Annotated in this window: 54 protein-coding genes and 1 tRNA gene (2 of these 55 cut by a window edge); 32 read left to right on the forward strand and 23 right to left on the reverse strand. The window is 62.2% G+C overall.

Annotated features, from left to right (window positions below):
- The 3 genes in view from AB4Z19_RS20255 to AB4Z19_RS20265 are tightly spaced (at most 20 nt apart) and all read left to right on the forward strand, a layout consistent with a single transcriptional unit that may run on beyond the window.
- Positions 1–687, forward strand: partial view of a sensor domain-containing diguanylate cyclase gene (locus AB4Z19_RS20255; protein ID WP_442024659.1) — the 3' portion only. The gene continues 357 nt to the left of window position 1, outside the view; the window shows 687 of its 1,044 coding nt (coding positions 358–1,044); its start codon lies off the left edge, out of view; the stop codon is at positions 685–687.
- 20 nt (positions 688–707) lie between these two features.
- Positions 708–998: a DUF427 domain-containing protein gene (locus AB4Z19_RS20260; RefSeq protein ID WP_442024657.1), complete on the forward strand. Its 291-nt coding sequence runs from the start codon at positions 708–710 to the stop codon at positions 996–998.
- A 3-nt stretch (positions 999–1,001) separates the two neighbouring features.
- Positions 1,002–2,240 carry a metal-dependent hydrolase gene (locus AB4Z19_RS20265; protein ID WP_442024655.1) on the forward strand — a complete coding sequence of 413 codons (1,239 nt, stop codon included), beginning with the start codon at positions 1,002–1,004 and terminating at the stop codon, positions 2,238–2,240.
- 1 nt (position 2,241) lies between these two features.
- Here AB4Z19_RS20265 and AB4Z19_RS20270 read toward each other — a convergent pair whose 3' ends face one another.
- Positions 2,242–3,093, reverse strand: a complete 852-nt coding sequence (locus AB4Z19_RS20270) for an oxidoreductase (RefSeq protein WP_442024653.1) — start codon at positions 3,091–3,093, stop codon at positions 2,242–2,244.
- A gap of 118 nt (positions 3,094–3,211) precedes the next feature.
- Between AB4Z19_RS20270 and AB4Z19_RS20275 the strand changes: the two genes are divergently transcribed.
- The 6 genes from AB4Z19_RS20275 to AB4Z19_RS20300 all read left to right on the forward strand — a co-directional run bounded on the left by AB4Z19_RS20275 (position 3,212) and on the right by AB4Z19_RS20300 (position 8,406).
- Positions 3,212–4,129, forward strand: a complete 918-nt coding sequence (locus AB4Z19_RS20275) for a LysR family transcriptional regulator (RefSeq protein ID WP_442024651.1) — start codon at positions 3,212–3,214, stop codon at positions 4,127–4,129.
- Between the two features lie 3 nt (positions 4,130–4,132).
- Positions 4,133–5,062: a LysR family transcriptional regulator gene (locus tag AB4Z19_RS20280; RefSeq protein ID WP_442024649.1), complete on the forward strand. Its 930-nt coding sequence runs from the start codon at positions 4,133–4,135 to the stop codon at positions 5,060–5,062.
- A 108-nt stretch (positions 5,063–5,170) separates the two neighbouring features.
- Positions 5,171–6,403, forward strand: coding sequence for a CmpA/NrtA family ABC transporter substrate-binding protein (locus AB4Z19_RS20285; RefSeq protein ID WP_442035868.1), 1,233 nt, complete (start codon positions 5,171–5,173; stop codon positions 6,401–6,403).
- 9 nt (positions 6,404–6,412) lie between these two features.
- Positions 6,413–7,351, forward strand: coding sequence for a nitrate ABC transporter permease (ntrB, locus tag AB4Z19_RS20290; protein WP_442026955.1), 939 nt, complete (start codon positions 6,413–6,415; stop codon positions 7,349–7,351).
- A 1-nt stretch (position 7,352) separates the two neighbouring features.
- Complete coding sequence (locus AB4Z19_RS20295) at positions 7,353–8,141, forward strand: ABC transporter ATP-binding protein (RefSeq protein ID WP_442026954.1); 789 nt, start codon at positions 7,353–7,355, stop codon at positions 8,139–8,141.
- Between the two features lie 85 nt (positions 8,142–8,226).
- Positions 8,227–8,406, forward strand: coding sequence for a hypothetical protein (locus AB4Z19_RS20300; RefSeq protein WP_442026953.1), 180 nt, complete (start codon positions 8,227–8,229; stop codon positions 8,404–8,406).
- Here AB4Z19_RS20300 and tsaD read toward each other — a convergent pair.
- Positions 8,403–9,437, reverse strand: coding sequence for a tRNA (adenosine(37)-N6)-threonylcarbamoyltransferase complex transferase subunit TsaD (gene tsaD, locus AB4Z19_RS20305; protein WP_442026952.1), 1,035 nt, complete (start codon positions 9,435–9,437; stop codon positions 8,403–8,405). The genes AB4Z19_RS20300 and tsaD overlap by 4 nt on opposite strands.
- A 76-nt stretch (positions 9,438–9,513) precedes the next feature.
- Here tsaD and AB4Z19_RS20310 point away from each other — a divergent pair, with 76 nt between their 5' ends.
- Positions 9,514–10,155 (forward strand): GntR family transcriptional regulator, encoded by a 642-nt coding sequence (locus tag AB4Z19_RS20310; protein WP_442026951.1) that lies wholly within the window; start codon positions 9,514–9,516, stop codon positions 10,153–10,155.
- Positions 10,156–10,626, forward strand: a complete 471-nt coding sequence (locus tag AB4Z19_RS20315; protein WP_442026950.1) for an OsmC family protein — start codon at positions 10,156–10,158, stop codon at positions 10,624–10,626.
- Here the strand turns inward: AB4Z19_RS20315 and AB4Z19_RS20320 are convergent.
- Complete coding sequence (locus tag AB4Z19_RS20320; protein WP_442026949.1) at positions 10,620–11,681, reverse strand: 3-deoxy-7-phosphoheptulonate synthase; 1,062 nt, start codon at positions 11,679–11,681, stop codon at positions 10,620–10,622. The genes AB4Z19_RS20315 and AB4Z19_RS20320 overlap by 7 nt on opposite strands.
- 73 nt (positions 11,682–11,754) lie before the next feature.
- Here AB4Z19_RS20320 and ybiB point away from each other — a divergent pair, with 73 nt between their 5' ends.
- From ybiB to AB4Z19_RS20355, 7 genes are all read left to right on the forward strand, one after another.
- On the forward strand, positions 11,755–12,708 hold the full coding sequence (gene ybiB, locus AB4Z19_RS20325) for a DNA-binding protein YbiB (protein ID WP_442026948.1): 954 nt from the start codon (positions 11,755–11,757) through the stop codon (positions 12,706–12,708).
- 239 nt (positions 12,709–12,947) lie between these two features.
- Positions 12,948–14,150, forward strand: coding sequence for an NAD(P)/FAD-dependent oxidoreductase (locus AB4Z19_RS20330; protein WP_442035902.1), 1,203 nt, complete (start codon positions 12,948–12,950; stop codon positions 14,148–14,150).
- A gap of 198 nt (positions 14,151–14,348) precedes the next feature.
- Entirely contained in the window at positions 14,349–14,561 is a 213-nt protein-coding gene (gene rpsU, locus AB4Z19_RS20335) for a 30S ribosomal protein S21 (RefSeq protein ID WP_005665410.1), read from the forward strand.
- A 129-nt stretch (positions 14,562–14,690) separates the two neighbouring features.
- Positions 14,691–15,140 (forward strand): GatB/YqeY domain-containing protein, encoded by a 450-nt coding sequence (locus tag AB4Z19_RS20340; protein ID WP_442029332.1) that lies wholly within the window; start codon positions 14,691–14,693, stop codon positions 15,138–15,140.
- Positions 15,141–15,304: 164 nt separating this feature from the next.
- On the forward strand, positions 15,305–17,101 hold the full coding sequence (gene dnaG / locus AB4Z19_RS20345) for a DNA primase (RefSeq protein ID WP_442035869.1): 1,797 nt from the start codon (positions 15,305–15,307) through the stop codon (positions 17,099–17,101).
- Positions 17,102–17,333: 232 nt separating this feature from the next.
- On the forward strand, positions 17,334–19,571 hold the full coding sequence (gene rpoD / locus AB4Z19_RS20350; protein WP_442035870.1) for an RNA polymerase sigma factor RpoD: 2,238 nt from the start codon (positions 17,334–17,336) through the stop codon (positions 19,569–19,571).
- Between the two features lie 44 nt (positions 19,572–19,615).
- Positions 19,616–19,694 (forward strand) — tRNA-Ile (locus AB4Z19_RS20355).
- 72 nt (positions 19,695–19,766) lie between these two features.
- Here the strand turns inward: AB4Z19_RS20355 and AB4Z19_RS20360 are convergent.
- Entirely contained in the window at positions 19,767–20,468 is a 702-nt protein-coding gene (locus AB4Z19_RS20360) for a PEP-CTERM sorting domain-containing protein (RefSeq protein ID WP_442025973.1), read from the reverse strand.
- Between the two features lie 249 nt (positions 20,469–20,717).
- On the opposite strand from AB4Z19_RS20360, the gene AB4Z19_RS20365 reads away from it, so the two are divergent.
- The 3 genes from AB4Z19_RS20365 to AB4Z19_RS20375 all read left to right on the forward strand — a co-directional run bounded on the left by AB4Z19_RS20365 (position 20,718) and on the right by AB4Z19_RS20375 (position 21,761).
- The gene (locus AB4Z19_RS20365) at positions 20,718–20,984 is read left to right on the forward strand and encodes a UBP-type zinc finger domain-containing protein (RefSeq protein ID WP_442035871.1); all 267 of its coding nucleotides are present in this window, start codon (positions 20,718–20,720) and stop codon (positions 20,982–20,984) included.
- 101 nt (positions 20,985–21,085) lie between these two features.
- Positions 21,086–21,466, forward strand: a complete 381-nt coding sequence (locus AB4Z19_RS20370; RefSeq protein WP_442035872.1) for a type II toxin-antitoxin system RelE/ParE family toxin — start codon at positions 21,086–21,088, stop codon at positions 21,464–21,466.
- Complete coding sequence (locus tag AB4Z19_RS20375) at positions 21,450–21,761, forward strand: helix-turn-helix domain-containing protein (RefSeq protein WP_442025976.1); 312 nt, start codon at positions 21,450–21,452, stop codon at positions 21,759–21,761. The genes AB4Z19_RS20370 and AB4Z19_RS20375 overlap by 17 nt, the downstream gene beginning before the upstream one ends.
- On the opposite strand, the gene AB4Z19_RS20380 is transcribed toward AB4Z19_RS20375, so the two are convergent.
- Positions 21,758–22,237, reverse strand: a complete 480-nt coding sequence (locus AB4Z19_RS20380) for a DUF3016 domain-containing protein (RefSeq protein WP_442035873.1) — start codon at positions 22,235–22,237, stop codon at positions 21,758–21,760. The two genes, AB4Z19_RS20375 and AB4Z19_RS20380, sit on opposite strands and share 4 nt — an antisense overlap.
- 148 nt (positions 22,238–22,385) lie before the next feature.
- On the opposite strand from AB4Z19_RS20380, the gene AB4Z19_RS20385 reads away from it, so the two are divergent.
- Positions 22,386–22,859 (forward strand): cupin domain-containing protein, encoded by a 474-nt coding sequence (locus AB4Z19_RS20385; protein WP_442025978.1) that lies wholly within the window; start codon positions 22,386–22,388, stop codon positions 22,857–22,859.
- 110 nt (positions 22,860–22,969) lie between these two features.
- A complete protein-coding gene (locus AB4Z19_RS20390) occupies positions 22,970–25,861 on the forward strand; it encodes a sensor histidine kinase (protein WP_442035874.1) in 2,892 nt (963 codons plus the stop codon).
- Positions 25,862–25,867: 6 nt separating this feature from the next.
- On the opposite strand, the gene AB4Z19_RS20395 is transcribed toward AB4Z19_RS20390, so the two are convergent.
- Positions 25,868–26,509: a glutathione S-transferase family protein gene (locus AB4Z19_RS20395; RefSeq protein WP_442028650.1), complete on the reverse strand. Its 642-nt coding sequence runs from the start codon at positions 26,507–26,509 to the stop codon at positions 25,868–25,870.
- 112 nt (positions 26,510–26,621) lie between these two features.
- Between AB4Z19_RS20395 and AB4Z19_RS20400 the strand changes: the two genes are divergently transcribed.
- The 4 genes from AB4Z19_RS20400 to AB4Z19_RS20415 are packed head-to-tail and all read left to right on the forward strand — an operon-like array spanning position 26,622 to position 29,116.
- Positions 26,622–27,203: a TetR/AcrR family transcriptional regulator gene (locus AB4Z19_RS20400; RefSeq protein WP_442028649.1), complete on the forward strand. Its 582-nt coding sequence runs from the start codon at positions 26,622–26,624 to the stop codon at positions 27,201–27,203.
- Between the two features lies 1 nt (position 27,204).
- Positions 27,205–27,522, forward strand: coding sequence for a cupin domain-containing protein (locus AB4Z19_RS20405; RefSeq protein ID WP_442028648.1), 318 nt, complete (start codon positions 27,205–27,207; stop codon positions 27,520–27,522).
- A 54-nt stretch (positions 27,523–27,576) separates the two neighbouring features.
- A complete protein-coding gene (locus AB4Z19_RS20410; protein WP_442035875.1) occupies positions 27,577–28,674 on the forward strand; it encodes a branched-chain amino acid aminotransferase in 1,098 nt (365 codons plus the stop codon).
- 7 nt (positions 28,675–28,681) lie between these two features.
- On the forward strand, positions 28,682–29,116 hold the full coding sequence (locus AB4Z19_RS20415; protein WP_442026562.1) for a DUF6196 family protein: 435 nt from the start codon (positions 28,682–28,684) through the stop codon (positions 29,114–29,116).
- Here AB4Z19_RS20415 and AB4Z19_RS20420 read toward each other — a convergent pair.
- The gene (locus AB4Z19_RS20420; RefSeq protein ID WP_442026561.1) at positions 29,103–30,260 is read right to left on the reverse strand and encodes an MFS transporter; all 1,158 of its coding nucleotides are present in this window, start codon (positions 30,258–30,260) and stop codon (positions 29,103–29,105) included. The two genes, AB4Z19_RS20415 and AB4Z19_RS20420, sit on opposite strands and share 14 nt — an antisense overlap.
- Positions 30,261–30,335: 75 nt before the next feature.
- Here AB4Z19_RS20420 and AB4Z19_RS20425 point away from each other — a divergent pair, with 75 nt between their 5' ends.
- The gene (locus AB4Z19_RS20425) at positions 30,336–30,785 is read left to right on the forward strand and encodes a winged helix-turn-helix transcriptional regulator (protein WP_442026560.1); all 450 of its coding nucleotides are present in this window, start codon (positions 30,336–30,338) and stop codon (positions 30,783–30,785) included.
- On the opposite strand, the gene AB4Z19_RS20430 is transcribed toward AB4Z19_RS20425, so the two are convergent.
- The 7 genes from AB4Z19_RS20430 to AB4Z19_RS20460 form a co-directional block, all read right to left on the reverse strand.
- On the reverse strand, positions 30,786–31,892 hold the full coding sequence (locus AB4Z19_RS20430) for an alpha/beta fold hydrolase (protein WP_442026559.1): 1,107 nt from the start codon (positions 31,890–31,892) through the stop codon (positions 30,786–30,788).
- A gap of 39 nt (positions 31,893–31,931) precedes the next feature.
- On the reverse strand, positions 31,932–33,194 hold the full coding sequence (locus tag AB4Z19_RS20435) for a GMC family oxidoreductase N-terminal domain-containing protein (RefSeq protein ID WP_442026558.1): 1,263 nt from the start codon (positions 33,192–33,194) through the stop codon (positions 31,932–31,934).
- On the reverse strand, positions 33,194–33,400 hold the full coding sequence (locus tag AB4Z19_RS20440) for a hypothetical protein (protein WP_442026557.1): 207 nt from the start codon (positions 33,398–33,400) through the stop codon (positions 33,194–33,196). The genes AB4Z19_RS20435 and AB4Z19_RS20440 overlap by 1 nt, the downstream gene beginning before the upstream one ends.
- Before the next feature lie 5 nt (positions 33,401–33,405).
- Positions 33,406–33,978: a sigma-70 family RNA polymerase sigma factor gene (locus AB4Z19_RS20445; RefSeq protein WP_442026556.1), complete on the reverse strand. Its 573-nt coding sequence runs from the start codon at positions 33,976–33,978 to the stop codon at positions 33,406–33,408.
- Between the two features lie 9 nt (positions 33,979–33,987).
- Positions 33,988–34,956, reverse strand: coding sequence for a catalase family peroxidase (locus AB4Z19_RS20450; protein ID WP_442035876.1), 969 nt, complete (start codon positions 34,954–34,956; stop codon positions 33,988–33,990).
- Between the two features lie 69 nt (positions 34,957–35,025).
- Positions 35,026–36,291, reverse strand: coding sequence for an EAL and HDOD domain-containing protein (locus AB4Z19_RS20455; protein WP_442035877.1), 1,266 nt, complete (start codon positions 36,289–36,291; stop codon positions 35,026–35,028).
- Between the two features lie 74 nt (positions 36,292–36,365).
- Positions 36,366–37,196, reverse strand: coding sequence for a helix-turn-helix domain-containing protein (locus tag AB4Z19_RS20460; RefSeq protein ID WP_442026553.1), 831 nt, complete (start codon positions 37,194–37,196; stop codon positions 36,366–36,368).
- Between the two features lie 131 nt (positions 37,197–37,327).
- Between AB4Z19_RS20460 and AB4Z19_RS20465 the strand changes: the two genes are divergently transcribed.
- The 3 genes from AB4Z19_RS20465 (at position 37,328) to AB4Z19_RS20475 (ending at position 40,089) form a co-directional block, all read left to right on the forward strand.
- On the forward strand, positions 37,328–38,284 hold the full coding sequence (locus tag AB4Z19_RS20465) for an alpha/beta fold hydrolase (RefSeq protein WP_442026552.1): 957 nt from the start codon (positions 37,328–37,330) through the stop codon (positions 38,282–38,284).
- A gap of 81 nt (positions 38,285–38,365) precedes the next feature.
- Positions 38,366–39,265, forward strand: coding sequence for a lipid A hydroxylase LpxO (lpxO, locus tag AB4Z19_RS20470; RefSeq protein ID WP_442026551.1), 900 nt, complete (start codon positions 38,366–38,368; stop codon positions 39,263–39,265).
- Positions 39,265–40,089: an alpha/beta hydrolase gene (locus AB4Z19_RS20475; RefSeq protein WP_442026550.1), complete on the forward strand. Its 825-nt coding sequence runs from the start codon at positions 39,265–39,267 to the stop codon at positions 40,087–40,089. The genes lpxO and AB4Z19_RS20475 overlap by 1 nt, the downstream gene beginning before the upstream one ends.
- On the opposite strand, the gene AB4Z19_RS20480 is transcribed toward AB4Z19_RS20475, so the two are convergent.
- From AB4Z19_RS20480 to AB4Z19_RS20495, 4 genes are all read right to left on the reverse strand, one after another.
- Positions 40,046–40,396 (reverse strand): hypothetical protein, encoded by a 351-nt coding sequence (locus AB4Z19_RS20480; protein WP_442026549.1) that lies wholly within the window; start codon positions 40,394–40,396, stop codon positions 40,046–40,048. The genes AB4Z19_RS20475 and AB4Z19_RS20480 overlap by 44 nt on opposite strands.
- Before the next feature lie 29 nt (positions 40,397–40,425).
- On the reverse strand, positions 40,426–41,754 hold the full coding sequence (locus AB4Z19_RS20485; RefSeq protein WP_442035878.1) for an NRAMP family divalent metal transporter: 1,329 nt from the start codon (positions 41,752–41,754) through the stop codon (positions 40,426–40,428).
- 48 nt (positions 41,755–41,802) lie between these two features.
- Positions 41,803–41,982 (reverse strand): oxidoreductase-like domain-containing protein, encoded by a 180-nt coding sequence (locus AB4Z19_RS20490; protein WP_442035879.1) that lies wholly within the window; start codon positions 41,980–41,982, stop codon positions 41,803–41,805.
- Positions 41,983–42,193: 211 nt separating this feature from the next.
- Positions 42,194–45,271, reverse strand: a complete 3,078-nt coding sequence (locus tag AB4Z19_RS20495) for a two-component regulator propeller domain-containing protein (protein ID WP_442035880.1) — start codon at positions 45,269–45,271, stop codon at positions 42,194–42,196.
- A 135-nt stretch (positions 45,272–45,406) separates the two neighbouring features.
- Between AB4Z19_RS20495 and AB4Z19_RS20500 the strand changes: the two genes are divergently transcribed.
- Positions 45,407–46,840 (forward strand): DEAD/DEAH box helicase, encoded by a 1,434-nt coding sequence (locus AB4Z19_RS20500; RefSeq protein WP_442035881.1) that lies wholly within the window; start codon positions 45,407–45,409, stop codon positions 46,838–46,840.
- Positions 46,841–46,872: 32 nt separating this feature from the next.
- On the opposite strand, the gene AB4Z19_RS20505 is transcribed toward AB4Z19_RS20500, so the two are convergent.
- The 5 genes from AB4Z19_RS20505 to AB4Z19_RS20525 all read right to left on the reverse strand — a co-directional run.
- The gene (locus AB4Z19_RS20505) at positions 46,873–50,655 is read right to left on the reverse strand and encodes a glycosyltransferase (RefSeq protein ID WP_442035882.1); all 3,783 of its coding nucleotides are present in this window, start codon (positions 50,653–50,655) and stop codon (positions 46,873–46,875) included.
- The gene (locus AB4Z19_RS20510) at positions 50,639–51,979 is read right to left on the reverse strand and encodes a class I SAM-dependent methyltransferase (RefSeq protein ID WP_442025129.1); all 1,341 of its coding nucleotides are present in this window, start codon (positions 51,977–51,979) and stop codon (positions 50,639–50,641) included. Before AB4Z19_RS20510 ends, AB4Z19_RS20505 begins: the two co-directional genes overlap by 17 nt.
- On the reverse strand, positions 51,976–53,196 hold the full coding sequence (locus AB4Z19_RS20515; RefSeq protein ID WP_442025131.1) for an ABC transporter ATP-binding protein: 1,221 nt from the start codon (positions 53,194–53,196) through the stop codon (positions 51,976–51,978). Before AB4Z19_RS20515 ends, AB4Z19_RS20510 begins: the two co-directional genes overlap by 4 nt.
- Positions 53,196–53,996 (reverse strand): ABC transporter permease, encoded by an 801-nt coding sequence (locus AB4Z19_RS20520; protein WP_442035883.1) that lies wholly within the window; start codon positions 53,994–53,996, stop codon positions 53,196–53,198. The genes AB4Z19_RS20515 and AB4Z19_RS20520 overlap by 1 nt, the downstream gene beginning before the upstream one ends.
- 157 nt (positions 53,997–54,153) lie before the next feature.
- Positions 54,154–54,835 carry the 3' portion of a Crp/Fnr family transcriptional regulator gene (locus AB4Z19_RS20525; RefSeq protein ID WP_442025135.1) on the reverse strand. 92 nt of this gene lie beyond the right edge of the window, so only the last 682 of its 774 coding nucleotides appear in the window; its start codon lies beyond the right edge, outside the window; its stop codon occupies positions 54,154–54,156.

Raw genomic sequence — 54,835 nt, forward strand, 5'->3', positions numbered from 1 at the left:
ATGTACAGCAGCGTGCCGCTAACGTCCAGCGACGGCTACGCCATCGGCACGTTGTGCGTGATGAATACCAAGACAGGTTGCCTGTCCACCAGCCAGCGCGACATGCTGCGCCGCCTGGCGCGCCAGGTCATGGCCCTGATCGAGCTGCGCGCCAATGAAAAAGCGCTGAAAGAATCGATGCGCGAGCTGGAAATGCTGGCCACGACCGATGAGCTGACCGGCCTGCACAACCGCCGCTCGCTGATGAACCGCTTGAAATTCGAAGTCGCCCGCACGCGCCGTTTCCGCACGCCGCTGTCGGCGGTGATGGTCGATCTGGACCACTTCAAGCAGGTCAACGACCGTCACGGCCACATGATCGGCGACGAGGTGCTGAGCGCTGTCGGCAAACTGATTCGCGAAAATGTGCGGGTGATCGACGTCGCCGGCAGGTACGGTGGCGAAGAATTGTGTATCCTTCTGCCCAACACGCCGCTGGAAGGCGCGCGCAAGTTTGCGGAAACGCTGCGTGGACGAATTGAGGCGCAGATGCACATGGATGGCAACCGTAGAGTTCCGGTCACGGCCAGCCTGGGCATCGGCTCCTTCAACCATATGGACATCGACGACGCCGACAGCCTGCTGCGCCAGGCCGACGCCGCCTTGTACCGTGCCAAGCAGAACGGCCGCAATAGGGTAGAAGGCTGAAACGAACGGAGAATTTTGAAATGCCTAAGGCAACATGGAATGGCGTAGTGATCGCCGAAGCAGCATCCGACGAAGTTGAAATCGTCGAGCACAATGTGTACTTCCCGCCGGAGCGGGTCAACAAGGAATTCCTGCAGGACAGCGCCCACACCACCATGTGTCCGTGGAAGGGCGTCGCCAGCTACTACAACGTGGTGGTGGACGGCCAGGTGAACGGCAACGCCGCCTGGTACTACCCAACCCCATCTGAAGCCGCCAAGGGATTGAAAAACCGCATCGCCTTCTGGCACGGCGTGGAAGTTCAGCACTAGTGCGTGGATAACATCACCCATTCAGTCGTCGGCCTCGGCGTCGGCGAGCTGATTCAACGCAGCCTGCCTCCCGAGGCAGGCGACGCGCGCCAGAAGACCCGCCACCGCCTGCTGCTGACCGCCTGCGCGGCGGCCAGCAATTTCCCCGATCTCGATCTCGTCCTGACGCACCAGCTGCCGCCACCGCTCGGCTATCTGCTGCATCATCGCGGCCACACGCACACGCTGCTCTACCTTTTGCCGCAAGCCGTGCTGCTGCTGGCGGCGCTATGGCTGCTGTGGCCCAACGCCCGCGCGCTGCTGCGCGAAAGCCGCCATGCACGGCTTGGCCTGCTGCTGGCAACCGTCGCCGGCTTCCTGCTGCATATCTCGATGGACTTCCTGAATTCATACGGCGTCCATCCCTTCTATCCCTTCAACCCGAACTGGTATTACGGCGACGCCGTCTTCATCGTGGAGCCGGTGTTCTGGGTGGCGTTCGGCGTGCCGCTGGCGCTGTCGATCCACACGCGGGCGCGCTGGGTGCTGGTGTTCGGGCTATTTGCTGCACTGGCTTTCGTGACCGTGCATGGCTACCTTAGCTGGGGCTCATTCGAAGCGCTGGCCGCCCTGGGCGGCGCGATAGCGGCGCTGCGCCTGATGCATATGCACAGCCGGCGCGCGCTCGCCCTGGCGCTGGCGATATGCCTGGCCTTCGTTGGCGTTCAGGGCTACGCATCCTCGCTAGGCCGCGCGCAACTCACGCGCCACTTGCAGGCGCTCGACCCGGCATCGCGCGTAGTGGATATCGCGATGACTGCTTTCCCGGCGCAGCCTCTGTGCTGGGCCTTCGCTTCCGTGGAGAGCAACCAAGCTGCCGCCTCTTATCGACTGCGCCGCGGCATTATCAGCCTGGCGCCGGGCTGGCTGCCGGTCGCCGATTGCGCGCCCGCCTTGCAGGCACGTGGCGGCGATGAGCCGGCGCTGCGTGCTGGCGCTGATGGCGTCGCGCTGCAAAGCGACTGGCAGGGCAGCCTGACTACCTTGCGCACGCTCGCTGCGGGCAACTGCGAACTGAACGCCTGGCTGCGCTTCGCGCGCATCCCGCAGGTGGACGAGGAAGTCGCCAGCGACCAGCGCTTCGCCTCCACACCGCGCGGAAACTTCACCACCTTGGAGCTGGCGCAGTCGCGCGCATGTCCCGGCAACGTACCGCAATGGGGCATGCCACGCGCCGACCTGCTGGCCGGCGCGCAGCACTAGCTCAGGCGGCCTGCTTTACCGGATCGAAATCGGTGGACATCGCCACATCGATCCACTGCGCCATTTCCTGTTCCACCTGCTGGTTCTTGGCGCGCACGCGGGCCACGGTATCGCTGCCAAGTTGCAGGCGCACCGGCGGCTTCTCAGCATCGGCCAATTTCAGGATGGCCTTCGACAGCTTCTGCGGATCGCCCGGCTGCTGATGATTCGCGCCGGCCGCGAAGGTACGCATGGCGCCCACGGTTTCCGCGTAGTCCTCGATGCGCGCTGCCGTCTCGGTCAGCGACGTCGCATCCAGGAAGTCCGTGCGGAAGAAGCCCGGTTCGACCACGGTGGCATGGATGCCCAGCGGCGCCAGTTCCATCGACATCGCTTCGCTCAAGCCTTCCACGGCAAACTTGGTCGAACCGTACACGCCCCAGCCGTAGTAAGCGCTGTATCCGCCGACGGACGAGATATTCATCACGTGGCCGCTGCGCTGCTTGCGCATCACCGGCAGCACGGCGCGGGTCACGTTCAGCAGGCCAAACACATTGGTGTCATACAGCTTGCGCACTTCATCGGCCGACGACTCTTCCACCGCGCCGAGCAGGCCAAAACCAGCGTTATTAACCAGCACATCGATGCGGCCGAAGCGTTCCACCGCCTGCTGCGCGGCCACGATAGCTGCGGCTTCCCTGGTCACATCCAGCTGCACGGCCAGCAGATTGGGATGCGCGCCCAGTGCCTCGGTCACGCTTTCCGCCTTGCGGGCGGTGGCCACAACATAGTCGCCGCGCGCCAGTGCGTCGCGCGCAATCAGGGAACCGAAACCGCGGGAAGCGCCAGTGATGAACCAGACTTTCTTTGCCATGATGTTTCTCCTTCGAGAGATTGGTGATTTGGTGAAGGGAAGTGTAGGCGTGGAAGTGCTGCTACACTAGGCATAGGAAAGATGTTTGATTTTCACCTTTTGGTTGTAAATGGCTGGAATGGACAAAGCCCGCGTCATCACCATCTTCATCGGCGTCGTACAGGCCGGCAGCTTCAGCAAGGCGGCCGTGGAGGCGGGGCTGTCCGCGCAAGCCGTCAGCAAAGCCATGCGCCAGCTGGAGGACCACCTCGGCGTGCGCCTGTTCCACCGCACCACGCGCAGCCTGAGTCTGACGGAGGAAGGCCAACGCCTGTTCGAGCTGTCCACGCCCGGCTTGCGCCTGCTGGACGAGGCCTTCGACCAGGTGCAGAACAGCCGCGAGGCCGTGGAAGGCCTGATCCGCATTTCCGCCGCGACCTCGCTGGGCACCATCGTACTCACGCCGCTGATTGCCGAATTCCAGCAGCGATACCCCAGCGCGCATTTCGACCTGCTGCTGAACGACCAGTTCACGGACATGATCTCGTCCAAGATCGACGTCGGCTTCCGTGCCGGTAATCCGCCTGAGCGCAACCTGGTTGCGCGCCACATCGGCGACCTGGCGCTGGCCATCTGCGCATCGCCCGATTACGTTGAGCGCCACGGGGCGCCAAAGAATATCCACGAGCTGCAGAAGCACCGCTGCACCGGCTTCCGCCAGCCCAATACCGGCCGCCTGATTCCATGGGAGCTGAAAGGCGAGGGCGGCACCATCTATCAGGACGTGCCCTGTGTCGCCAGCTTCAACACTGCCGAAAGCGAAGTCGAAGCCGTGCGCGCGGGCGTCGGCATTGGCCAGCTCGCGGTCTACATGCTAGGTGACGACCTCGAACAAGGCCGCCTGCTCCATCTGCTGCCGCAGCAGCTTGGTTCCGGTGGCGGGGTGTACATGTACTACGCCCAGCGCACACGCATGCCGCTGCGTGTGCGACACTTCATCGACTTTGTGGCCGAGCGCGCGCCGGCCTACTTTCCCAAGCCGCGCAAAGCGAGATAGAACATGGACCGCCTTTACCTGATGACCGTCTTTGTCGCCGTCGCCGAAGAGCAGGGCTTTGCATCCGGCGCGCGCCGCCTGGGCATGTCGCCGCCCGCCGTCACGCGCGCCATCGCCGCGCTGGAGGAACGTCTGGCCGTCAAGCTGCTGGACCGCACCACGCGCCATGTGCGCGTCACCGAAGCAGGCCAGCGCTATCTGGACGACGCGCGCCGCATCATCGCCGAGATGGACGAAGCCGACGAAGCAGTCCAGGGCATCAACGCCGCGCCGCGCGGACACCTGATGGTGACGGCGCCCATGCTGTTCGGCCGCATGTACGTCATGCCCGGCATCGTCGACTTCCTGCAGCGCTATCCGGGCATGGAGGTAAGCACTTTATTTGTGGATCGCGTCACGAGCCTTCTGGAAGAGGGCATCGACGTTGGCGTGCGCATTGGCGAGTTGCCGGATTCGACGCTGCGCGCCACACGCGTGGGCGAAGTGCGGCGCGTGGTGGTCGCATCGCCGCAATACCTGGCGCAGCATGGCGCACCTGGCACGCCGCAGGACCTGATGCATCACGTGGTCGTGTCGTCATCCGGATCGAGCACGCCGCCGGACTGGCGCTTTGTCGATCAGGGCCGCCTGATCTCGCAGCGTCCGAGCGCGCGCCTGAATGTGAATACCAACGACGCGGCCATTGAGGCGGTGAAGCGCGGCTTCGGCATCGCACGCCTGCTGTCGTATCAGGCATCGGCGCTGCTGGCCTCCGGTGAGCTGCAACTGGTGCTTGACGATTACGCTACACCCCCGGTACCGATCCATATCGTGCATCGCGATGCGCGCCAGGGCTCCGCGCGCGTGCGGGCCTTTGTTGATTTGATGGTGGTGCGCCTCCGCGCGGAGCCTGGCCTGCACCCGCTTGGTGCGCTGCACAAATCCAGTGCCTGAAATTCACTCCTGATCTGTCTTCCACCCTGCGAATGCGCTGGCACGCTGCTTGCACATACAACCGTGAGGCTGGCGTCCGCCGGCCATTCGCTACGGGGACAACGGAAGATGGACGACAGATTCAGCCTGACCCGCCGCGCCTTGCTCAAGGCCGGCGCCGCCACCGCATTGACAGGACTCGCGACGCAGGGCGTCTGGGCCGCAGGCTCGGACAAGCCTGAGAAAGAGGAGGTCAAAGTCGGCTTCATTCCCCTGACCGATTGCGCGTCGGTGGTGATGGCGTCCGTTCTGGGCTTCGACAAAAAATACGGCATCAAGATCATCCCAAGCAAGGAAGCCTCATGGCCTGCTGTGCGCGACAAGCTGGTGAACGGCGAACTCGATGCATCGCACGTGCTGTATGGCCTGGTGTACGGTGTGCACCTCGGCGTGGGCGGCCCGAAGAAGGACATGGCCGTGCTGATGAACCTGAACCACAATGGCCAGGCGATCACCCTGTCCAAAAAGCTTGCAGATAAAGGCGGTGTTGACGGTGCCTCGCTGGCGAAGCTGATGAAGAGCGATCCGCGCGAATACACTTTTGCGCAGACTTTCCCCACCGGTACGCATGCAATGTGGCTGTACTACTGGCTGGCGGCCTACGGCATCAATCCGATGAAAGACGCAAAGATGATCACCGTGCCGCCGCCGCAGATGGTGGCCAATATGCGTATCGGGAATATGGATGGCTACTGCGTGGGCGAGCCATGGAATCACCGTGCCATTGCCGACGGCATCGGCATCACGGCCACCACCACGCAGGACATCTGGCGCGACCATCCCGAAAAGGTGTTGGGCACCAGCGCCGAATGGGTGAAGAAATATCCGAATACTGCGCGGGCGCTGGTGGCAGCGATTCTCGATGCCGGCCGCTGGATTGACGCTTCGCTGTCCAACAAGGTGAAGATGGCCGATACCATCGCCGACAAATCGTATGTGAATACCTCGGTCGACGTGATCGGCCAGCGTATCCTGGGCCGCTACCAGAATGGCCTGGGCAAGACCTGGGACGATCCGAACTACATGAAGTTCTTCAATGACGGTGCGGTGAACTTCCCCTATCTGTCGGACGGCATGTGGTTCCTCACGCAGCAGAAGCGCTGGGGACTGCTGAAGAGCGATCCGGACTATCTGGCTGTCGCCACGCAGATCAACCAGATCGATTTGTACAGGGACGCGGCGTCGCTGGCCAAAGTGAGCGTTCCGAAATCTCCGCTGCGCACGGTGAAGATGATCGACGGTGCGGTGTGGGATGGCAAGAACCCCAAGGCTTATGCCGATTCCTTCAAGATCAGGGTATAGGAGATTACGATGAGCGCCATCCTTAATCGCGCCGCTGACGGTGCGCCTGCAGCAGTAGGCGCTGCTGCGCCGGCGCCGGCGCCGTCGCTGCCGGCGGCAGCCAATGACGCAGCGCTGTCCACCCGGAGCGCGCGCATCGCCGCCAAAGGCGTCAATCTCCGGCCATGGAGTGAGCGCATGCGGCCCTTCGCGCTGAAAATTGTACCGCCACTGCTGGGACTTGGTTTGCTGCTGCTGGTATGGCAGATTCTGGCCGCGCAGAACAGCGCTTTTCCGACGCCGCTGGCAACCTGGCGTGAGGCGGTGAACCTGTTCTCCGATCCCTTCTACCGCAAGGGGCCGAACGATCAGGGCATAGGCTGGAACGTCCTTGCCTCGTTGCGGCGCGTGGCACTGGGATTCGGACTCGCTGCGGCAGTGGGCATCCCGCTCGGTTTCATCATCGGACGATTTCAGTTCGTGTTTGGCATGTTCAGCCCGATCGTCAGCTTGCTGAAACCCGTATCGCCATTGGCCTGGCTGCCGATCGGGCTGCTGGTGTTCAAGGCTGCCGATCCTGCTGCGGTCTGGGCCATCTTCATCTGTTCGATCTGGCCGATGATCGTCAACACGGCGGTGGGTGTGCAGCGTGTGCCGCAGGATTACCTGAACGTGGCGCGCGTGCTGAATCTCAGCGAATGGAAGGTCATGACCAAGATCCTCCTGCCGGCTGTGCTGCCGTACATGCTGACCGGCGTACGTCTGGCTATCGGCACGGCGTGGCTGGTGATCGTCGCTGCCGAAATGCTGACGGGTGGCGTGGGTATCGGCTTCTGGGTGTGGGACGAGTGGAACAATATGAACGTGCCGCACATCCTGATCGCCATCGGCGTGATCGGCGTGGTCGGCTTGCTGCTGGAAGTGGCGCTGGTGACGCTGGCCAAAGCCGTGACTTACGAGGAGAAATGAGATGGGCAAGTTCATCGACATCAGCAGCGTGGAAATGATGTTCGGCCGCTTCCACGCGCTGAGCAATGTGCAGTTGACGGTGGAGCAGGGCGAATTCATCACGCTGATCGGCCATTCCGGCTGCGGCAAATCCACGCTGCTGAACCTCATCGCGGGACTGGCCAGGCCAAGCGCGGGCGCCCTGATTTGTGCCGGACGCGAAATCAATGGCCCTTCGCCAGAGCGCGCCGTGGTATTTCAGAATCACTCGCTGCTGCCGTGGCTGACCTGCTTCGAGAATGTCTATCTGGCAGTAGAGCGTGTCTTCGGCGCAAAGGAATCGCGCAATCAGCTGGACGAGCGCACCTGGGATGCGCTGGATCTGGTGGGGCTTACCGCATCCGGTGGCAAGCGCCCTAACGAGATCTCGGGCGGCATGAAGCAGCGTGTAGGCATTGCGCGTGCGCTGTCGATGGAACCCAAGGTGCTGCTGATGGATGAACCTTTCGGCGCGCTGGATGCGTTGACCCGCGCGCATTTGCAGGATGAACTGATGCGCATCGTGGCGCGCACCGGCGCTACGGTGGTGATGGTGACGCACGACGTGGATGAGGCGGTACTGCTGTCCGACCGCATCGTGATGATGACCAATGGTCCGGCTGCCACCGTTGGCGGCATCGTGCAGGTGCGGCTGGAGCGTCCACGCGACCGTCTGGCGCTGGCGCAGGACCCGCTCTACATTGACTATCGGACAAGCGTGCTGGAGTTCCTGTATCACCGCCAGGGGCGGCCCGCCCAAAAAGCCGCATGATGGTTGTCGGGTGGAAACAACAGAAGTGTGGCCTAAGCGCGGCGCTTGCTGCTAAATTGTGGTCTATACAAATGGAGACAAGAGAATGGCCACCGAAGTACCGAAAGTAGCATCGCAGCAGCAACCGGCTGAATACAAGGAAAAACCGCGCCGCACCGAGCGCGTGGAATCCATCATCGACCTGCGCCACAAAGGCGTCCGCACCGGCGTCGCTGCCGGTGGACTATTGGCACTGGTCGGGCTGGCAGCCGTTCTGCTGAATTAAACGATGCGCAGTTCGTCCAGCGGCCAGCGCGGACGGACATTGAAGGCATACTCCCGCTGCGCCGCCTGAGGATTGATCTTCAGGCGCATGGCGCCGGCGAAGGCGATCATTGCGCCGTTATCGGTGCAGAATTCCAGCTCCGGGTAGTACACCTTGAACTTCTTCTTTGCCGCCGCTGCGTTCAGCGACGCACGCAGCTGAGCGTTCGCGCCCACACCACCCGCAATCACCAGACGCTTCAAGCCGGTCTGCTTCAGGGCAGCCAGGCACTTCGCGGTCAGCACATCCACGATCGCGTCCACGAAACCGCGCGCGATATTGGCCTTGTCCTGCTCGCAGACATTGGCGGCGCCTTCGCTCTTCTTCACCACCGTCAGCACGGCCGTCTTCAGACCGGAGAAGCTGAAGTTGAGGTCTTTCGAGTGCAGCATGGGGCGCGGCAGCTTGTAGGCTTCCGGATCGCCGAATTCGGCCAGGCGCGAAATCGCAGGACCGCCCGGATAACCGAGGCCCAGCAGCTTGGCGGATTTGTCGAAGGCTTCACCGGCAGCGTCATCCAGCGTTTCGCCCAGCAGCTCGTATTGGCCGACGCCATCCACGCGCATCAGCTGCGTGTGGCCGCCGGATACCAGCAGCGCCACGAAAGGGAACTCGGGCGGTTCGGACGCCAGCAGCGGCGACAGCAGGTGGCCTTCCAGATGATGCACACCCAGCACGGGCTTATCCAGCGCCATGCCCAGGCTGCAGGCGATCGACGAGCCGACCAGCAGCGCGCCCGCCAGGCCGGGGCCTTGCGTGTAGGCGATGGCATCGACCTGCGCCGGCTTCATGCCTGCTTTGTTCAGCACCTGTTCCAGCAGCGGGATGGCGCGGCGGATATGGTCGCGCGACGCCAGTTCCGGCACCACGCCGCCGTATTCCTCGTGCATCGCCACCTGCGAGTGCAGGGCGTGCGACAGCAGGCCGCGGTCCGTGTCATACAGAGCCAGGCCGGTTTCGTCACAGGAGGATTCAACGCCGAGAACGATCATGGAATTGCCGAAAAAGTGTCAGGGGAATCTGCTATTTTACCTTGCCTTTATTTGTATACGTGTATACAGTTAACCCATGACACGACTTCCTCCTCCCCGGGCCCAAGGCGGGCCGACCATACTGGCTGCGCTGCGCGCATCCATCATCAGCGGCGCGCTGGCGCCGGGTGTGCTGCTGCGCCAGACTGAGTTGGCCGAAGAATTCGGCACCAGCCGCATTCCCGTGCGCGAAGCCTTGAACTCGCTGCAAGCCGAGGGACTGGTTCAGATCGAGCCCAACCGTGGCGCCTACGTCACCACGCTGACCGCCGATGAGCTGCGTGAAATCTTCGACCTGCGCGTACTGTTGGAAACCGACGCGCTGCGCCGCGCCGTGCCGCTGCACAGCGAACGCACCCTGCGCCGTGTGGAAGCGATCCAGCACGAGCTGGATGCGGAAACAGTGCCTGCGGAATGGGTGCGTCTGGACCGCGCCTTTCACGACGCGCTGTATGAGCCGAGCGGCCGTCCACGCACGCTGCAAATGATTGCCGCGCTGCGCGACAGCGTGCAGCGCTTCTATCTCGCCCACCTGGGACCGGATGCGCGCCGCCCCGGCTGGAACGACGAGCACCATGGCCTGATTGCGCAAGTACGCGCGGGCGATGTTGACGCTGCGTGCGCCACGCTGACGGAGCACCTGCGCCACACCGAAGAAATCTCACTGAAGGAGCTATAGATGTCGATTCACACTGCCGAAATCGCGTGGCACCGCCACGATGCCGCCTTTACCGACAAGCGCTACAGCCGTTTGCACAAATGGACCTTCGATGGCGGCGCTGTGGTGCCGGGATCGAGCTCGCCGCACGTGGTGCGTGTGCCGTTCAGCGAACCGTCCGCGGTCGATCCGGAGGAAGCGTATGTGGCGGCTTTATCCAGCTGCCATATGCTGTGGTTCCTCGACATTGCGGCGCGCGAAGGCTATGTCATCGACAGCTACGTGGACCAGGCCGAGGGCCTGATGGCGAAAAATGAAGAAGGGAAGGACGCGGTCACCGTTGTGTCGCTGAAACCGATGGTCGCCTTCAGCGGCGACAAAGTGCCGACCGATACGGCGCTGGAACACCTGCATCACACGGCGCACGAGAGCTGCTTCCTTGCCAGCTCCGTGCGCACGCGGATTGAGGTGCAGGGCAGCTGGACTTACTGAGGACGGCCGCGCAGTTCGCGGTCGGCATCCTTCAGCATCTTCACAGTGGTTTCCCAGTCGATGCAGCCGTCGGTCACCGAGCAGCCGTACTTCAGCTCAGACAGATTGGCCGGGATCTTCTGGTTGCCGCCAACGATGTTCGACTCGATCATCACGCCTACCAGCGACTTATTGCCGTGCACGATCTGGTTGACCACATCGGTCATCACCAGCGGCTGCAGTTCCGGCTTCTTGTAGCTGTTGGCGTGCGAGCAGTCGACCACGATGTTGGCAGGCAGCTTGGCCTTTTCCAGCGCCTGTTCCGCGATGGTCACCGACACCGAATCGTAATTCGGACGGCCATCGCCGCCGCGCAGCACCACGTGGCCGTGGCGATTGCCGCGCGTACGCACGATGGACACCGAGCCCTGGCTGTTAATGCCCAGGAAAGCGTGCGGATTCGAGGCCGACATGATCGCGTTGATCGCGATGGTGATGTCGCCGTCGGTGCCGTTCTTGAAGCCCACAGGAGTCGACAGGCCGGACGACATTTCGCGGTGGGTTTGCGATTCGGTGGTGCGGGCGCCGATGGCGGTCCAGGCGATCAGGTCACCCAGATACTGCGGTGAGATCGGGTCCAGCGCTTCGGTTGCTGTAGGCAGGCCCAGTTCGCAGACATCCAGCAGGAACTGGCGGGCGCGCTCCATGCCGACATCGACGCGGAAGGAATCGTCCATGAACGGATCGTTGATATAACCCTTCCAGCCCGTCGTAGTGCGTGGCTTCTCGAAATACACGCGCATCACCAGCAGCATGGTTTCCTTCACTTCCTCCTGCAGCGCCTTCAGGCGGCGCGCATAGTCCAGGCCCGCGACCGGGTCGTGAATGGAGCAGGGGCCGACGACGACGAACAGGCGCTTATCCTTGCGGTCCAGGATATTGCGCAGGTCCTCGCGGCCCTTGGTGACGGTGGCGGAAGCGGCATCGGTCAACGGCAGCTTCGCGTGCAGGGCCTCAGGCGTAGGCATGGACGCGAAGGAGGTGACGTTAATATTTTCAAGGTCTTGTGCAATCATGATGAGTCTGCTTCAGGCGTTATTTTCTCTTGGGGATCATGTAGTGTAGCCGAAATGCCGTAAACTGGCAGGCATGACAACTTCCACCCCATTCCCAACGGCCCATTTCATCAAAGAGATCGGCCGCGGCGCGCACGGCGCCCGTAGCATGAGCCGCGACGAGGCGCGCGAGCTGTGGACGGCCATTCTCGACGGCCGCGTATCCGACCTTGAGCTCGGTGGCATTCTGCTATCGATGAGGATCAAAGGCGAGTCGGTGGAAGAGCTGGAAGGATTTCTTGAAGCGTCCGAGGCGTCGTTCCCTGCCTTGCGTGCGCCGTCGGGAGAATATGCGCCGGTGGTCATCCCCAGCTACAACGGTGCACGCAAGCTGCCGAATCTGACGGCCCTGCTGGCGCTGCTGCTGGCGCGCGAAGGCGTGCCGGTGCTGGTGCACGGCGTGGCGCATGATGTGGGGCGGGTGGCGACGGCGGAAGTATTTGAGGCCTTGGGCGTACGCGCTGCGGCGTCACCTGCCGAGGCCGAAGTTGCGCTGGCTGATGGGCATGTGTCATTCATTACGATCGACACGCTGGCGCCGCGGCTGGCGTGGATGCTGTCGCTGCGCCGGATTCTTGGCGTGCGCAACTCGACGCACACGCTGGTAAAGATCATGCAGCCGTTCGAGGGGGCGGCTTTGCGGCTGGTGTCGTACACGCATCCTGAATATCTGGAAACGCTGGGCGAATACTTCCAGAAAGCCGCGCCGCCTGAACGTGGCGATGCCTTCCTGATGCGCGGGACGGAAGGGGAGACGGTCGCCAATGCCAACAAGGCGCAGAAGATCGACTGGTTCCACGGCGGCGAGCGGACGGTGCTGGTCGAAAAGCAGATCCTGGTCGAAACGCTGCCCGCGCTGCCTGAAGACAAAAGCGCCGCATCAACCGCCGCATGGATTGAATCGGTCCTACGCGGCGAAATTCCGGTGCCCGACTCGATCGTGCAGCAAGTCGCCCACTGCAAAGAAGTCTCCCGCCGCCTCCGCTAACACATGTGGGCCCGCTAACACCATGGGGTCAGATCCGACATTCGGACATTTTGAATTCTCCCTATGGCGAACTTAGGGAATTTCTATTCGCGTTAGCTCATTAGGCGCGTTTGATGCCATTTCTGGTGGGGCGCAGCGTGTCGGAGAGGTGGAGTTTCGCGAAATTGTCCGAATGTCGGATCTGACCCCAAGGTTCATGTTTTAGTAGAATAATGGGTTTGGGTTGGCGTGAGGGTGCGATGCAGGTGGATGTGGCGGTGATTGGCGCGGGCGCGGCGGGGATGATGTGCGCGGCGACGGCGGCGCAGCGCGGGAAGCGCGTCGTGCTGATCGACCATGCGGAGAAGCTGGCGGAGAAGATCCGTATCTCCGGCGGTGGCCGCTGTAATTTCACCAATATTAATGCGGGTCCCGCTAATTTTTTGTCGGAGAATCCGCACTTTGCCAAGAGCGCTCTGTCGCGCTTTACGCCCCATGATTTCCTGGCGCTGGTGAAGAAGTACCGCATCGCTTTCCACGAAAAACACAAAGGCCAGCTCTTCTGCGACGATTCCGCCGAACAGATCATCAATATGCTGCGCGCCGAGTGCGATAACGGTGGCGTGCAGTGGCGCATGCCGAGCAAGGTGCAGTCCGTGCAGCAAAACGCGGCGGGCTTCCATCTGCAGACCGAGCATGGCGACATCCACGCCGCAGCCGTCGTGATCGCTACCGGCGGCCTGTCCATCCCCAAGATCGGCGCCACCGATTTCGGCTACCGCGTCGCCAAGCAGTTCGGCCTCAAGCTGGTCGATCCACGCCCCGCGCTGGTCCCGCTCACCTTCGACGAGAACGAGTGGAAGCCTTTCGTCCCCCTGGCCGGCGTGTCGCTGGAAGTGGATGTGGAAACCGGCTCGCTGAAAGGCCGCAATGCCACCGGCGCGCGCTTCCGCGAGGACTTGCTATTCACGCACCGTGGCCTGTCCGGCCCCGCCATCCTGCAGATTTCGAGCTTCTGGCAGCCGAATACGCCGATTGTCATCAATCTGCTGCCGGAATTGGATCTGGCGCAGACGCTCATCGAAGGCAAGTCCACCATCAAGAAGCAGCTGGGTAATGTGCTGTCCCAATACCTGCCATCGCGACTGGCCGAGGGGCTGCTGCAGGCGCACGGTTATGCGCACGATGCGCGCATTGCCGACATGCCCGACGCCAAATTGCGCAAGCTCGGCGAACTCATCAACCGCTGGACCATCACCCCCAATGGTTCCGAAGGCTACCGCAAGGCCGAGGTCACCAGAGGTGGCGTCGACACCAAAGAACTGTCCCAGCAATCGATGATGGTGAACAAGGTTCCCGGCCTGTATTTCATCGGCGAAACGGTGGATGTAACCGGCTGGTTGGGTGGCTACAACTTCCAGTGGGCATGGGCTTCCGGGGTGGCGGCCGGGCTGGCAATCTGATATCATTCACCTCCCGGCAATGCACTTTCGCCGGATCTATTGATGTTAGCGGGGCGGAAAGATTGCCCTTTAACAGACGTGGTATTCCTCCTGGAACCCGCCTGATGGGCCGGTTTAGCGTCCATTTGCTCTTCCATTTTTGGACAAAAGCTGCTAATATCGCTGTCTTCCTTAAACCCTAACGGTTTGAATTTTTACATGACCACTATTCGCCTTAAAGAAAACGAGCCGTTCGAAGTCGCTATGCGCCGCTTCAAGCGCACTATCGAAAAAACGGGTCTGCTGACCGAACTGCGCGCTCGTGAGTTCTACGAGAAGCCAACCGCTGAGCGTAAGCGCAAGCTGGCTGCCGCTGTTAAGCGTCACTACAAGCGTATCCGCAGCCAACAGCTGCCGAAGAAGCTGTACTAATTGCTCTAGCCGGCACGTCCGCACACGGCGCCAGTTCGCCACGGATGCGCCACGTGCCCAGAGTTTCCACCCGCTCCGGTTAGGCCGCAGCGGGTTTTCCTTTTTTACCGCACACTTTTTGAGGTTGCCATGAGTTTGAAAGCACAGATCACCGAAGACATGAAAGCCGCCATGCGCGCCAAAGAGTCGGGCAAGCTGGCCACCATCCGCCTGATCCTGGCTGAGATCAAGCGCAAGGAAGTGGACGAGCAGATCGAAGTCGACGATGCCCAGACCGTGGCCATCGTGGAAAAAATGATCAAGCAGCGCAAGGATTCCATCACCCAGTTCGAAGCCGGCGGCCGCGCCGACCTGGCTGATATCGAAAAGGCTGAGCTGGTTGTTCTGACCACCTACATGCCCGCCGGCCTGTCCGACGAGGAAATCGCGGCGGAAGTGAAGGCTGCTGTGGCCGAGTCCGGCGCGGCTGCGCCTGGCGACATGGGCAAGGTAATGGCTATTCTGAAGCCAAAACTCGCGGGCCGTGCCGATATGACCGTGGTGTCCGGCCTGGTGAAAAAAGCGCTGTCCCCGGCGTAACGGCACGGCGGGACGATGTCCCGCCCTACACGAGTCGCTATCGGGCATGTATGATGCAATGCCGCCGTAGGGCGGATCATTGATCCGCCGCTGTGTTGAGTTACATCAACCCATAGCCCTGCACCGCGGTATAGTCTGATCTGCAACAAAAGACCGTCAGCCAAGTGATTCCACAATCGTTCATTTCCGACCTGCTCAACCGCGTCGATATCGTCGATGTGGTGGGCCGCTATGTGCAACTGAAGAAGGGCGGGGCCAATTATCAGGGCCTGTGCCCCTTCCACAACGAAAAATCTCCCAGCTTTACGGTGAGCCCGACCAAGCAGTTCTATCACTGCTTCGGCTGCGGCGCCCACGGGACGGCGATCGGCTTCCTGATCGAATATTCCGGCATGGGCTTTGTCGATGCCGTGAAGGACCTGGCCCAGAATGTGGGCATGGTGGTCCCCGAGCAGGACGACAAGATCCCTCCGGCCCAGCGCGCCGCCCAGCAACAGCAGTCGATGGCTTTGTCCGAGGCCATGACCAAGGCCTGCGATTTCTACCGCGCCGAGCTGCGCAAGGCGCCCAACGCCATCCATTATCTGAAGGGCCGCGGCCTGACGGGGGAAGTGGCGGCCAAATTCGGCCTCGGCTATGCGCCGAATGGCTGGGATGGCTTGAAAGCCGTGTTTCCCGACTATGACTCCGCCACCCTGGTGGAAGCGGGTCTGATCATCCAGCAAGTGGATGAGGATGGCCGCAAAACCAAGCGCTATGACCGCTTCCGCGAGCGAGTGATGTTCCCGATCCGCAATACCAAGGGGCAGGTGATCGCCTTTGGTGGTCGCATCATGGAGCATGGTGAGCCAAAATACCTGAACTCCCCTGAAACGCCGCTATTTTCGAAGGGTTCGGAGCTGTACGGCCTGTTCGAAGCGCGCCAGGCGATCCGCGATGCGGGTTATGTGCTGGTGACCGAAGGCTATATGGACGTGGTGGCGCTGGCCCAGATGGGCTTCCCGCAAGCCGTGGCGACGCTCGGTACGGCCTGTACCACCACGCACGTGCAGAAACTGTTGCGCCAAACAGACAACGTGATCTTCAGTTTTGACGGCGACAAGGCCGGCCGCCGCGCTGCCCGGCGCGCGCTGGAAGCCTGTCTGCCCCATGTGTCGGACGACAAGACCATCAAATTCCTGTTCCTGCCGGCCGAGCACGACCCGGACAGCTATATCCGCGAATACGGTGCGCCGGCGTTCGAACAGCAGGTGCAGGAAGCGATGCCGCTGTCCCAGTTCCTGCTGCGCGAGGCGCAGGGCGAACACGACCTGAGCTCGCCGGAAGGCCGCGCCCGCGTGCAGTTTGACGCCAAACCCATGCTCCAGGCCATGCCGCCTACCTCGCTGCGTCTTCAGATCGTGCGCGGCCTGGCCACCATGACCCAGAGCACGCCGGGCGAGGTGGAAGGTCTGTTCGAGCTGGCCAAGCCGGTCGCGACGGCCAAGATCGCGCCGCCCAAGAGCCGCCGCGAGCAACCGGTAGGACTGGAATTGAAGCTGATCCGCGTCCTGATCTGCCACCCCTCACTGGCACTGATATTGGACGGCGACGCCCTCACCGCATTCAACCAGTTTGGCGCCGAGGCGGCCGAGCGGCTGGTACAGTTGGTTCAGCTGGCGCAATCGCTGGGTGAGCAGGGCACATTTGCCGTCCTGGCCCAGCAACTGAAGGAGTTGGGGCCGGATTACGACGGCATCATCGGCGAGATTGCGGCCGCCCATGAGCCTGAGCTGGAAGGCGAGCGCATCTGGCTATCGGCCACTGTGCGCCAATTGAAAGGTGATGCGTTAAAGAAGGAATTGGATCAGCTGTTTTCGACGGGTTTGTCTTCTGAGCAAATTGGTGTACGCTACCGCGAAATTACTGCCAAGCAAGATCAACTGCGGCGTGAAGCGGAGGCGGAATTAGCTGGGCGCTGACTCTTCGATTGCCCGCGCGCAAGGAACCCTGCCCGTCTGGTAATTGGAAAGTGCCGTGCTATAATAAAATGCTAAATATTGCAATATTTAGCGGTGCGATTTTTTTGTTTGTTTTCAGTAGGTTAGGCCCCATATGGGGCAGTAGTAGAGTTGCAGTGCCGGACCTGGTTGTCGGCAGGTTCGTGAACCTATCTAAACCGTTAAGCAAGTCGTTGTGAAATCGAAAGCGCCTGTGCCAACTAAGAAACCTGAAATCAAAGCGGCTGAAAAGCCCCGCAAAGTGACCGCCAAAGCCGCCAAAACGGCCGATAAACCGGAAACCCGCGTCAGCAAGGCGCCACCGGCGGTTAGTCAGACAACGGATGCGGCGGCATTGGCCGCGATCGACACCTCCGGCTACGTTTTGCCGACCGTGAAGGTGCCGGGGCGCCGTGGCCGCAAGCCAAAAGAATTTCAGCCGGAGAACGATGAAGTGGCGGCACTGAATGCCGTCGAGCGCGCTGAGCTCAAAGCCGTGGACAAGGCGAAAGCCAAGGACCGCAAGGCCAAGGAAAAAGCGCTGCTGAAAGACGCCTTCTCGTCCGACACCGAGGCTACCGAGGAAGAGCTCGAGCGCCGCCGGCAAAAACTGAAGACCCTGATCAAGTTCGGTAAGGAGCGTGGCTTCCTGACGTACGCCGAGATCAACGACCATCTGCCTGAGAACATCGTCGATCCGGAAGCGATCGAGGGCATTATCGGCACGTTCAACGATATGGGCATCGCCGTGTACGAACACGCGCCGGATGCCGAGACGCTGCTGCTGTCCGATAATGTCGCCACCGTGACCAGCGACGATGAAGCGGAAGCGGCCGCTGAAGCCGCGCTGTCCACCGTTGATTCCGATTTCGGCCGTACCACCGACCCTGTGCGTATGTATATGCGCGAGATGGGCTCGGTCGAACTGCTGACCCGCGAAGGCGAGATCGAAATCGCCAAGCGTATCGAAGACGGCCTGAAGGACATGATCCAGGCCATCTCCGCCTGCCCGGTGACGATTGCCGAGATCATTGCCACCTCCGACCGCATCCGCATGGACGAGATCAAGATCGACGAAATCGTCGACGGTCTGGTCGATGAGGAAGAGGACGGCACCCAGCAGGTCGCCGCCTCCGACGAGGAAGAGGAAGAGGACGACGAGGAAGAGGACGAAGAAGAGGAAGAGGAAGAGGGCGCCAGCCCAAGTGCCGCCGCCGGCTATTCCGCCGAGCAGCTGGAAGCGCTGAAGAACGCCTCCCTCGAAAAGTTCGACAATATTGCCAACCAGTTCGACCGCATGCGCAAGGCGTTCGAGAAGGATGGCTATAACTCCAAGGCTTACGTCAAGGCGCAGGAATCCATTTCCGGCGAACTGCTGGGCATCCGCTTCACCGCCAAAGTGGTGGAGAAGCTGTGCGACACCCTGCGTGGCCAGGTCGATGAAGTGCGTCACATCGAGAAGCAGATTCTGGATGTGGCCGTGAACAAGTGCGGCATGCCGCGCGCCCACTTCATCAAGGTCTTCCCGGGCAACGAAACCAATCTGGAATGGGTGGACGGTGAAGTCGCCGCAGGTCACGCTTACAGCGCGATCCTGGGCCGCAACATCCCGACCATCAAGGAACTGCAGCAGCGCCTGATCGACCTGCAAGCGCGCGTCGTGCTGCCGCTGCCGGACCTGCGCAACATCAACCGCCAGATGGCGGCCGGTGAAATGAAAGCGCGCAAGGCCAAGCGCGAAATGACCGAGGCCAACCTGCGTCTGGTGATCTCGATCGCGAAGAAGTACACCAACCGCGGCCTGCAATTCCTCGACCTGATCCAGGAAGGCAATATCGGTTTGATGAAGGCGGTGGATAAGTTCGAATACCGCCGCGGCTACAAGTTCTCGACCTATGCAACGTGGTGGATTCGCCAGGCGATCACCCGTTCCATCGCCGACCAGGCGCGCACCATCCGTATTCCGGTGCACATGATCGAGACCATCAACAAGATGAACCGCATCTCGCGCCAGATCCTGCAGGAAACCGGTGCCGAGCCTGATCCGGCAACTCTGGCGATCAAGATGGAAATGCCAGAGGATAAGATCCGCAAGATCATGAAGATCGCGAAGGAGCCGATCTCGATGGAAACGCCGATCGGCGACGACGACGATTCTCATCTGGGCGACTTCATCGAGGACAACAACACACTGGCGCCGTCCGACGCGGCCCTGCATGCCTCGATGCGCGGTGTGGTCAAGGATGTGCTGGATTCGCTGACGCCACGCGAAGCCAAGGTGCTGCGCATGCGCTTCGGTATCGAGATGTCCACCGACCATACGCTGGAAGAGGTCGGCAAACAGTTCGACGTCACCCGCGAGCGTATCCGCCAGATCGAAGCCAAGGCCCTGCGCAAGCTGCGCCATCCTTCCCGCTCCGACAAGCTGAAGAGCTTCCTCGAAGGTAACTAAAACTTGACGGATAGGGCCCCCGGCCCTATCCTGCCGGGTTCTCAGGGCCTCTAGCTCACGCTTGGTTAGAGCAGCGGACTCATAATCCGTTGGTACCCGGTTCGACTCCGGGGAGGCCTACCAATTCGCTCAATGCCGTAAAAAAGCCCTGACGGGAAATCGTCAGGGCTTTTTTTTGCGGCTTGCGTTGCGAGTTCAGACCGCGCGGCGGCGGAGGCAAAGTGCGCCTAGTCCAAGCGCGACAAGCAGGACCGAGCTCGGTTCGGGTACTGCTGCGGCCGCTGAGAATTCTGCGTCAAGGGAATTGAGTGTCAGGTTCCGGTCGGGGAAGGGGGCGAAGGTGTCCAGAACCAGTCCAAATCGCAAGACGTCGGCGCTGCCTAACATGGCCAGGGCGATTGCATAAGTGGTGAAGGGGCTGCCGCCACCGAATTCGGATGTGTCGTAGCGGCCGGCGTCGTTATTGCCGATAACATTAAATCCGCTGTAGGCGTTCAGCTCGGCGTCCGTATTGACGAAATTCGGCGAGTCGCCCAGATAGATCGAAATCGACCCGTCCGCAAAGGTATCGTGATTGGTATCCAGTTGAATTCTCAGTCGCGGCGCACCGCCGCCGGCACCGCCGGCATTGCTGACGAAGTTGGCGCTGAAGCTGGTGAGGTCTGAGAAAGTGAATGCCTGGTTCGGATAAAACAGGACATAGCTGAAGGTGCTGGCAGTAGCGGTCAGTGTATATGGCGGCGTGCTACCCAGCGGCGTTGCCTGATTGCCGTCCGAACCATCGCCGGTAGCGTAGGTTCCTGTGACCGGACCCGCATAGGCACTCGTAGCGACCAACAACACCATACCCGCAAGAAGTTTCGACAGAACACTGAAGCCGAATTTGGAATTGAACATAGTCCCCTCTTATGGTTAACATCGAAGATTGGGGTCGCACCTGGTTGATGTGATTCGGTTACGCTAAGGAGCAACCGCCGTTTCGCGACTCGCAATATGCATGCCATGCGAGCATTGTTCACTTAAATATTATTTAAATTCAATATATTAGCGAGCAATGAAAAATTTCTTGTGCGAGCAATGTGAATTATGCGTAAAGTTTTCCGACACAAGTTTTGACATGTTTTCGATCCAACCACGGGAGATGAGATGGCCAGCAGCTGCGAACACTTTTCTGAGATCCATACTTACAGCGGCAATACGGTCGGCTGCGAAGAGTGCCTGAAGACAGGCGACAAATGGGTGCACCTGCGCCTTTGCCTGACCTGCGGACACGTGGGCTGTTGCGATGCTTCTGTGAACAAGCACGCGACCAAGCATTTCCACGAAACGCAGCATCCGCTGATCAAGTCTGCGGAGCCTGGGGAAACGTGGGGCTGGTGCTATATCGACCGGAAGATGTTCCCGGCCATTTGACCCTTCCTTCGCGCCTGCTTGAGGCGCGTCAACATGGTTGTGCACACACACTCTTACACTCCAGGGATATTCGTTTGACGGAATAGTCCTTGGAGGGAATAATGGCCAGTGAATGGGACGTCGAATATACGGACGAATTCGGCGTTTGGTGGGCATCTCTCGCTGAAGACGAACAGCAGTCCGTTGATGTATCGGTGCGCCTGCTTGAGCAGTATGGTCCCGGCTTGGCTTTTCCCCATAGCTCCGGGGTACACGGTTCAAGGCACCCACACATGCGGGAACTGCGAGTCCAACATCGTGGCCGGCCATATCGCGTGCTATATGCGTTCGATCCTTTGCGTCACGCCATCCTTCTGCTTGGCGGTGAAAAAACTGGCAGTAGCCGTTGGTATCTAGTGCATGTTCCTATTGCTGACCGGCTGTACGACGAGCATCTCGAGATTCTGAGAAAGGAAGGGCAGGTCGATGGCAAAGAAATTTAGCGAACTTCGGGCAGCGATGTCACCTGAGTCGAGGACGCGCGCAGCAGCGCGAGCCGAGGCGCTGCTGGTGGAAATGAAGCTTCAGGAACTGCGCAAATCAAGAAGCGTCACGCAAGTTGAAGTGGCGAAAGCGATGAGTGTCGAGCAAGCCGCTGTGTCCAAGCTTGAGCGGCGAGAGGACATGTACATCAGCACTCTTCGCGACTATGTCAGGGCACTAGGCGGAGAGCTGAAGCTGGTTGCTTCGTTCCCTGACGCCGATATCCAGGTTCGATCCTTTGAGGAAAAGACCTAGCGTTTGTGCAGCAGGTCTTTGCGGAACCAATCGTCCAGCATCTGCTTTTCGTAGCCGTAGAGGTCCCGGTCGTACATATTGATGCTCTGCTGGTAGGCGGGGTTTTGAATTTTCTTCTCACCGCTCTCGATCACCTTGCCGTCTTGCTCGACGCTGTAGCGGAAGTGCATGCGCGGCCAGTCGGCCTGGCCTTTCATGACGCGAATGTCGCGCACGGCGACGCGCGGGAATTCTTCGCCGGCGAGGTCGATGTCGAGGAACTCGATGTTCAGCACCTGGCCCGCTGGCAGCTGCTCGGACAGCTTGTTGAGGTGTTCGTTGAAGACGTACTTCATATTTTCGAGATCACTGTGATGGCGCGGGACGTCGCTCATCTTGTCGGTGTCGATATAGGTGACTTTGGCCGTGGCAAAAGCACTGGCCGAGGCAATCGCGAGCGCGGCGGCGCAGGCGGCCTTCAAAATGCGGGTATTCATGGCAGTCTCTTCGTGAAATTGCAGCAGTTTTTCACTTTGACTATACGCTCATTCCTCTAACGCCATGTAACAAGTGATGTACATGTATGACTGTTTATTACGGCCCGGCGCTGGCCTAGCATGTCCTTACCTTATCAAGGAGATCGACATGAACAAATTCCTGCTGGCCGCAACGCTGACCTTCGCCGGCGCCTCCACCGCCCATGCTGCCGATTCGCTGCCGCTCAACCAGTTCGGCTCGGTCCTGAGCGAGGACATGAAATGGCAGACTTTCCCGGCATTTCCGCCGGAAGCCCGGCTGTCCGTGGTGGCGGGCAACCCTGCTGAGGCGGCGCCATATGTGGTGCGGGTGAAGCTGCCTGCAGGCGTGAAGCTGATGCCGCATACCCATCCGGAGGATCGCATTTATACGGTGATTTCCGGCGTGTTCTATATCGGCATCGGCACCACCTTCGATCCCGCCAAGCTGCTGGCCTATCCGCCCGGCGCGGTGGTGATTCTGCCCAAGAACACGCCGCATTTCCACTGGGCGCGCGCTGGCGACTACATGACCCAGGTGTCCGGCATCGGCCCGCTCGGCATCAAATACATCCACGACGAGGACGATCCGCGCAATCATTGAGTGCGTGCCTGTCATAAACGCTACAAACCATTACAATTTATGTTTCCCTTAATAAGAACATAAATTTAATGCAGTTATTCCGGCTCCTTTTTAGCGCATTCCTCCTATCGTTGGCAGGACAGGCTGCGGCCATTCAGTTCAGTCCGATCAGCCTGCACCACACCAGCTGGACTGCAAAGGACGGGGCGCCGCCGTCGATCATCGCGATTGCGCAGACGCCGGATCGCTGGATGTGGCTGGCGTCGCAGAACGGGATCTATCGCTTCGACGGCGTACGCTTCGAGCGTTTCCACCCACCGGGCGGACAGCAGCTGGGCAATGATATCTGGGGCATGCGTGTGCTGAGCAATGGCGCGCTGTGGATCGGCTACCGCTCCGGCGGCGTGAGCGTGTGGCACAAGGGCGTGCTGCACAATTACGGAGTAGCAGATGGCTTCCCCGTGGCCAGCGTGCTCGATTTCGCCGAGGACTGGCGCGGCCGCATATGGGCCTCCACTTCGCTGGGCTTCCGCGTATTTGACGGCAAGCGCTGGGAGAAAATGGATCAAAGCCGCTCCGGTAAAACCGGCCAATGCTTCCTGCAGACCGATCCGGATAAAACCATCTGGGCGCGCTGCGATCCGGGCGTCTTCAAGCTGGCTAAAGGAGACGAATCGTTTGGCGAGAAGTATGAGAACCTGGGCTTTGGACGCCTGTCGCTCGCAAGGGATGGCACAGTCTGGGCCACCGGCGGCAAGCCGGGCGAACTGATTCCCCTGATCGGACCTGGCAAGGACCGTCCGCTGCCTGACTGGCCGCGTCCACGCGAAAGCGGCGGCACCATGCTGTTCGAACGCGATGGCCAGCACGCATGGCTGACGCGCGCCGATGGCGTCATGCGCATTGGCCCCGGTGAAGACCCCAAGCCATTCGGCATTCCCAACGGCATGAGCGGCAATATGCCGAACTGCCTGTATCAGGACGTGGAAGGCAATATCTGGGTCGGTACGGAGAACGGGCTGGATCGCTTCCGCGTTCCCGTCTTGTCCGGCGTCGCCATGCCGCCGATTTATTGGGACGCGCCGGCCATTGCTGCCGGCGACAACGGCGCCTTATGGGTGGACGGCAATGAGGTCAAGACACCGAGCTATCAGACGATCGCCGCTCTGCCGCCGCAAAATGAAAATACCGCCGTCAGCGTGATCCACAAAAACGGCCGCGATGTCTGGACCGGCGGCCGCGATGGACTCTGGCATTACAGGGACGGCAAACGCGAACACATTGCCTTGCCCGACTACGCGACCACGATGCAGTTCCATTCCATCGCGCAGGACAAGGACGGTGGCTTGTGGGTCGCTGCACGCGACGCAGGTGTGATCAGGCTGAAAGACGGCGAGTGGCAGCGCGGCGGCGGCTACAAAGACCTGAAACGCCGTGCCGACTGGATCATGCAGGACCACGCCGGACGTATCTGGTTTGGCTATATGGACAACAGCATTCGCGTGCTGGAAGACGGCAAGGTCAGAATCTACGACGTCAAGGATGGTCTGCACGTCGGCACCGCTGAACAGATCGTGGAAAGTGGCGATGGCGTCTGGATCGGTGGCCTGAACGGCTTATTCCATTTTGACGGCAAGAAGTTCGTGCAGGTCATCGGGCAGGGGGACGATGCGCTGCTTGGCTTGTCCGGCATTGTGGACTATGGCGGAGCGCTGTGGCTGAATGGCTCCGCTGGCGTCACCATTGTCAGCAAGCGCGAGCTGGAAAAGGCCCTGGCTGATCCGCGCTATCGTTTCAGCTTCCGCCGGCTCGATCACAAGGACGGCCTGAGCGGCGTGGCGACGACTGCTTTCCCGTTACCGTCAGCCGTTGCAGGCACAGATGGCAAGCTGTGGTTCTCCACCACCGCAGGCCTGTTCTGGCTTGATACGAAAGCGGAAATGCGGAACAAGACTCCGCCGCCGGTCTATGTGCGCGGCGCGAATGTGGACGGTGTCGCGTTTCCGATGTCTGATCAGGGCAGCAATCAATTGCCCGCAAATCCGGGACGCGTGCAGATCGACTACACGGCGCTGAGCTACACCATGCCGGAACGCATGCAGTTCCAGTATCTGCTGGAAGGCGTGGATCGCGGCTGGCAGCAAGGCGGCGTCACGCGTACCGCAACCTACACTGACCTTGGTCCGGGCGATTACCGCTTCCGCGTGCGGGCATCCAATAACGACGGCGTCTGGAGCGAGTCCGACGCGGTGATGGCCTTCACCGTGCAGCCGGCGTTTTATCAGACCATCTGGTTCCGCGTACTGTGCGCCGGCTTGCTGGCGCTGGGCCTGTGGGCAATCTATAAGCTGCGTGTTGCCCAGGTTTCGCGCGCGGTAGCGGGGCGCATCGAAGCGCGCATGGAGGAGCGGGAACGCATCGCGCGCGACCTGCATGACACGCTGCTGCAAACAGTGCAGGCATCGCTGCTGCAGATGCAGACGGCCACCTATCGATTGCCGTCCGACTCGCAGGCGCGCCATGACATCGAGCGCTCGCTGGATCTCGCCCAGTCGGCGCTGGAGGAGGGCCGCGACAAGGTCCACGATCTGCGGGCTGCACCCGGTACCGATCTGGCGGACGACGTTTGCCGAACGATTCAGGCCGAACATCCAACGCTGGCGCTGGCCTGCAAGTCGGACGGCGACGCGACCCTGATTACGCCCTGCGTATATGACGAATTGCGCGCCATCTCGCTGGAAGCCGTGCGTAACGCCGCCCGTCACGCACAGGCTTCGCGTATTAGCTACGAAGTCAGCTATGGCAGGGACATGCTCACGCTGACAGTGCGTGACGATGGCCGCGGCCTGCCGGACGTCGTGCAGTCCGCAGGCCAGGCGGCGGGACGCTGGGGCCTGGTTGGCATGCGCGAGCGCGCCAAGCGGCTTGGCGGACAAATCATGCTGGTCAGCGACGCCGGCAAAGGCACCGTCGTGACGGTCGAGGTGCCCGGCAAGTGCGCCTATCGTCCGCTGGCGGCCTAAGCGATTTTAAGCAGCCTTGCCTGCGGCGAAGTGCTCCATATGGTCGGCCAGCGCTTTCTTGAAGGCGGGACGGGCCATGCAGCGCTGCTTGTAAGCCAGCAGGTTCTTGAACTGCTCCACCACGCCGCTGTCGTCCAGCTGGCGCAGCACAGTCGTCATCAGGATGTCGGCCGCGCTGAAGCTGCCCGCCAGGTAGTCGCGGTTGGCCAGCCAGGTATCCATGGCGCCCAGGCGTTTTTTCGCCAGCTCCTCCATCATCGGGCGCGCTTCCTTGGCCCATGCGTCATTGGCGTGGAAGAACAGCAGATTGGCCAGATTGCCGGTGTGCGGTTCGACCGTATTGAGCGCTGCGAACATCCACATCCTGGCTTGTTCGCGCTCAGCCGGATCGGCGGGCAGCAGGTTCGGTTCTTTCTCCGCCAGGTGCAGCAGGATGGCGCCGGACTCGAAGATCGGGAAGTCGCCATCGTGCAGAACCGGCACTTGTCCGAAAGGCTGCTGCTGGCGGAATTCGGGCGAGTTCTGGTCGTCGACATTGCGTATCTCGTAGGGCAGTCCGGCTTCCTCCAGCGCCCAGCGCACGCGCAGCTCGCGCACATGGCCAATGGCGAATTCGGGGACGTAACGGAAAGTAGTCAATGTGTACATCTGGTATCTCCTGGGTTGTGTTGAGGTGTTGGAGACGAGAATACTGCGATCCAAAATATGTTCAAGAACATAATTTGAATCGGGGCGATAATGCCTCCCAAGGAGGATGACGATGCCCTACACAAGCGAACATAAGGCCCGCACCCGCGCCAAAATTGTCGAGTCGGCGCGCAAGCTGTTCAACCGCTACGGCTTCGAGCAGGTGTCGATCGAGAACATCATGTCCGAGGCCGGGCTCACACGCGGTGGCTTTTACAATCACTTCGATAGCAAGGACGAGCTGTATGCGGCGGCAGTGGCCAGCTTCACGAGCTGCAATCCGTTTGCGGTCAGCATTGCGGAGAATCCGCCGCCCGATCCGTATTCATTGGCGCGCCGGCTGCTCGATCTTTACCTGAGCGATGCGGTGCTGGCGGATATCGACTCTCATTGCCCTCTATACGCCTTGCCCGGCGACGTGGCGCGTGCCGGCTTGTCTCCGCAGAAGGCTTACACAGACCTGATCCGCAACCTGACGCACGTCTATCGTCATGCGCTGGCCGATTATCCGGATGCCGAACAGCGCGCGCAGGCCATTGTGTCCCTGTGCGTGGGCGGCATGGTGCTGGCGCGCACCACGGACGACGAAGCGCTGCGCGGTTCCCTGCGCGCAGCCGCTCGCCAGCAGGCGCTGGTTCTGCTGGGAGTGAATTAAGATGACGACGGTTGCCAACTTCTTCGCCGGCGCCACCCCGCCCGCAGAGGGCGAGCGCTTCGACACGCTGCTGTCCCACGGCGGCCTGCGCATCGAGCGCATCGTCAGCACCTGCAGAATCGAATCACAGCTCTACGTGCAGGAAGAGGACGAGTGGGTCATCCTGCTGCAAGGCGAAGCCCTGCTCGACGTCGATGGCGCCGAGGTCCCGCTCAAGTCCGGCGACTACCTTTTTCTGCCGGCCCGCACCCCGCACTCCGTCCAGCGCGTCTCCGACGGCGCCTTGTGGCTGGCAGTGCATTGCGCAGCCAAGTGTTAGACTACTCGCTTAGGACGGGAAAAATCCCGGAAGTTGACAAGGAGTAGCCGAACAATGAGCAGCGAACAAAAATCCAAACTGGCGTATCAGCCGCACCCGAATCCTGTGAGCGCGGACCAGCGCGCGAGCTTCATGGAGAATCCGGGCTTCGGACGCATTTTCTCGGACCACATGGCGACCATTCGCTACACCGAAGGCCAGGGCTGGCATGACGCCAAGATCGAAGCGCGCACTGCGTTCAGCCTGGACCCGGCCACCCTGGTCCTGCACTATGCCCAGGAAATCTTCGAGGGCATGAAGGCCTACCGCCTCCCGGATGGCGGCGCGACCCTGTTCCGTCCGGACGCCAACGCACGCCGCTTCCGCAATTCCGCCAAGCGCCTGGCGATGGCAGATCTGCCGGAAGAACTGTTCATTGATTCCGTGCGCGAGCTGGTGAAGATCGACCGTGACTGGATTCCCGCTGCGGATAAAGGCTCGCTGTACCTGCGTCCTTTCATGATCGCCAGCGAAGCGGTGCTGGGCGTGAAGCCGTCGGCGGAATACCTGTACTGCGTGGTGGCTTCGCCAGTGGGCGGCTACTTCAAGGCCGGCGCGGCGAGCGTGAGCCTGTGGGTGTCCGATATGTACACCCGCGCAGCGCCAGGCGGCACCGGCGACGCGAAATGCGGCGGCAACTATGCTGCCAGCCTGCCGGCGCTGGCCGAAGCGCAGCAGCATGGCTGCGACCAGGCCGTGTTCCTGGACGCGGTGGAGCGCAAGTGGATCGAAGAATTGGGCGGCATGAACATCTTCTTCGTGTTCAAGGACGGTTCGCTGCAAACGCCGCCGCTGACCGGCACCATCCTGCCGGGCATCACCCGCGATTCCCTGATCACATTGGCGCGCGATTTGGGCATGACCGTGCGCGAAGAGCCGTATTCGATCGATCAGTGGGAAGCGGATGCCAAGAGCGGCAATCTGGTGGAGTCCTTCGCCTGCGGCACCGCTGCAGTCGTTGCACCAATCGGCCGCGTACGTGGCCGCGACCGCGATTTCACCATCGGCGACGGTGGCGCGGGCGCGACCACGCAGCGCCTGCGCGCTGCCCTGGTCGACATCCAGCAAGGCCGCGCCCCTGACCAGCACAAGTGGCTGGATCGCCTGTTCTAAGTACGTCATGTACGTCAGCCAGGAGACGCCACAGCAAACGCAGGAGCGTCTTCTGCGCGTGATGCGTGAGGCGCAGTTGGTGGTCTATGATAAGCCGCATGCATTTGTCGAAGCGTCGGCAGCGCATTTTCCGGCGGAGCTGATTCCGGACGCGCTAGCCTTTGTGCGGGATGAGGATGTGTGGAGCGCTCTGGTGCCCGCATGGGCGCCGGAACAGGAGCAGTTCGTCCTGTTCAGCTTCCACTTCCCGCATGGGATGGACAACTCCGGCTTCGTCGGCTGGCTGGCCTCGCATCTGAAGGCGAAAACCGGCAGCGGTGTCATGGTCGTGTGCGGCCAGAACTCGCTGCGCGGCGGAATTTTCGATTACTGGGGTGCGCCGATCGGCGTCGCCAAACAAGTCCTGGCGGAACTGGAGCTGCTGCGTTCTAGCGCCGTTTGATGGTGGCGATCCAGAACAGCAGCGCACCGATGCTGAGCGCTGCGCCCAGAGCACACACCGCAGTCCAGCCGCCCGCTGCAAATGCGGCGGTGGCGGAGATCGCTCCCAGTCCGCTGCCTGTCGCGTAAAACAGCATGTAGCAGGCGACCAGCCGCGCATGCGCCTCGCTGCCCCGGCGGAAGATCAGGCTCTGATTACTGACGTGCAGCGCCTGCGCACCCAGATCGAGCACCACAATTCCCAGCAAAATTGGCCACAGCCGTCCATCGGCCTGGTTAAGCGGCGCCCAGCTTGCGATCAGCAGCAACAGGGCGCCACCGCTCACTGCCTGCGCATAGCCACGATCGGCCAGACGGCCGGCATTCACCGCTCCCAATGCGCCGGCAGCACCCGCCAGCCCGAACATGCCGATCGCACTGCGCGACAGGTCATACGGTGGCGCGCTTAGCGCCAGAGCCAGTGCACTCCACAGCACATTCAGCACGGCAAACAGCAGCATGGCGAGCAGACCACGCTGCTGCAGCACGCGGTCGCGCAGGATCAGGCGCGGCAGGGAGGCCAGCAGCGCCGGGTAGGATGGCCTGCCAGGCGGCAGCGCCTGCGTGGGCAGCCACCGCCGCATCAGCGCCAGAAGCCCCAATGCCAGCACAGCGGATGTCGCATACACCGAGCGCCATCCCCAATACTCTCCGAGCAGGCCGGACACAGTGCGCGACAGCAGCAAGCCAAGCAGTACGCCGCCCTGCACGGTGCCGACTATGCTGCCGCGATTTGTGTCGTTAGCCAGCGAGGCCGCGCAGGCGATCAGGCCTTGCGTCATCGCGGTGCCCAGCATACCAACCAGCGCAGCGGCGAACAGCAGCCAGCCCAGCGCCTGCGCTGAGGCCATGGCGACGCACGCGACAGCCAACGCGCCCAGTTGCACCAGCAGCAGGCGGCGCTTGTCCCAGATATCGCCCAGCGGGAGCAGAAACACCAGCGCCAGGACACTGCCCAGCTGCGTTGCCGTCACAACGCCGCCCGCCGCTGCGGTAGGAAGCCGAAATTCGCTGGCCAGAATATCCAGCAGGGGCTGGGCGTAATAGACATTCGCCACGCACACGCCAGCCACCGCCGCAAAAATGAAGGTGAGAGTAGGGTTCATAATCTGGTTTCAAATAAAAACCAGTTGAAGCATAGGTCATGTAGTTTTAAAATGCAACTTGTTTACGGAGGATGCATGGGCAAGCGGGAAGAACTGATGGACAGCACCTGTCCAGTAGCGCGTGCGCTGAGCGTGCTGGGTGATGCCTGGACCTTGATGATTTTGCGGGACGCCTTCGACGGCAGCAGCCGCTTCGGCGAATTCCAGCGCAATCTCGGCATTGCGAGAAATATCCTGGCGGACCGCCTGCACGGGCTGGTGGAGCAGGAAATCCTGGAGCTGGTTCCTGCGTCGGACGGAAGTGCTTACGAAGAGTACCGGCTGACGGCGCGGGGGGTGTCGCTATTTCCGGTGCTGGTGAGCTTGCGGCAGTGGGGAGAAGAGCATCTGTTCGCGCGCGGCGAGCGGCACTCCATGCTGATCGAACACGCCAGCGGCAAGCCTTTGCAGCGCATGCTGCCGCTGGCGCGGGACGGCCATGTGGTCCGTCCCGGCGAAACCTGGGTCAAGAAAGTCGAGGCCTGATTATTTGCGGCGGGCTTGCGCCAGCGGACGAACGTAAGTCAGCAGGCTGACCAGCGTTTTGCCCGGCTCTTCCCACGGCATCATGTGGGCCGAATTCTCGAACCACACCACCTGCTTGTAAGGCGCCTTCACCTGTTTCATCCAGTCCGCGGTGGGCTGCGCCGGCGTGGTGTAGTCGTGGCGGCCAAGGAACATCACCACCGGGATCGGGAATTTGCGGACCTTGCTCATATCCACGGTCACGAACTCCGGCAGCACGCGGCCCAGCGTGAACAGGCTGCCCTGGTCGATGGCATCTGCATCTTCCTCGCTGTATTCCGGCGACAGCATCGGGCCATCGAAAAAATAGGGCGACGAGTTGCGATAGGCAGTCATGCCGCCGTAATACTGTGGCCACTTGCGCGCTTTCACGATGCGCTCGCGCGTGATCGGCTGATCGCCAGGGTAGGGCGCGATGGATTCCAGATCCTTCAGCGCTTCTTCGTTGTTATTGGCCTTGGCCTGCTTCAGCGCATAGTCGAAGCTGATGCGCTCATTTTCGGGGGGGCTGATCACCTGGCCAATGCCGACGTAGGCGTAAAACAAATCTGGACGCTTCAGCGCGGCCTGCATGGCGACGATGGTGCCCCAGCTATGGCCCAGCAAGATCACCTTATCCTTCTTGTACTTCTTGCGCAGATGCTCGGCAACTTCGATGGCGTCATCGACGTAACGCGGGATGTGGATGGTGTCGCTGATCGAATCGGGATTCACTTCGCGGAAGGTCTTGCCTGCGCCGCGCTGGTCCCACTGCGCGACGGTAAAGTATTCCTCGATCGGGCGCTGGAACTGCCACATGGTCGCCATCGCAGGCGATGCAGGGCCGCCGTGCACGAACAGGATCAGCGGGTTGGAACGGTCCTGGCCGCGCACATTCATCCATTGGTCAATGCCGCCGATCGGGGTCTTGTAGGTTTCCTGCACGCCGTTCGGGGTAACGATCTTGTCCAGGTCCTGCACCACTGCGCGCGCCGCTTTGCAGGAGGGTGACTCGCTGCACTTTTCGGCTGCCTGCGCGCCAACACTCGCCAGGGATAGGGCGAGCACGTAAAGCCATGCTTTCTTCATGTGTTCCTTCCTAGTGGTCCGTCAAAGCGCCAAAGTGTATCAGAGCATTTGACCGAGGCGCTTGCCGAGGCAGAGCAATGTCAGCGTCGGCGGCAGCCCCCATGGAGCAGGAAGAACGGAAGCATCGCAGACATACAGTCCGGGCGTGGGTGTCTGCAAATTGGCATCAACGCCGGCGCCGATGGGAATCGTGCCGCCGGGATGGGCGGCGAAATGCCAGCTTTTGAATACGTGCCGCGCGCCGGCGGCATCAAGCACGCGGCGGGCGATGACGATGCCCTCGGTGAATTTGCGTTTGTCGGATGGCTGCAAAGTCTTATCGGCCCAGCGTGGGCCGGTACGGCCGCTGGTTTCATCGCGGATCTTGACCATGATGCTCAGCGTGCGGCCATGTGCAAGCAGCCGGTCGAGGCGCCCCACCTGTATGGCAAAGGCCTGGTACATCGGCTTGGGCAGGGTAAGGTCGGAGAAGGACAGCCCTTGCTCCGGCATGGCCATGCCTGCGGCCATCGGCACTTCAGCACCGCCATCGATATCGTCAACGCTGCCCATCACTGCGACCACGGGATCGCTGAAGAAGGGCATGCTGCGCGGACCGAGTCCGGAGTCGTGCAGCAGGCGCGGACTGCCGATGCCGCCGCCTGCCAGCACGACAACGTCCGCATGGGCTTCATGCAGCGTACCGCCGCGGACGAATTCGACCCCAACCGTACGGCCATTCTCAACCAGCACGCGCGTGGCGCGCGCTTCATCGCGCAACTGGGCGCCGTGGCGCAGCGCTTCGTCCAGCAGATCACGTGCAGTCCACTTGGCGCCGAAGGGACAACCGTAGACGCAACGCCAGCAACCGGTGCGGCAGATCTGCGGACGAATCATCTTGTCCAGCTTTTGCCAGGGCAGACCTGCGGTGCGGGCGCCCTGCATGATGCGCGACGCCAGCGGGCCGATAAGTTCATCCGGCAGCGGCGACATCGGCAGCTCGGCGCGCCATTCGGCCAGAGCAGGACCAAGATCGATGCCCAGCACTGCAAAGCGCGCCAGCGGTGGCGTGGACGCCGTGGCGAAGTTCAGCGTGGATCTGCCTCCGGCGGTAAGCCCGCGCACCAGCAGCGATGCATCGCGGTGGAGGAAGGCGCCCTTGCCGGGAACCGCTGCCATGGACGCCATCTGCGTCAGCGTGCCGGTGATCGGCGCGGAACTGCCTCGTTCCAGCACCAGCACCCGCAAGCCGCGGCGCGACGCTTCGCGCGCCACGCTGGCCCCGCCAGGCCCGCTGCCAACGATGATGGCGTCGTAGCGCATCAGGGAGTGGGCGCGTCGTGCGCGAACAGTTGGTCCATCTGCGCGAACAGGTCTGCGAACTGGCGCGAGGCTACGCGGCAGTAGTCGCAGCCTTGCAGATGCTTCTGCAGGCTGGCCGTCTGCTCCGCCGTCAGCGCTTCATCGCGCGCGCCGCAAACGAGCACGGTCGTCTCGCGGCAAGTCAGATCATCGTCACCCTTTTCCATATCGGTCACTCCGGTTCGCCCCAGGCGCGCACGGTGCATTCGCGCAGGCGCATTCTGGCACGGTACAGCAAAACGCGCAGATTGCCGCTACTGAGCGAGCACTGCGCTTCAATCTCCGCCAGGTCCAGGCCCAGATATTCTCGCATCAGGAACACGCGCGAAGTGGATTCGGGCAGGCGGCGCATGCACAGCTCCACGATGTCCAGCAACTGCTGCTGGGCGAGCTGGGTGGCGGGGCATTGCGCGTCCACGAATACGTCCGGATGCCAGGCGTCCTGCGCATCGAATAGCGCATCGATGCTGAAGTCTGCTTCGTCCACTGCCACAGCATGTTCCAGCGGCTCCATACGGCGCTGCCTGATCACGTCGATGATCTTGAAGCGCAGGATGCCGGTGAGCCAACTGCGCACGCTGGAACGGCGCGCGAAGCCATCCCAGCCTTTGAGCGCGCCGAGCAGGGTTTCCTGCACGGCGTCTTCCGCCTCGCTGGAGCCGCCCAGCTGCAGGCGCGCCAGCCGCAAGAGGAAGGCCCGCTCGCGGGCTAGTTCATCCCATGCCGCGATCTGCTCACTGTTCATCGGTTCTCCTTATTGGCTGCGGCGCGCCAGCGATACGGCATAGGCCGCGGCGCGCGATTGCAGGATCGGATCGTCGCTGGGCGCAATGCTGGCCGGGAGCGTGACAGGCATGAAGACGATGCCGTCGCAGCTGCCTTCTTCCGCCAGCGCCGTGACGGTCAGCGTGCCAAGCGTAACACGGCTGGCACCTTGCCATACCTGGCTGGGATCGACCAGGGAGTCGCCTGCAGCAGGCAACTGGGCCTCAATGGCGAAGCGCAGCTTGCCGCTGCCCAGGCGCTGCGCCAGCTCGTCGTGCAGGAACTGGTCGGGCAAGGATTTCTCCTGCTCCTCGCTCAGGTAATGCGTGCCGGCTTCCGGCTGTACCACGATGCGCGCATGCTGCTGCTTTCTGTCGCTGCCGGTAAAGACGAAGGCATTATTGGAGAAGTAGGGCGTGGTGGCATACGACTGCGGCGCGGCATGCGCCGCCAGCAGGGCGGGCTGGATCTTGCCGTCCGGGTGAGCCTCGTTATGTGCGGCGACCTTCGCTGGATCAGGTTTTTTGGTGGCAGGATCGGGAACGCGCGCCTGCAGGAAGCTCACAAACGATTCCGGTGTGGCGGCAAAGAAGGCCGGTTCGGAAATCAGCAGCAGATCATAGGTTTCGCCGCCACCGCTGATACGCATCGCGATGCCGCGCACGCTGCGGCTTTTGTCCGACACGCCGGGATTGCCGCCGCCGATGGAAAAGCGCAGCTGCACGTTGGCGTTCTTCTGGCGGAACAGCGGGCTGTCGGCGAACGAAGCGGCTTTGGCGTCCGGCGTAAATTCGCCCACGGCGCAGAATCCTTTGGCATGCGAAGCGCGCTTGTGCGCGTGCTTGCCGAAGGTGTTGTTCAAGGCGTCAACCAGGTCGGATGGCGAAGGCTGGGCGGCTTGCGCTGTGGTGGCGGCCGACAGGGCGAGCGTGGCAGAAATGGCAAGCTGGTTCAACATGGCAGTCTCCTGAAAAGGTTGGGATCTGCCATTAAGTCGCCGCAGGCGGCGCGTTGTTACAGCTATTTCTTATGCCGACTGCGCGATCTGGTTGGACCACTCGAAAGCCATGGGCAGAAGCTCGTACAGATCGTCCGCATCCAGGCCCAGGCGGGCCTGCGATTCGTCCGGCAGCGGCTTCGCGTGCTCGATGGCTTCCGCCATGGCCAGCATGTCGCCGTATGGCCCCTGGCGATGCAGCAGGGCGGCGCGCACGTCGTCGGCCAGATGGAATTGCTCCAGCAGTTCCGGCATCGGCACGCGGAACAGCGTGTCCATCAGCGACAGGATACCGACCGTGAAAGCCGATTGCGCCGCACCGCGCTGGCCCGCATGGCGGCGCTCCGCCATCAGCTCCAGCAGGCGCGCACGGGTCGTCGCCAGTTGCAGCAGCGGCGAACCGAAAGCGGTATCCTCGCCGCGCGTGTAGAGCAGGATCTGTAGCCAGCGCCGCAGCTGCTTCTGTCCCAGCAGGAGCAAAGCCTGGCTGAGCGTATCGATGCGGCGCGTGCTGCCCGACGCGGGCGTGTTCACCAGCCGCAGCAGATTGATGCTGAGGGCCGCGTCGCGCTTGATGGCGCCTTCGATGCGGCTGTTCTCTTCATCCTGTTCGATCAGACCCAGGATTTCGATCAGCCCCAGCTCGGAGGGCATCAGCTTTTTGCCGCTCATGATGGAAGGCTTGGCGAAGTAATAGCCCTGGAAGTAATCGAAGCCCAGCTCCTTGCATAGCTCGAACTCGGCTTTCGTCTCAACCTTCTCCGCCAGCAGCTGCATGCCCGGCTTGCGCAGTTGCTGCGTAAGCGCGCGCAGCGTAGCTTCAGGCATGCCGAGGATATCGATCTTGATCAGGCTGGCCAGCGGCAGCAGGGCCGCCACCGTGTCATCGGCAGACACCACATCGTCCAGCGCAAACGAAAAGCCTTGCGCGCGCATTGCGCGTACGCTTGCGAGCAGCTGCGGCGTGGCTTGCACCGATTCCAGCAGCTCGAACATCACTTTGTCTTGCGGGAGGAATTGCAGGATGCCGCTTTCCAGCGCGGCCGCATCGATATTGATGAAGGCGCGCGACGTGCCGACCACCTGTTCCAGGCCTAGCTCCGCCAGATGGGCAATCACGGACGCTGTCGCATGCAGGTCTTCGCTCACATCGGCCGCCTTGACGTCGCCCCGGCGGAACAGCAATTCATAGGCCACCAGCTGCTGCTGGCGATCCAGGATAGGTTGGCGAGCGAGATAAAAATCCTTGCTGAGGGCCTGCGTGGCCTCGGCTTCGCACTGCAATTCGACGGACATGAGCCTTCCTTAGGCGACTTATTTCCGTGAATATATATTTATTTCTTAATTAAAACATTCACAAATTGTAACAATCAACCGCCTTTTTCGCGTAACTGATGGCAAAAACTCATCGTTTCTTCATCTACTGGAAAACATGACTCAATATGGAGCTCATCCAGCGTCACATCGCGGGGGGTGCCGAAGGTAGTGATGGTGGAGAAAAAGCTCAGTTCACGACCATCTTTGCGGAACACGGTGGTCAGCAGGGGCGTGGGCGCGCTGGCCAGGTCGCGCTGGCGCCAGCGGGCCGGCACGCCGGGATAGGACAGCACGTCATCCAGCAGCTTGCGCGCTTTCTCGTCGCCGGGGGACGAGGCCACCAGATTGTGCAAATGCCCCAGCAGGTCGCCCGCAATCTCCTCCCAGTTCGCCAGGTGGGCGCGCAGATCGCTGGGGTCGAAGATATTGTGCAGCATATTGGTGTGCGGACTCTCGCGGCCATCCAGGATGTAGCGGTTCATGCGGATGGCGCCCTCGTTCACCGCCAGCACATCCCAGTGGCGATTGATCAGGAAGGCGGGGTACGGCTCCTGCTGCTTCAACAGCAGCTCGATCGCGCGCCGCACCTGCGCCATTTCCGGCGTGGCCAGGGAGGATTCCGTGTAGCGCGGCGCATAGCCCGCCGCCACCAGCAGCGCATTGCGTTCGCGCAGGGACATATCCAGCGTATCGGCCAGGCGGGCCAGCATCTCGCGGCTGGGTTGGGATTTACCCGTTTCGATGTAGCTCAGATGGCGGGCGGAGACGCCGGCGTCCAGCGCCAGATCGAGCTGGCTGAGACGGCGCGCCGCGCGCCATTCGCGCAGCAGCACGCCGACGTGGGCGACGGGAGTGGAAGGCTGGGGGCGGAGGTTAGCGTTCATGCAGCGATATTAGCCTGCTTTCGCGCGGCGCGGCCATGACCTCGGAGGTTATCAAAGCATGACCTGCCGCGTCATTGCGGCTGGACGCGCGGCGCACGAAGATGGCAGCACTTTCAACCAAGGAGAATGCCATGCAACGCCGAGACTTTCTGAAGTACGCCGCCATCACCCTGTGCGCTACCGCAGGCGCCACCTCAGTCGCAGCAGCCGGCGCAGCGGACGCCACTACTTCGGCCGCCTGGCGCGCATCGCAGCGCTTCGTGCGCACCAGCGCCGGCAATATCGCCGTGGTGGAAAAGGGCAGCGGACCCGTGGCCCTGTTCCTGCATGGCTTCCCGCTGAACAGCTACCAGTGGCGCGGCGCGGTTGAACGCCTGGCCGCATATCGCCGCTGCGTGGCGCCCGATTTCCTCGGTCTGGGCCACACCGAAGTCGCGCCGGGCCAGAGCCTGGCCCCCGCCGCCCAAGCTGCGATGCTGGCGGAGCTGCTGGACAAACTGGGCGTGGACAAAGTGGACCTGATTGCCAACGACAGCGGCGGCGCCATCGCCCAGCTATTCCTGGTGACCTATCCGCAGCGCGTGCGCAGCCTGCTGCTGACCAACTGCGACACCGAAATCGACTGCCCGCCGCCGGCCATGGCGCCTGTAATCTCGCTGGCCAAGGCCGGCAAGTTCACCGACGAGTGGTTCCTGCCCTGGCTGGCCGACAAAAACTCGGCCCGCACGCCGGATGGCTTCGGCGGCATGTGCTACGCCGATCCGACCAATCCCACCGACGACACGCTGGAAGCCTATCTGCGGCCCCTGGTCGGCCCGCAGCGCAAAGTCCTGACCAACGGCTACGCCATCGCGCTGGAACAGAATGCCCTGGCCGGCATCAGCCCGAAACTGAAAGCCAGCCGCGTGCCGGTGCGCGTGGTGTGGGGCATGGCCGACCGCATTTTCCTACCGCAAGGCGCCGACTACCTGGAACACGCCTTCGGCAACTCGCGCGGCGTGCGCCGGCTGGAAGGCAGCAAATTGTTCTGGCCCGAAGAGCGTCCGGACGTCATTGCAGAGGAAGCGCGCGGCCTGTGGGGCGTCTGACGGTCAAAATTGCCCGGTAACAGCTCAGCGGTTCGGACTGGGTTAAAATGTCCGGTTTGGATCTCTGATAGGTGTAGCGCAATGAAATGGGCTGTTATCGGTTTTTATATCTTGTCCGTTTTGCACATCCACTTCCGCGGTAAGGTGCGCCTGCCGATCGGACGCCAGTTGTTCGACCACTCGTCGTTCATGGCGCCGATCAATATCTTCATGCACTGGTTCTCCCGTGTGCCGTCCACGCCGTATCTGGAGGTGAAGGACTTCAAGGAACTGGAACCGCTGCAGCAGAACTGGCAAGTCATCCGCACCGAAGCGGAGAACTTGATTCGCCTGCAGAAGATCAAGGCATCCGAAAAGAATGACGACGCCGGCTTCAACTCCTTCTTCAAGGCTGGCTGGAAGCGCTTCTACCTGAAGTGGTACAACGCCAGCCACCCGTCCGCGGCGGAACTGTGCCCGCAAACCTATGCGCTGCTGCAGTCCATTCCGTCCGTGAAGGCTGCCATGTTCGCCGAACTGCCGCCGGGCGGCAAACTGAATCCGCACCGCGATCCTTTCGCCGGTTCGCTGCGCTATCACCTGGGCCTGGCCACGCCGAACGATGACCGCTGCTTCATCGACGTGGACGGCATCCGCCACAGCTGGCGTGACGGCGAAGGCGTCATGTTCGACGAAACCTATATCCACTGGGCGATCAACGGCAGCGAGAGCGACCGCATCATCCTGTTCTGCGACGTGGAGCGTCCGATGCGCTTCCGCTGGGCGCAGGCGATCAACCGCTTCCTCGGCAAGACCATGATGACTGCCGCTGCTTCGCCGAACGAAACCGGCGACCAGGTGGGCATGGTGTCCAAGCTGTTCCGCGTGTCCTTCTATGCCGGCAAATACCGCCGCGCCTTCAAGGCCTGGAACAAGAACGTGTACAAAGCCACCAAGTTTGGCCTGATCATCGGCGTGGCTGCGCTGATCTACTACATCTGATGAAGTATCTCGCTTCCGCACTGGTTTTGACGCTCGCAGCGCAAGCCAATGCGGAAGTGCTGCACGACCTTCCCTACGGCGCCGACCGGCGCCAGCGTTTCGACGTTTATCTCCCCGCACATCCCGAACACGCGCCCGTGATCTTCATGGTTCACGGCGGCGGCTGGCGCATCGGCAGCAAGAGCGAATCGGCCGTGGTGTCGAACAAGGCGCCATATTTCACGGGACGCGGTTATGTGTTCGTGTCGGTGGACTACCGCATGCTGCCGGATGCCGATCCGCTGCAGCAGGCACGCGATGTGGCGCAGGCGCTGGCGGCCGCGCAGGACAAGGCCGCGTCATGGGGCGCCGACCGCAAGCGTTTTATATTGATGGGACATTCGGCCGGTGCGCATCTGGTGGCGCTGCTGAATGCGAATCCGTTGCTCGCGCCGAACGCCACGCCCTGGCTGGGTACGGTATCGCTCGATAGCGGCGCGCTTGATGTGGTGGACATCATGGGTCATCGCCACCTGCGCCTGTATGACGAAGCCTTCGGGCGCGATGCCGTGTTCTGGCGAACCGTGTCGCCGTATTGGAATCTGCAGCCGGGCGCCAAGCCGATCCTGCTGGTGTGCTCCACGCGCCGCGATGATTCGTGCAGCCAGGCCGACGCCTATCTGCACAAACTGTCCAGCAATGGCGTGCATGCCAGCGTGCTGCGCAAGGACATGAGCCATCGCGAAATCAATCTGGAACTGGGTGCGGATGCCACCTACACCCAGCAGGTGCAAGACTTCCTCAACGCATTGACGGTAACTGCTGGCTCGCCTCCTCGCGAGTGAGAATCCAGACGCGGTCGATATCGCCGTCGCGGTCTTCCGTGTAATTGACGACGATATCTTCGCCGCGGATGGTGCCGAGCATCTGGATCAGGTTTTCCTCATTGAAGATGCGGCTGGAAGGCGACAGGCGGCGTAGCTTGCCGTCGATATAAATCTCCGGGTGATAACCGGGCGTTATCTTCCCGCGTTTGGTGTGGCGCGGGAACTCGCGCGGCGGCACATCGGGCGGCGCATCGGCGAAAGCGGGCAGGGACAGGACTGCGGCCGTCAGTCCGGCCAGGGCAAGCAGGGAACGACGTTTGATCATGGTGAAATCGGCCAGTGTTGTACGAACCGCTAGCTTACCCCACCGTGTGCCATTGTGGCGAACATCGCGACCACCGCCAGCGCCATCACCGCTGTGCAGGCCCAGCCCAGCACATGAATGGGGCGCGAGATGCCGACATCACCCATCACACCCTTGCGGGTGGACAGCAGCATCGTCACCACCATGATCGGCACGGCGATGACGCCGTTGATGACAGCGCTCCAGTACAGCGCCTTCATCGGATCGACCGGCAGGAATCCGATCAGCACACCGCCCATCGTCGCGGCGGCGATGATACCGTAGAACTTGCGCGCGGCGGACGGCTGCAATTCCAGGCTGTTGCGCCAGTTGAACGCACCCGCCATCGCATAGGCGGCAGATCCGGCGAGCACGGGAATGGCCAGCAGTCCGGTGCCGATGATGCCGAGGCTGAACAGGGCAAAGGCCAGGTTGCCGGCAATTGGCTTCAGCGCGGATGCCGCCTGCGCGGACGACTGGATCTCGAGCAGTCCGTGCGCGTGCAGGGTCACCGCGGTGGTCAGCATGATGAACCAGGCGACGATGTTGGAGACCGCCATGCCGATGGTGGTATCCATGCGGATGCGCCGCAGCTCCCGGCCTACCTGTTCCGGCGCCTTGCGCAAAGGCTCGGCGTCGGGGTCGGCGCGGATTTCCTCGACTTCCTGCGAGGCCTGCCAAAAGAACAGATAGGGACTGATGGTGGTGCCGAACAGCGCCACCATGGTGGTCAGGTAGGCCGGCTTCCATTCGATGGTTGGCACGACGGTGTGCTTCAGCACCGTCAGCCAGGGCACATGGACGGCCAGCACGGTCGCGACGTAGGCCATCAGCGCGATGGTCAGCCACTTCAGCACATGCACATAGCGCGTGTAGGGAATGAAGACTTGCAGCAGAATCGACAGCACGCCGAAGCCCAGTGCCAGCAGCTGCGGCTTGCCGCCGATGATCAGGTGCAGCGCATCGCCCATTGCTGCGACATCGGCGGCGATGTTGACGGTATTCGCGATCAGCAGCAGCACGACCATCGCGTACAGCAGCCAGGGGGGATAGTGGCGCTTGATATTGCTGGCGAGTCCGCGGCCGCTGACACGTCCAATTCGCGCACTGACTTCCTGGATACCGACCATGAGCGGGTAGGTGAGGAGGGTCATCCACATCAGGTTGAATCCGAACTGCGCGCCGGTTTGGGAATAGGTCGCGATGCCGCTGGGGTCATCGTCCGCCGCGCCGGTGATCAGGCCGGGGCCGAGCTTGGACAGCCAGCTTTTCTCGGCAGGCGCGGTGGGCTTGTCGTTGGCGACGGACGGTGGTGATTGCAGAGAGCTGTGCTGTTCCATGGGCCGATGCTAGGCCGGCGGCTGAGTGTCGTCCGTTCGCTGACGAACTTAGCGCTTTTCGGCCTGCTGGCGCGCTTCCCATTCTGCAAGCTCCTTCTGGTAGCGTTCGAGCTCCTCCTGGTACAGATCCATGACGCACCAGGTACAGCCGCTATGGCAGCAATCATCCGGCCCCGGCGGCGTCGGCGCCACCGGCCGCGGCCCCAACCCTGGGGTCAGATCCGACATTCGTACACAATTCCAACTGCACGCAGCAGGAGGCGCTGCGTCGGTCAACCTTGGGGTCAGATCCGACATTCGTACACGATCTCGGCCATTGAATGGGATCAGCCCGCGTATGAATGCGGGACCTGACCCGGCAGAAGGCATGGAGTATCCATTCCCCCTGCTACGGTTAAGCTCGTGTACGAATGTCGGATCTGACCCCATGGTGTAAATTTTACTCGGGGACGGCGAGCAGGGCCTGGTTGCGGCCGCGTTGTTTGGCGCGGTAGAGGGCCTGGTCGGCCATTTCGACGAGCTTGTCGGGGCTGCTGTCTTCCAATGGCACAAGCACGGCAACGCCAATGCTGATCGTCACGTGGCCGAACGGGGAGGCGTCATGCGGCATGATCAGCCGTTCCAGTTCCGAGCAGATTGCCTGGGCCACGCCGAACGCGTCCGAGGCATCGGTAGCTGCCGACAGCAAGGCGAATTCTTCGCCCCCGTAACGCGCCACCAGATCCGAGCTGCGCCGGCCGTGCGAAGTGATCAGCTGGGCGACGGCGCGCAAGGTGGCGTCGCCCGCCTGGTGGCCGTAGTGGTCGTTGTATTTCTTGAAGTAGTCCACGTCCAGCATCGACAGCGCAACCGCCTGCCCGGTGCGCGAGGCGCGGCGCCATTCGGTTTCCAATGCCAGGTCGAAACCGCGGCGGTTGGAGACGCCCGTCAGCCCGTCCGTCGTGCTTAGCGCCGCCAGTTTGCGGTTGGACTCCTCCAGTTCCACCGTCCGCGCCGCCACCAGCTTTTCCAGCTCGGCCTGCTGCCGCGTCAAACGGCGAATGCGCCAGTGGTACAGCGCCCACAGCAAGCCCAGCACGGCCGCCGAGGCGGAAATGCGGAACCACCAGGTCTGCCAGAACGGCGGCGTGATCGTGATGCGCAGCGTGGCCGCATCCTGATTCCAGGTGCCGCGGTGGTTCGACGCCTTCACCCGGAACACATAATGTCCCGGATTCAGATTGGTGTAGGTCGCCACGCGGTGCTCGGCATCGGTTTCCACCCATTCGCGGTCGAAGCCTTCCAGCTGGTAAGCGTAGCGGTTGAGCAGCGGTTCGGTGTAGTGCAGGGCGGAGAATTCAATCGAGAACGTCGGCACTTGCGGCGACAGCGTCAGCGCAGTCGGTGCGGTCGGCGAGCCTTCCAACTTGACGCCTTCCGGCAGCGGGCCTTCGGTGAAGGAATGGTTGATCAGCTTGATGTCGGTGATCGCCACTTGCGGCGCGACCGAAGTGCGCTTCACGGCCTTGGGATCGACCGTGGTCATGCCGTGCACGCCGCCGAAGTACAGCAGCCCGCCCGCAGCGGTGGAGGAATTGGCGGCAAAGCCGTCCGTCAGGCCGTCGGACGGCGTGAACAGGGCAGCGCTGCCGTCCGCCGGATCGATGCGGAACAGGCCCGCGATGGTGCTGACCCACAGCCGCCCTTCGCCATCGCTCTCGATGGACAGCGTCTTCAGATTGTTGGTGGCCGCCGCCAGCGAGCGGAAGCTGATGCTGCCGTCGGCCGCTTCAAGCAGTTGCGCCAGTCCGCGCGCGGTGCCGACCCAGAGGCGGCCCGCTGCGTCTTCGTACAGGCTGGTGACGTTGTCGTCCGGCAGATGGCCCGCGCCGCCGCCTTCCGCGCGGATGTGGCGGAATTTGCCGGTAGCGGGGTCGAGCATGTCCAGCCCGCCGCCATTCCACTCCGAGCCCGCCCACAGGCGGCCTTTGCGGTCTTCCAGCACGGCGGTGGTGCCGTTGACTGCGCGGCTGCCCGGGTCTTTCGGATCGTTCTGGTAAAGCTTGAATTTGCCGCTGGCGATGTCGAAGCGGATCAGGCTGTTGCCCGTGCCCAGCCACAGCACGCCATCCTTGCCTGGCGCGATGGTGTTGATGAAGTCGCTGGCCGTGTTGCCGAAGTGGGTCACGCTGAAGCTGCCGTCCGGCTTATCCAGGCGGTTCAGTCCGCTGGACGTGCCGACCCACAGCGGTCCGCTGCTGCCCTGGTACAGGCTGTAGATGATGCTGTGACTGAGTGCACCAGGCTTGCCGTCGCCGATATAGCGCCGCTGCACTTGTCCCGTCGCGGGATCGTACAGGCCGAGGCCGAGATTGCCGCCCAACCAGAGTTTGCCATCCGGGCTGGTCGCCAGGCTGAGCAGGGCATTGCTGGCCGGCGCGACTTTGCCGTCGATGCGGTATGGCACGGCGCGCGCGAAACCGCTGCTGTTCAGATTGACCAGAGAGATGCCGTCGGTGAACGAGGCCAGCCACAGATTGCCGCCGCGGTCCTGCATCATGGCGCGCAGATTGTCGCCGGGGAGGGAATAGGGATCGTCCGCCTGGTGCACGAACTGGTCGAAACGGTTTTCCGCTTCGTCCCAGCGCAGCAGGCCGGCGGTCAGGGTTGTGGCCCACAATGTGCCGGACTGGTCGATAAAGAAGCCGGTCACGCGGCTGTTGGGCGAGGCGATATGCTGGCGCTTCTCCCATGGCTGTTTGCGGTCCCAGCGCAGCACGCCTGCTTCGGTGCCGATCCACAGCCGGCCTTGCCGGTCGAATTGCAGGGCGCGCACGATATTGCTGCGGGCCGTGGGATCGTTATCTGGGCCAGTGCGGTAGTGCACGAACTCGCTGGCGCCCGGCGCCAGATAGTCGATGCCGCCGGGCCAGGTGCCGGTCCACACGCCGCCTTCGTTGTCGCGCTCCAGCGCATTCAGGTCGTTGCTGGCCAGGCTGCCAGGCTTATTGGCGTCGTGCACGTAGAGCGTGAATTGGCCGCTGGCCGGGTCGAAATGCTGCAGGCCGCCCCAGGTGCCGACCCACATGCCATCGCGGCCGTCAGAAATGATGTTTTTGATGACGCGGACATTGGTCGGCCAGCCCGTGGGCGCGAATACCGTGAAGTTGCCGGTCGCTGGGTTGAAGCGGGCCAGACCTTCCTGCGTGCCTGCCCAGATGCGGCCCGCGCGGTCTTCGAACAGGGCCGAGACGCGGTCATGCGGCAGCGTGCCCGGCTGTCCGGTGCGGCTGACGTAGCGGATCGCGCGGTAGCCGTCGTAGCGATATAAGCCGTTGGTATGCGTGCCAATCCAGATGAAGCCTTGCCGGTCTTGCAGCAGGGACAACATTGAAGGCTCGTCATTACCCAGTGGCCCCAGTTTTTTGAAGCGTAGCGAGGGCGGGGCGGCCAGGCATGCGCCGGTCACCGCCAGCAGCAAAAGCAGCAGGGCGAACAGGCGGGACAGGGGAGTGGATGGATGGCATGAACGATACATACTGTTACATTATACATTCCATTTCTGCAATAGTTTCTCTCCAAAACACGCTGTTTCCGTGCGCTGTCGTGCCGAAACAGGTATCATCCGTGGTTGGCCGGGATTCCGGCCGTTCTGCATTTTGAAAAAGATTTTATGTCTGACACTGAGATCAACTCCGTCGAACCTGCGGCCGAAGCGCCCGCGCAGGTGCGTTTCAGCGACTTCGGCCTGTCGCAGGACATTCTGCGCGCGCTGACCGACCAGGGCTATACCCATCCGACGCCGATCCAGGCCCAGGCCATCCCGATTGTGTTGCAGGGCCGCGACGTCATGGGCGCTGCCCAGACCGGTACCGGCAAAACTGCCAGCTTCTCGCTGCCCATCATCCAGAATCTGCTGCCGTCCGCGAACAGCTCGATGAGCCCGGCACGCCACCCGGTGCGCGCTCTGGTGCTGACGCCGACCCGCGAACTGGCCGTGCAGGTGGCCGAGAACGTGGCCGCATACTCCAAGCACACGCCGCTGCGCTCCACCGTCGTCTTCGGCGGCATGGACATGAAGCCGCAGACCGAGATCCTGCGCCGCGGCGTGGAAATCGTGATCGCCACCCCTGGCCGCCTGCTGGACCACGTGGAGCAGAAGAATATCTCCCTGGCCCAGGTGCAGATGCTGGTGATGGACGAGGCGGACCGCATGCTGGACATGGGCTTCCTGCCCGATCTGCAGCGCATCATCAATATGCTGCCGAAGGCGCGCCAGAACCTGATGTTCTCGGCCACCTTCTCGCCTGAAATCAAGAAGCTGGCCTCCAGCTTCCTGAACAAGCCGGTGTCGATCGAAGTCGCGCGCAGCAATGCGACTGCCGACAAGGTGACCCAGGTGGTGTACAAGGTGTCGGAAGAGCACAAGCGCGAGGCCGTCGCCCACATCCTGCGCCAGCGCGAGCTGAAACAGGTGATCGTGTTCTCCAACACCAAGATCGGCGCTTCGCGCCTGGCCCGCGGTCTGGAACAGGAAGGCATGAAGGCCACCGCCATCCACGGCGACAAGTCGCAGCAGGAACGCATGGCCGCGCTGGAAGCCTTCAAGAAGGGCGAGATCGATGTGCTGGTGGCGACCGACGTGGCCGCCCGCGGCCTGGATATCTCGGACCTGCCTTGCGTGGTCAATTACGATCTGCCGTACAACGCGGAAGACTATGTGCACCGCATTGGCCGTACCGGCCGTGCCGGCGCGTCGGGCGACGCCATCTCGATCTATTCGGACAAGGACGAGCGCCTGCTGGCCGATATCGAAAAGCTGATCAAGCAAACCATCAAGCGCGGCGATCTGGAAGGCTTTGCGCCGGCATCTTTCCGTGGCGATGAGCGTCACGGCGACCGCCGCCGCAACCGCACCGATGCCGACCGCAGCGCCCCACGTTCGGCATCGCCGGCGCCGCGCCGCGAAAAGGTCGACCCTTGGTTCCTCAAGCCGTACGAGCCAAGCAGCAGCAAGGCCGCAACGACTGCTGCGACAGCGGCATCGCCCGCGATCAAACCGAAGAAGGTGGTCGCAGCCCTGCTGGGTGGACTTCCGAAGTCCTGATGAAAAAACGCCGGCTGCAGCCGGCGTTTTTCTTAGCTCGTTTGCTGCAGCTGATCCAGCAGCTCCAGCACATTATCGCGCCAGGTCTGCCACGGCATACCTTCTGATTGCGGATGGTTGCCTTCGGCGTGCGCCGCCAGCCATTCGCGCACGGCCAGCGCCAGATCCCCACCTGTCATGCCGCTGAAATAGGCGGCCCGCTCGCCCGCCACTTCGCGGAATACTGGAATGTCGCGCACCAGCAACGGAATGCCGTAGCGCGCCGCTTCGATCAGCGGCAAGCCAAAGCCTTCGCCTTCGCTTGGCGACAGCAGGCAGGCGCTGGCCAGGTAAATCTGCTGTAGCGTGGAGTCGTCGATGCCAGTCAGCCAGAGCAGGCGATGGCCGCGCTCAGGGTGCTGGGACAGGCGCTGCACAATGTGCGGAATGGTGCGGCGCTCATGTTCGGGCAGTGGTTTCCAGCCTTCGTTGCCGACGATGACCAGTTGCACATCCACCCCCTCGACCCACAGCTTTTCGAAGGCATCCAGCGTCTGTAAATGACCTTTGCGTGGTTCGATGGTGCCAACCATCAGGAAGCTGGGGCGAGCCGCGATCTGCTTCAGCAGCTCGGTATCCTGCACCGCCTCCGGCACCGGGCCGCCGATGTCCGCGCCGTGGTGCAGCACTTCGAGCTTCTGGCCCGCGCGGCGCGGGGCTTGTTGCTCGTGCAGCCAGCCATCCAGTTCGTCGGCGACGGCCTTGGAAATGCAGACCAGGCGGTCCGCTTCCGCAGCGATGCAGCGCAGCCAGGCGCCGTGCGTGATGTCGGTATTGGACGGGAAGAATTCGGGACGCAACACGGGTAGCAGATCATGCACCAGGAAGTTGACCGACACGCCGCGCGCGCGCCATGCTGCATAGACGCCGGCCTTCGCAGCGGCCATCACCTTCACCGGCGTATGGTCGGCATTGAAGTAAGCGTCGCCCGCTTGCAGATCCAGCGGTGGGTCCTCGCCTTGCAGCACATTGCTGATGCCTAGCAGCTCGGTGACGTAGCGGCGCGCATAGCGGTAATGCGGCACGCCGCCATCTTCGCTCAGATATACTGCTTCCGCGCGCCAGCCACTGGTGTGCGGTAGCTGCAGCAGTTCCAGCAACTGATGACGCACCACGCGCTCGATGCCGGTCTTCAGATCGTGGCGCGCGATATTGGTCACGTCCACCAGCAACTGGCGCTGCTGCAGCGGGTCCGGCGCGCGCGCGGCGCAGCGTGCCAGCTGTTCCAGCGTGGCTTCGTCCTGCGGCAGACCCGGCACGTCCAGCAGCGCTTGCAGCAGGGCGCGGCGACCGCCTGGACGTGCAGCCAGATCGCGGTCCAGCGCTTGCTTGTACAGCCAGCCGCAGCGCTCAGGGCTGTTGCGGGTGCCCATGAGCGCAAAACCGGCGGCGGCCAGTGCCTCGCGGCGCTCCGTATTGTGGCGCAGGGTGTCGAGTGCTTCCACCAGTTGCTCCTGGTTGAAGCTGTCCGGCAGCATCCATACCGCGTCATGCGGAAATTCGCCCATGGAGCCGTTGGCGTTGATGACGGTCGGCAGGCGGTAGATCATGCAGTCCAATACTGTGCCCGAGGTTTCGCCGCGCGAATCGGTGCGGAGCTGGACACCGACGTCGACTGCCTGCAGGTAGCGCAAGTAGTCTTCATCCGAAGTCCAGCCGGTGATCTTGATGCGGCCACTGCCGGCCGCCTTGATGATGGAAGTCAGTTCCGCGCCATAGTCGCCGCCGTGGTTTTCCCCGACAAACACCAGGTGGCATTGGCGGTCGCCATGCAGCGACGAAGCCAGCCAGGCCTTCAGCAGTTCCAGGCAGCGCTTGGTCGGCGCCACAAAGCCGAAATTGGCAACCACGAAATCATCTTGTCCGATACCGAGGATGGAGCGCGCTGCGGTGCGGTCATGCTCGGCCGGTACAGCGCGCGGCAGCTGGGCGTAGCTCCAGTCGCGTGCGGCTTCCGGACCGTAGCAGCGCTGCGCCAGGGTGCGTGCAAAGTCCGAGTGCACGATCACATGCGAGGCATCGCGCAGCACTTCCAGATTCGAGGGATAGAGTTTGCGTCCCAGTTCGTAGCCATCCGGCCCCACGCTGTCGCGCACCGCTGCGTAGCCATGCGAATGTAGCAGGGCGCGCGTCCACACGTCGGGCGAGCGGTTGGTCATCTGCTCGAAGGAAATCATGCCGCTCAGGTAGAAGTCGTGCAGCACCACGACGCCCGGATGGTCACGCAGCAGGTCCAGCATATAGCTGTGGAAGGGGCTGTTGCCCATCTGGTAGACGATGTGGTCCACTTCGTGCGCGTGCTCGCGTAGCCAGGCGGTATCGCGCACCGGCAGGTGCTGCAGCTCCGGCGGCAGGCTCACTTCCGGCTGTTGCACCACGATGTCGATGTCGAACCACGGCAGCAGCGTCGGCAACAGGCGGGTCGAATAGTCGGCGACGCCGGTGCGTTCCGGCAGCATTGGCGAGATGAAGGCCACGCGGCGCTTGGGCGTGCCGGCCGGGATGGCGCCAGCGGCGCGCAAGGCGGCGTCTTGCGCCTGCCGCTGCGCCAGCGTACGCGCATGGTGAGTCTCCAATGCGGCGATGGCTTTGCGTGCCGAACGATCCCAGCTGAATTTCTCGCGCTGCATTCGGCCGTGGGCGCGCAGGCGCTGCTGCAGTGCTTCGTCTTCCAGTATTTGCGTGATCTTGGCGGCGATGGCGGACGGTTGCAGCGGGTCGAACAGGGCGTCAGGCGTGCCGATCACTTCCGGTACGCTGGTGGCGTCGGAGCCGATCACCACGGCGCCGCAGGCCATGGCTTCCAGAGCTGGCAGGCCGAAGCCTTCGTGCTTGGATGGGAACACGAACAGGGCGGTGCTGCGGTACAGCGTAATCAGTTCTTCATCGGTGACGTAGCCGGTGAAGATCAGTTCATTGGCGGTCACGCCGCAAGAGCGCGCATGCGTTTCCATCTTGATGCGTTCACTGTCCGACATTTTGCTGGCCACCAGCAGTTGGTGGCGTGCACGCAGGTGTGCGGGCAGCAGGCTGAAGGCGGTGATCAGGCCATCGATATTCTTGCGAGTGTCGAAGCCGCCGGGCGCATACATCACCAGTTCGCGCTCGATGCCGAAACGTTTGCGCAGCGCAGCCAGTTGGGCGGCATCCGGCTCACCCGGCTGGAAGGTGTCGTCCACCGCAGTGGAAATCGCCACCACGTCTTCCGGCTCCAGCTTCAGCGCGTCGATGGCTTCCTGGCGCGAGTAGTCGGAAATGGCCAGCAGCAGGCCGGCACGGCGCAGCGATGCAATCTTGCGCTCGTAGTAGGCGCGCTGGGTCGGGTGGCCAAGATAGCCTTCCGGATTCAGGAAGGGAATTAGGTCATACAGCACGACCGCGGTGTGCGCGGCGCCAGTTAAACAGCCGACCGATACCACAGAGTCGTCCACATAGCCTTCAAACAGGCTGGTGACCAGCACGGCGTCCGGCCGTAATTGTTCGATGAAATGTTCGCGCAGCAGTTCGCCTGCGCGCGCGCGCGGGCTGTTCTCTTCGGCGCGCTCGGCGCATGGCTGCAGGATGTCAAATACGCGGATGCGTTCCTGCGGCACCAGGCCCGCGAACTGGGCGCGCAGGTCTTCGATCGCGGCAGGCAGACCGCCGTTCATCACCAGCCAGATTTCATGCTCTCCGGCGTTGCGGGCCACGCCCAGTGCCAGTGCCAGCGAATAGCGTCCGATGCCGCGGAAGCGGCTTTCCGATTGGGTTCCTTGCAGATCAATGACGATGCGCATCTTGTTTCCTTGCTTGTAGCGCTTGCAGTTCGCGCAGCACACGGCTGGCGCGTGGTGACAGTCCGGAGCCGCCTTCGGTCAGCAGGGGCTGCGACGGTGCGGCATTGTGGGACAGCATAAGATTGAACAGGCGGGTGCGCAGGCCCGGCGTAAAGCGCAGCAGATAGAGCGCGATGGCTTTCAGGCGGCGATTGCCCAGCACGTAGCCGCCCAGGCGGTGCAGGCCGCGGCGAGCGCGATTCTTCACCGCGCGCAGAATGCGACCCTCACGGCGCGCTGCATTCAGGCGGTGCATGACACCGCCTACGTAGCGCCAGGGCACGGTGATGCGCCAGGAGCTGCTGTTCATCAGCGCAATCACCTGTTGCGCATACATATCCGCACGCTGCTCGGCGGCGGCGATGCGCTGTTCAAGCACACCGGCGCCGTGTTCAAGCGCGTCCGCGCGGTGTTCGATGGCGGCGGCACGATGATCCTGGCCGTCGGCGCGCTGGCGCAGCTGGCCGAGCTGCTCGCCGGTCTGGCCGGCTTCACGCGTCAAGCGTCCCAGCGCGTGATGGATCTCCGCGTGGCGTGTCGCACCTTGCTCTTCGTAGCGATGCGCCAGGATACCGAGGCCAATACCGAATTCTTTGTTGAAGGCTGCGTCGAAGGAGGCCAGCGCTTCCGGCGCGGCGCTCTTTTGCGCAACGATGGCGTAGTCCTGGCTCACGCCTTCCAGTACGTTCATCAGAACCAGGCGCACATCTTCATGCAGACGCGGATCTTCCTGCAGACGCACGATTTTGGCGCGCGCAAATCCCGCATGCTCCGCAGCGAAGGCCAGCAGATTTGGCGGCAACGGATGCAGGTGAGTCGGGTCCATGTAGAAGCTGGTCGCGCCGACGGTCAGGTTTTCCGGGTTTGGCGTTTCCATGATCAGCAGGCCGCCCGGCGCCAGGGCACGCAGGGCCTCTGCAATCAGTTCGCGCACCAGGTCGAAAGGCAGGTGCTCCACCAAATGGAAGGACGACACCATGGACAGGCTGCCGGCAGGCACGGCGCGCAGGGCGGCCAGTGCATCCATGCGCTCTGCGTTCAGGCCACGTTCGTGGCAGGCGGCCAGCATTCCTTCATCGAGGTCGATGCCGCGAGCGCTGAAGCCTTCTTCGCCCAGGAGTTCAAGCCACTCGCCGCGGCCGCAGCCCAGGTCCAACGCTGAAGGTTTGGCGTCTTGCGCCAGCAGGGCCTCCAGGAAAGGCGTGTAAGCGCGCAGGCGCTCCTTAATGGTGTCGCGCGCGCCGCGGTAGCGGTCCTCAAAAGCGCGATAGAAGGGGGGGCTCATCTTGCAATCTCCACTTGAGGTTCCAGCCAGCTGCTGCCCACGAACTCGCGCCGGTTCATGTTCATGACGATGAATAGCGCGGCCAAATCGCGCCATTCGTAGTTGTCGGCCAGATGGGTTTCGTTGCTGGTCAGCGCAGTCGTGATGGAATAGCTGCCTGCGCCCAGATTGAGCGGAAAACGGAAGCGGTATTCGATTTCTTCGCCAGGCTGCAGGGCACTTAGCGCCTTGTCCATGTGATGGGTGTTGGTGCCGTAGATCGGCTGGCCCAGGCGGTCCTTGATCATATAGCCCAGCACCAGGCGTGGAACGGCTTTGTTGATGCGTACCTTGACGCGCAGCGTGACGGGCACGCCAACATTCAACACTTCCTGTGCTTCACCCTCTTCGTTCTCGATCGTGATGGCCGTGACGCTCGCCTCGCCGGTGCCGGAGCTGGTCTGCACGCGGCCTTCCTCCGTCACGGTCTGCTGCACGGTAGAGTTTTCCCGTTCGGCAATCAGGGCGTTGTAGTAGTCCATCACTTCTTCCGGCGAGCCTTGCTTGGCCAGGCGTCCGCTATCAAGCAGGATGGCGCGGTCGCAGATGGATTGCATCGCCGCGCGGTCGTGGCTGACGATGAGCAGCGTGGTGCCTTGCTGGCGGTATTCGCGGATGCGCTGGAAGCTCTTGTGCTGGAAATAGGCATCGCCCACGGATAGCGCTTCGTCCACGATCAGCACGTCCGGACGCACTACGGTTGCCACGCTGAAGGCCAGGCGCATCTGCATGCCGGAGGAGTACACGCGCACCGGCTGGTCGATGTAATCGCCGATTTCCGCGAAGGCTTCGATCTGCGGCATCATGGTCGTGATTTCATCCACGGTCAAGCCGATCAGCTGCCCCGCCATGTAGGCATTCTGGCGCCCCGTGAAATCGGGATGGAAGCCCATGCCCAGCTCCAGCAGGGCGGCTACGCGGCCGGTGATGTTCACGCTGCCGGTGGTCGGCTGGGCGGTGCCGGTGATCATCTTAAGGAGGGTGCTCTTGCCCGCACCGTTGATGCCGATAATGCCAACCGCTTCGCCGGGGGCGAGCTGGAAATTGATGTCCTGCAGTACCCACTTCAGGTTGTGGTGTGCACGCTTGCCCGGCAGAACCCATTCGGCCAGGCGGCCCCATTGGTTGTGGTACTGCTTGTAGGCCTTGCCCAGGCCTTTAACGATAATGCTGCCCATTACAGTTCATCCACCATTTCGCCCGCGCGTTTGCGGAACAGTTGCAGGCCAAGTGCGCAGAACAGCAGCGCCAGTACGGTAACTGGGATCAGGGTATGCCAGTGCGGGAGCGTGCCGCGCACCAGGATGTCCTGATAAGCCGCGACCACGGCCGCCATTGGATTCCACACCAGCAGCTCGCGCACTGCTTCCGGCAGCGTGGTGACGGGGTAGACGATGGGCGTGAACCAGAACCAGAACTGTAGAAGGATAGTGAAGAACTGGCCCACGTCGCGGAAGAACACATTCAGCACGCCGAGAATCATGCCGAGACCGATCGCAAACAGGATCTGGATTGCCAGCACGGGGAACACGGCCAGGAAGCTCCAGCCGGGGAAGGTGCCGGAAACCAGCAGGAAGACGGTGAACAGGCCGAAGATGATGCCGAAATTGACCAGGGCATTCAGCACCACAATGATAGGCAGACAAATCCGCGGGAACTGCAGCTTCTTCAGCAGATTGGCGTTTTCCAGGAAGACACCCTGGCTGCGGCCGGTGATTTCGGCAAACAGGCCCCAGGTCAGCACGCCGGCGCACAGGTAGATGCTGTAGGCAAAGGCGGAATCCATGCCTTGCAGGCGGTTGTGCATGACCTGCGAGAAGACCACGGTGTAGACCACGATCATGGCCAGCGGGTTGAGGATGGTCCAGGCGGCGCCGAGTAGGGAGTTGCGGTATTTGGCCTGGAATTCGCGCTTGACGCTGCCACCGATGAAACCACGGTAGCGCCAGATCCCACCCATCATGGAGCGGGAAATCATGAGGCCCCCGGTGTGGTGGTCGTGGTCGGCTGGATCATAAACTTAGGTGCTGACAAAAGGCGGAATTATAGCATCAGCAACTATTTGACCCTTCCTCAAAAGGTCCCAAATTTGTGTCCAAAAGTAAGACTGGCGCAGCATCGGCGCGCCCTTAGGCTTAGCCTTGCACCAGCTTTTGCAGCGCGTCCGGCTTGATGATGATGATCTTATGAGTACCCTTCTGAATAATGCCTTGCTGGACCAGGGTCAGTAGCGTGCGCGTCACCGTTTCGCGGCTGGTGTTGATCATATTGGCAATATCCTGATGGGTCGGCAGGTTCTCCACCACATGCACATCCCCGTCCTCTTTTTTCTTCATCAGGTCGAGGAAGGTGTAGATGCGGCGCGAGGTGTTATGGATGCTGAGCAGGGCGCGGAATTCGGAATCGCGCTGCACCTTCTCCGCCAGGAAACGCAGCATCTGGTTCGCCACGGACGGCGAGTGGGCAAACAGGTGCAGGGCAGTATTGCGCGGCAGCAGGGCCACCAGCACCGGCGTCAGTGCCACCACGGACGCTGAACGCAGCGAGCCGTTGATGACGGCAATTTCGCCGAAGAAGTCGCCTGGCTGCAGCATGCGCAGGCCGATGGCGCGGCCGTCTTCGGTAATGTCGATGACTTGCAGTGAGCCGGTCAGCAGGAACAGCAGGCTGTCGCCAGGCGCTCCCTTTTGCAGCACGATGTCGCGCTTGGCGTACTGGCGCACGCGCAGCTCGGTCTTAACGCGCGCCATGTCGTCCTCGCTCAGTTCCGCGAGAAGCGGAATTTTGCGCAAGTGGATCTGCAGATTGACTTGTTGT

This window comes from Pseudoduganella sp. RAF19 (genome assembly GCF_052114165.1).
In the GTDB taxonomy this organism is placed as follows: Bacteria; Pseudomonadota; Gammaproteobacteria; order Burkholderiales; family Burkholderiaceae_D; genus Rugamonas.

What these genes read in the sequence shown, in the direction of transcription:
- AB4Z19_RS20260 (WP_442024657.1), top strand. Translation starts at nt 708, where the DNA reads ATGCCTAAGGCAACATGGAATGGCGTAGTGATCGCCGAAGCAGCATCC.
- AB4Z19_RS20270 (WP_442024653.1), bottom strand. Translation starts at nt 3,093, where the DNA reads ATGGCAAAGAAAGTCTGGTTCATCACTGGCGCTTCCCGCGGTTTCGGT.
- AB4Z19_RS20275 (WP_442024651.1), top strand. Translation starts at nt 3,212, where the DNA reads ATGGACAAAGCCCGCGTCATCACCATCTTCATCGGCGTCGTACAGGCC.
- AB4Z19_RS20280 (WP_442024649.1), top strand. Translation starts at nt 4,133, where the DNA reads ATGGACCGCCTTTACCTGATGACCGTCTTTGTCGCCGTCGCCGAAGAG.
- AB4Z19_RS20285 (WP_442035868.1), top strand. Translation starts at nt 5,171, where the DNA reads ATGGACGACAGATTCAGCCTGACCCGCCGCGCCTTGCTCAAGGCCGGC.
- ntrB (WP_442026955.1), top strand. Translation starts at nt 6,413, where the DNA reads ATGAGCGCCATCCTTAATCGCGCCGCTGACGGTGCGCCTGCAGCAGTA.
- AB4Z19_RS20295 (WP_442026954.1), top strand. Translation starts at nt 7,353, where the DNA reads ATGGGCAAGTTCATCGACATCAGCAGCGTGGAAATGATGTTCGGCCGC.
- AB4Z19_RS20300 (WP_442026953.1), top strand. Translation starts at nt 8,227, where the DNA reads ATGGCCACCGAAGTACCGAAAGTAGCATCGCAGCAGCAACCGGCTGAA.
- tsaD (WP_442026952.1), bottom strand. Translation starts at nt 9,437, where the DNA reads ATGATCGTTCTCGGCGTTGAATCCTCCTGTGACGAAACCGGCCTGGCT.
- AB4Z19_RS20310 (WP_442026951.1), top strand. Translation starts at nt 9,514, where the DNA reads ATGACACGACTTCCTCCTCCCCGGGCCCAAGGCGGGCCGACCATACTG.
- AB4Z19_RS20315 (WP_442026950.1), top strand. Translation starts at nt 10,156, where the DNA reads ATGTCGATTCACACTGCCGAAATCGCGTGGCACCGCCACGATGCCGCC.
- AB4Z19_RS20320 (WP_442026949.1), bottom strand. Translation starts at nt 11,681, where the DNA reads ATGATTGCACAAGACCTTGAAAATATTAACGTCACCTCCTTCGCGTCC.
- ybiB (WP_442026948.1), top strand. Translation starts at nt 11,755, where the DNA reads ATGACAACTTCCACCCCATTCCCAACGGCCCATTTCATCAAAGAGATC.
- AB4Z19_RS20330 (WP_442035902.1), top strand. Translation starts at nt 12,948, where the DNA reads ATGCAGGTGGATGTGGCGGTGATTGGCGCGGGCGCGGCGGGGATGATG.
- rpsU (WP_005665410.1), top strand. Translation starts at nt 14,349, where the DNA reads ATGACCACTATTCGCCTTAAAGAAAACGAGCCGTTCGAAGTCGCTATG.
- AB4Z19_RS20340 (WP_442029332.1), top strand. Translation starts at nt 14,691, where the DNA reads ATGAGTTTGAAAGCACAGATCACCGAAGACATGAAAGCCGCCATGCGC.
- AB4Z19_RS20360 (WP_442025973.1), bottom strand. Translation starts at nt 20,468, where the DNA reads ATGTTCAATTCCAAATTCGGCTTCAGTGTTCTGTCGAAACTTCTTGCG.
- AB4Z19_RS20365 (WP_442035871.1), top strand. Translation starts at nt 20,718, where the DNA reads ATGGCCAGCAGCTGCGAACACTTTTCTGAGATCCATACTTACAGCGGC.
- AB4Z19_RS20370 (WP_442035872.1), top strand. Translation starts at nt 21,086, where the DNA reads ATGGCCAGTGAATGGGACGTCGAATATACGGACGAATTCGGCGTTTGG.
- AB4Z19_RS20375 (WP_442025976.1), top strand. Translation starts at nt 21,450, where the DNA reads ATGGCAAAGAAATTTAGCGAACTTCGGGCAGCGATGTCACCTGAGTCG.
- AB4Z19_RS20380 (WP_442035873.1), bottom strand. Translation starts at nt 22,237, where the DNA reads ATGAATACCCGCATTTTGAAGGCCGCCTGCGCCGCCGCGCTCGCGATT.
- AB4Z19_RS20385 (WP_442025978.1), top strand. Translation starts at nt 22,386, where the DNA reads ATGAACAAATTCCTGCTGGCCGCAACGCTGACCTTCGCCGGCGCCTCC.
- AB4Z19_RS20395 (WP_442028650.1), bottom strand. Translation starts at nt 26,509, where the DNA reads ATGTACACATTGACTACTTTCCGTTACGTCCCCGAATTCGCCATTGGC.
- AB4Z19_RS20400 (WP_442028649.1), top strand. Translation starts at nt 26,622, where the DNA reads ATGCCCTACACAAGCGAACATAAGGCCCGCACCCGCGCCAAAATTGTC.
- AB4Z19_RS20405 (WP_442028648.1), top strand. Translation starts at nt 27,205, where the DNA reads ATGACGACGGTTGCCAACTTCTTCGCCGGCGCCACCCCGCCCGCAGAG.
- AB4Z19_RS20410 (WP_442035875.1), top strand. Translation starts at nt 27,577, where the DNA reads ATGAGCAGCGAACAAAAATCCAAACTGGCGTATCAGCCGCACCCGAAT.
- AB4Z19_RS20415 (WP_442026562.1), top strand. Translation starts at nt 28,682, where the DNA reads ATGTACGTCAGCCAGGAGACGCCACAGCAAACGCAGGAGCGTCTTCTG.
- AB4Z19_RS20420 (WP_442026561.1), bottom strand. Translation starts at nt 30,260, where the DNA reads ATGAACCCTACTCTCACCTTCATTTTTGCGGCGGTGGCTGGCGTGTGC.
- AB4Z19_RS20425 (WP_442026560.1), top strand. Translation starts at nt 30,336, where the DNA reads ATGGGCAAGCGGGAAGAACTGATGGACAGCACCTGTCCAGTAGCGCGT.
- AB4Z19_RS20430 (WP_442026559.1), bottom strand. Translation starts at nt 31,892, where the DNA reads ATGAAGAAAGCATGGCTTTACGTGCTCGCCCTATCCCTGGCGAGTGTT.
- AB4Z19_RS20435 (WP_442026558.1), bottom strand. Translation starts at nt 33,194, where the DNA reads ATGCGCTACGACGCCATCATCGTTGGCAGCGGGCCTGGCGGGGCCAGC.
- AB4Z19_RS20440 (WP_442026557.1), bottom strand. Translation starts at nt 33,400, where the DNA reads ATGGAAAAGGGTGACGATGATCTGACTTGCCGCGAGACGACCGTGCTC.
- AB4Z19_RS20445 (WP_442026556.1), bottom strand. Translation starts at nt 33,978, where the DNA reads ATGAACAGTGAGCAGATCGCGGCATGGGATGAACTAGCCCGCGAGCGG.
- AB4Z19_RS20450 (WP_442035876.1), bottom strand. Translation starts at nt 34,956, where the DNA reads ATGTTGAACCAGCTTGCCATTTCTGCCACGCTCGCCCTGTCGGCCGCC.
- AB4Z19_RS20455 (WP_442035877.1), bottom strand. Translation starts at nt 36,291, where the DNA reads ATGTCCGTCGAATTGCAGTGCGAAGCCGAGGCCACGCAGGCCCTCAGC.
- AB4Z19_RS20460 (WP_442026553.1), bottom strand. Translation starts at nt 37,196, where the DNA reads ATGAACGCTAACCTCCGCCCCCAGCCTTCCACTCCCGTCGCCCACGTC.
- AB4Z19_RS20465 (WP_442026552.1), top strand. Translation starts at nt 37,328, where the DNA reads ATGCAACGCCGAGACTTTCTGAAGTACGCCGCCATCACCCTGTGCGCT.
- lpxO (WP_442026551.1), top strand. Translation starts at nt 38,366, where the DNA reads ATGAAATGGGCTGTTATCGGTTTTTATATCTTGTCCGTTTTGCACATC.
- AB4Z19_RS20475 (WP_442026550.1), top strand. Translation starts at nt 39,265, where the DNA reads ATGAAGTATCTCGCTTCCGCACTGGTTTTGACGCTCGCAGCGCAAGCC.
- AB4Z19_RS20480 (WP_442026549.1), bottom strand. Translation starts at nt 40,396, where the DNA reads ATGATCAAACGTCGTTCCCTGCTTGCCCTGGCCGGACTGACGGCCGCA.
- AB4Z19_RS20485 (WP_442035878.1), bottom strand. Translation starts at nt 41,754, where the DNA reads ATGGAACAGCACAGCTCTCTGCAATCACCACCGTCCGTCGCCAACGAC.
- AB4Z19_RS20490 (WP_442035879.1), bottom strand. Translation starts at nt 41,982, where the DNA reads ATGTCGGATCTGACCCCAGGGTTGGGGCCGCGGCCGGTGGCGCCGACG.
- AB4Z19_RS20495 (WP_442035880.1), bottom strand. Translation starts at nt 45,271, where the DNA reads ATGTATCGTTCATGCCATCCATCCACTCCCCTGTCCCGCCTGTTCGCC.
- AB4Z19_RS20500 (WP_442035881.1), top strand. Translation starts at nt 45,407, where the DNA reads ATGTCTGACACTGAGATCAACTCCGTCGAACCTGCGGCCGAAGCGCCC.
- AB4Z19_RS20505 (WP_442035882.1), bottom strand. Translation starts at nt 50,655, where the DNA reads ATGCGCATCGTCATTGATCTGCAAGGAACCCAATCGGAAAGCCGCTTC.
- AB4Z19_RS20510 (WP_442025129.1), bottom strand. Translation starts at nt 51,979, where the DNA reads ATGAGCCCCCCCTTCTATCGCGCTTTTGAGGACCGCTACCGCGGCGCG.
- AB4Z19_RS20515 (WP_442025131.1), bottom strand. Translation starts at nt 53,196, where the DNA reads ATGGGCAGCATTATCGTTAAAGGCCTGGGCAAGGCCTACAAGCAGTAC.
- AB4Z19_RS20520 (WP_442035883.1), bottom strand. Translation starts at nt 53,996, where the DNA reads ATGATTTCCCGCTCCATGATGGGTGGGATCTGGCGCTACCGTGGTTTC.